Here is a 48,646-nt window from a genome sequence, read left to right as displayed (position 1 = left end):
CAAGGTGGTCATCGAGCAATGGCGCCAGCACTACAATGAGGTCCGCCCGCATTCGAGCCTGGGTAACCAGACGCCAGCGGCGTTCAAAAAAGCCCGTTTATCAACCACCCAACCGGAGGCCGTTCTCCAGGAATAAGTGGTCCGAAGAATTCAGGCAGGTCAATGGAGCGAATTCTTGGCATGTACCCCCAGGCTCTCCATCACCCCGATTACAACATTACCCAACTGGTCTACCTGAAGATCGACTGCCCCATCGACGGTGACTTGGATGAGTTGTGCCTGAGCTTCTTCAACGAGGTGGACAAGATCTTGGGCACCCACTACAGCCGTAGCCACGGGCGCAAGAAGCTGGGAACCAAACGCCTGCTGGCATCCATGTGCCAAGTGGCCAACCTGCACGCGCTCGGGGTGCTGATCATCGATGAAGTTCAGAACCTCAATGAAGCACGCTCTGGTGGTGCCGAGAAAATGCACAATTTCTTTGTGTCGCTGGTGAACACCATCGGCGTTCCGATCATTCAGGTCGGCACCCACCGGGCCAGTAAGTTCTTCCAACGCACGTTCCGGGCTGCTCGACGGGTCTCCGGCCTGGGTAGCATCCGCTGGGATAGGTTGCCTCGGGACGACCACTGGAAGCGCCTGTTGAAGCGGCTCTGGAAGTACCAGTGGCTGCGAAATGCCGCGCTGCTGGACGACGAGTTGGAATCGACCATGTACGACCTCACCCAAGGAGTCATGGACATCGTCATCAAGCTATTCGCACTGGCGCAGATCCGGGCGATAGTGACAGGCGTCGAGTGCATCAAGCCGATGCTGCTGCGCAAGGTTTTCGAGGACGAGTTCAAACCGGTCCATCCGATGCTGGCTGCCTTGCGGAGCGGTAGGCCTGAACTGATCGCCAAATATGACGACCTGCTGATGCCAGAGATCGAGGGGCGGTTGCTGACCCTGACTCGCTCTCTGGATAACGTCACCCAACCGAAACTGCCGGCTCCTCCGGCTGATGACAAGGCCAAGCGGCTGGCCGCCCTGCTTGAAGAGATGGAAATCCCGAGGGACATCGCAATTCCCATGGCAGACGAATTGTTGGCGGAGAATCTGGACATCCCGCTGGCGGCCCTGATCCATAAGGCCACGGCCTACCTCGCACAGGACGCCCCCAAGAGGCCCGGAATTTCCAGGGTTAAGCGGACGGAGTGGGGAGGGCTATCCGAGGAGGATCTGCGCCGACGTTATGCTGACGGACCTGACAGTGAGGTCTACGAGAGACTAAAGCAGGCCGCCCTGATCCTTGATCTTCGGCCACTATTGAAGGCGAGCTGATATGTATTTCCCCTTGCTCTATCCGGACGAGCTGCTCTACAGCGGCATTGCCCGGTGTAAAGCACACCTGGGGATAAGCAATCACAAGACGTTGCTGCACATGCTGTTCGGTGACAGCAAGGTCGCCGCCATTACCGACCTGCCCACACACTTGGTCGCTCTGGCGAACAATACCGGTCTGGATATGGCGAACGTGATCATGCGTCACACGCTGTTTCCGCTCTATGCCCCCTTCATTCCACAGAAGCGTCGTACCGAACTTTTCCAGGCCATGCTCGCTACCGACCGGCCGACCATTGGTCTGGCGGGGGCCTCAACGGCCTTGGTCAAATGGCCCGAGTGGCTGCGTTACTGCCCTGCCTGCTTCGACGACATGGCCGCCCGCTTCGGTGAGCCTTACTGGCGGCGTAGCTGGCAGATCCAAGGGATAGACGCCTGTCCCGAGCATGGCTATCAGCTCCTGGACTCTCCCATTCCGTTCCGTCGAGCGCAGCGGCACGAGTTTCATCCAGCCTCCCCACTGTTTCTGCCCCGTAATCTTCACACGAGTCCTGCGAGCGAAGAGGCTGCCAGCCTCGCCAAGGGCGCTACGCAACTGCTGGAGCTCGAAGAGGCACAATCGCCAGGCTACGGCCGCTGGACCAACCTTTACCGGCACCTAGCTACAGAATGCGGTGCCAGGCGCGGCCGGCAGGTCAGGGCTGAAGTCATATGGGAGAAGATCCTGGCATGCCACCGTAGGGATTGGCTTAATGTGAGCGGTCTGCTGACATCACGAGATCCTCCGCCCTGGTTGTTGGCGATGTTCAGGAAGCATCGCAAGGGATTCAGTGCGTTACAGCATCTGGTCGTCTGGACCAGCCTGCGCCCTGGCCAGCATCTTGGCGAGCTGATCGACGAGGCGATGGCTCGCCAGGTCGACGTTTCTACCAGCCAACCCAGGCAGCAACTCCCCGCAGAGGCAGGGCAAAAGCAGCGGCACCGAGTCCTTTGGCTGCAGGCACTAGACGATCATGGTGGGGCCAAGGCAGCTAGGCAAAAGGGCGGGGAGGCATGTTACGCCTGGCTCTATCGCCATGACCGACACTGGCTGATGGCTGCGAACCACGCCAGGCAGCACCGGCAGGGCAACAACAGCCACGTCGACTGGCGAGCGCGCGACAGGAAGCTAGTACGCCTGCTGATCAGGATTGGCAGAGACAGCGAAAAAGATCTGAGCCTGCCGCGCAGGAGCCGCAACTGGTTCCTGCAGCAACTACCCCATCGAGCATCAATCGAGCGCCATCTCGATCAAATGCCTCTGTGCCGCACCTTCCTGAATCGCTATGCCGAGTCCGTCGACGAGTATCAGATCCGCCGCCTGACTGCAGCGATGCTGGAGGATGTACGGGCTGGCATACCGTCCAAGCGCTGGAAGCTGGAAAAGCGTTGTGGGTTGGAAAAAAGCAGGCAGGCACCGCTGACCACTGTGTTCATTCGATTGATAGGAAGATGGATTGAATAAAATCTTATTCCGTCAGATTCAGACCGGATCTAGGTTGCTGGCTATTGGAAACTGGTTCAGAGCCCTCACTCCGGGAGCCCAGTGGCGCCTGACGGCACTCTTTGAGCGTAGCGGCCAGTCGCTGTTGCAGCGGCTCTCACCAGAAATGTCCTGTGTCCTTGCGGTGGGTCGCGAGTTTCCTGGCGAAGAAGGGGCTCCTTACCGGCCCAGTGGTTTCAAGAAGGCGGTGGTGCTTCCCGCAATAGATACCTGGCGGGAAAGGCAGTTGGGCGAATGCCCACGTCTGGCAAGAAGGTTGGCAGCAAACCCCGAGATATCTGGACAGCGATGCTTTGTGTTCGAGACCAAGGGTCTGACCGTCTGGCTGCCGAAATTCGAGTTGGCGCGCAAACTGTTTTTCCACGCATCCTTCATAGTCCGTGCAGCCTTCGAACCGAATGGCCTGGACATGGCCTTCACGATCTATAGAGAGGGCGATGCTGTTCATATCCATACGCCCGCGGAGACGGGGGCGCCAAGCCAGCTTCTAAAAATCAAGGGCTACAGAGACCATTTCAGTTGGCTGCTGCTGAATCAGGATGTGAAGCGATCCTTCGAGTCAATCTGGCAAAGCCTCAACAAGGCGCAAGAGCAGAGATCACAAGATTCGGCGTATGCCAGGTGGAGGTTTGATTTCGAGGCGCCCCCTTCCCTCGCGGGGGCCACCATGGATGTACGAGGCCCCTTTGACCCTAAAAGTAGCGAGTTACTGGTGTGGGAAATCGAAACGCTTCAGGGGCTCCGGTTTACCTATTGTGGCGATGTTTTTTTCCATCACCCTGCTCTCAAGTTACCTGTCAGGGGAGAGAACACAGGCTGTGTATCTGATCCATCGGGAGCTGAAAGGGTGGAGGTGGATGCTGACGAAGAGCCGACTGCCAACAAGGAGCCGAGGTTGATTCATCTGCCCGTTGAGGGAATCACTTTTGATGCTCAGTTGAGCACCAGGATTGCCTACAACGGGGAGCGTGCCAGCGGTCATGGCAAGAAGGTCGACGACGAGCAATGTCCGAGCAGAGAGAGTGATCTCTTAGGCGTGGCTGATCCCGTGAGCGGCGGCAGCATAGCGCCAGGAGAGTTCCAGAAATTGGGTGAGGGGGAGGAGCATGAGCGGTTTGCAGGTCGCTTCTTGCTGCTCCGTGAGATCATTGAGCAGCTCACCCAAGAATCAGGCATTGCGCTGGTATCACTGGAAGTGAGGCCGCTTCCGCCCGTTCAGCGCTGCCGCTACCACATGATTGATCACGAAAAATCACGCTGTTATTTGCTGGCAAGGTTCAAGCTGCAAAACGGCAATCAACGCTACCTACTAGAAATAGATACCTCAGACAACAGGAAGACCATGTCAACGCGGATCATGGGCTTCAAAGCAGGTGTTGAAGCAGGAAACTGCATAGACAGGATCTTGAAGGAGACGGTGAAAGGCTCGTTGCGCTGGCCAAGTACTATGGAGAAGTTCTGTGAGCCTTTGCACTCTGTTCATCACCCGAAAGAAAGCTCATCTGGTGCCAACCATGCCAGGGTGTTCGACTGGAGGCAGCGGATACTCGCTGCTCTGAACTGATCGCAGCCGAACAGCAGTTCGGCTGCAGCCCAGGTATCAACAACGTCACTGATCGGGCACGCCACTACTCACTTGATGACATAGTAGTATTCAAGGGAGGCTATCCAGGTGGCTTGGAAGAAATTCCGAGCCATGGGAGCACTCTTGACAGCCGGCATTTGACAACTGTATATGCTTCTAGGCCTGAGAAAACAGGACTGCCGCGCAACAGGTTTGCACTCCGGTGTTGGCTTCATGTAGCGAGCCGTCCATAGAACGCAAGCTATATGAAAACAATCGCAGGACACAACGAAGATGCCTCCTTTCCGCTTCATCGACCTATTTGCTGGACTTGGCGGCTTTCATCTTGCGCTAGACCGGCTTGGGGGGAAGTGCGTCTTCGCGGCAGAGTGGAAGGAGCATCTTCGCGATCTGTACGAGGAAAATTTCGGGATGAGGCCAGAAGGGGACATCACAAAAGTCCACCCGGAGGATGTCCCGAACCACGACGTTCTGACCGCGGGTTTCCCATGCCAGCCGTTCTCCAAGGCTGGTGAGCAACTTGGCTTCGAGTGCACGGAGCAGGGCAACCTCTTCTTCAACGTCGCCGCCATCCTCAAGAAGAAAAAGCCCACCTATTTCATCCTAGAAAACGTCCCCAATCTGCTGAAACATGACGAGGGACGTACCTGGCTGGAGATCCAGAAGATTCTGGGCAAGGAACTGTGCTATGACATTCGTGCTGAACGGTTCTCGCCCCACAATTTTGGTATTCCGCAAATTCGCGACCGTGTCTACATCGTGGGATCACTCTTGCCGCTCGATGGATTCAAGTGGCCCGAGACCAGTGACGTCGAAACCAACATCGGTGCCGTACTAGAAGACAACCCTGCTGATGCAAAGAAGCTATCAGCTCAAGTCAAAGAATGCCTTGAGGTCTGGGATGAGTTTCTTAAGGCATCTCCTCCTAACGTGGAATTACCCTCGTTTCCACTCTGGTCCATGGAATGGGGGGCAACGTATCCATACGAGGAGATGACCCCGCATGAACTACAGAGGCAGTTTGGTTACGATAGCTTGAAGCGCTTCAAGGGTAGCCATGGGGCGGAAATTTCCCACCTCAAGACTTTCGAAGAGCGCTGGGCAGCATTACCAAGTCACGCTCGCACCCCTCAAGAGAAGTTCCCCAAGTGGAAGCAGGACTTCATTCGCAAGAACCGGCAGTTTTACCAAGACAACAAGGCCTGGATTGCCCCCTGGCTCCCAAAGATTCTGAAGTTTCCATCGAGCCTCCAGAAGCTTGAGTGGAACATCAAGGGTGGTAAGCGCGACATATGGGATCACGTCATCCAGTTCCGCGCGTCTGGCGTGCGCCTGAAGCGCCGCACAACCGCCCCCAGTTTAATTGCTATGACAGACACTCAAGTGCCCATTATCGGCTGGCAGAAACGCTATATGACACCAACCGAATGCGCACGGTTACAAAGCTTGGATGAACTCAGGAAGCTGCCAGACAGTCCCTCAAAGGCCTTTGCAGCCCTTGGTAATGCTGTAAATTCGAACGTCGTCGAGATGGTCGCCCGTGCGCTCTTAAGCACACACACATCCGTGGAAGTGATGCGCAAACGCGAAGAACTGGAGGTCGCCTGATGCCTCCAACACGAGACCTTGGCCCCATCGAGATACGGCCTGAGGTAACGATGCTGTCAGTGCTTCGGCACTTGAATTACAAGCCCTGGTTCGCTATCGCGGAATTCATCGACAACGCGTTGCAGAGCTACTTAAGCAATCGGGATGAACTCATCGCACTGAACGGTCCCGACTACAAGCTCAAAGTGGACGTCCGCTTGGACACCGCAGGTCCGGGCCTCATCGTCGTCACCGACAACGCCGCAGGCATTTCCACGGCGGATTTCCCGCGCGCTTTCCGTGCTGCTCAGGTCCCCTCGGACCGCAGTGGCTTGTCCGAATTCGGCATGGGCATGAAGAGTGCTGCTTGTTGGTTCGCTCAGGCCTGGAGCGTACGCACAAAGGCGCTCAGGGAGACCGTTGAGCGGACCATCTCATTCGACATTCGGCACATCGTTGACAACCGCATCGAGAGCCTGGAGACAACTTTTCGCGATGTGCCGTCCCCGACGCCCTACACAGTCGTGACACTGCGTGGCTTGCACCACCTACCGCAGGGCCGAACAATCGGAAAGATTAAGGAGCACCTAGCAAGCATCTACCGGATGTTTCTGCGCGATGGCAGGCTAGCACTGACCTTCAATGGCGAGCCGTTGTCTTATACCACCGCGCCCATCCTCAAGGCTGTCCCGTACTCGGCACCAGGAGTTCCGGTCCCTGATGCAGCCCCCGTGGAGTGGATGAAGCCAATCAGCCTCGACTTCGGGGAGGGCCAACGGGTCACAGGATTTGCAGCTCTCAGAGAGGTGGGCTCGACACCGTACGCGGGCTTTGCGTTGTTCAGGCGAGACCGCCTCATCGAGGGCAGCCACGACGAGACCTACCGACCAAGTTTTATCTTCAAACAGACCACCAGCTTCCAATATCAGCGCCTGTTTGGCGAGTTGCACGTAGAGGGCTTCGAGGTCAGCCACACCAAAGACGGCTTTCGCTGGGAAGAGTACGAAGACATTTTTTTGGAGTACTTGAAGGACGCGATTGAGGCTGAGCCCTTGGATCTCATTGCGCAAGCAGGGAACTACCGCGCGCTTCCATCGCGAAAAACCATTGGTGCTCAAGCCACTGCGGCAACAGATACGGTCGCAAAACACCTCGAGGAAGACGTCGCCCCGCTGCTGGTTGATGCACGACAGAACCCCGCGACCCCTGAGACGCTGCCACCCGAATTGCCGGCGAGTGAACTGAGGGCATCCGAGCGCACGGTGACGCTAGATGATGGCAGCTACAAGTGGATCGTTACGCTCAGGACATCTATCGACCCAGTTCGTGACGATTGGGTTTCTATAGCCAAAGAAGACTCAGTGGCAGGGGATGAGGACAAGACTCGTCGTCTCGGTATTGACCTTTCCCTGGCGCATCCATTCTCTTTCGAGTTCCTAGGGGCCAACAACGAGAACGTAGAGTTATTCCTGCGTATTGCCGCAGCAGTGAGTATCTCCCTTGTGCTATCCGAAGACACCTCAGGGGAGCCTCCGGAGAGTTTCCTGTACCACTTCAACTACCTGTTGAGAGGCACCATGTCTCGTGCCTCCCTGAGAGCAAATGGCAACCACTATCCAGATACTCAATACCGTGAAGCCTCCTCTGCGATGGGTTCCTGAGCCGAAGGACTTCACCAACGACTTCCTCACAAGTAAGTCGCAGGATCCCAATGGTCCGTCGATTGAAGACCTCCGAGACGGCCCGGACTCGGTCCTTCAGGAGGCGATCCGCATCTTGGGTCGATGCCTCCCACCCACGGAGCACTCGGGGAGTGAAACCGGACTAGTGGTTGGCTACGTGCAGAGTGGCAAGACCATGTCTTTCGAGACAGTCATTGCACTGGCTCGAGACAACGAATACGGGATTGTCATTGTTCTCGCCGGTACGAAGAACAACCTTCGAGATCAGTCTGAAGACCGCCTGAAGAAGGACCTCGGCACCGACGAAGGCGACCACTGGTACCACCTGTCTAACCCAACCAAAGCACAGCGGTCCCAAATTGAGAACAAAGTCGCTGCCTTTCGCAAGAAATCGTCGAGGAAATCGCTACTCATCACCGTCTTGAAGCACGGTAGCCATATCGAGACACTGACGGCCGTGCTGAAAGCCACGAAGCTCGATGGCGTGCCCGCACTCATCATCGACGACGAAAGCGACCAAGCAAGCCTGAACACACAGGCAAGCCGTATCCGCAAGAAGCGCGCTCCCGCCAACGCGATGAGTACCACGTACGAGAAAATTCTCGGGCTGCGCAACGTGCTGCCGCATCACTCCTACCTCCAGTACACGGCGACGCCTCAGGCCAATCTTCTACTCGCACAGACAGACCTACTGAACCCTTCGTTCTCGGAACTTGTAACGCCTGGTGACGCTTACACCGGAGGACACGCCTTCTTCAAGGGACCTGTGAACCTTGTTGAAGACATCCCTCCTGAGGATGTTCCTACGCCCCAAGTGCCGCTGAAGAGCCCTCCGAAAAGTTTGCTCAGAGCGCTTCGCACATTCCTCTTGATAGCGGCACAGCACTCTCTGACGCGCAAGAAGGGTTTAACCTCTAAGGACCGTAACCGGTCGATGATGGTTCACCCAGCGGTGGCCACGACCCAACACAAGATTTACAAAGACTGGGTCGAGAAGGCTTTCACAGGCCTCAAACGCCGCGTCGAGGCCGAGCATGTCTCGGAGCCCGTCACAGTCGCTGCGCTTTTCCAGACGGAGTACGACTCCCTTGCCAAGACCTTCCCTGGGGTGAAACCCCTGCCTGAGTTAATTGAGGCAATGGCAGACGAAGTATTGGATGACCTGAACTGCGTGGAAGTCAACGGGACGCCCGACGCGGAGAAGAAGGTCAACTGGAAGGCAACCAAGTACTGGATTCTTGTAGGCGGTGCGAAGCTCGACCGTGGGTACACCGTCGAGGGCCTTTGTGTAACTTATATGCCACGCCCACTGGGCACGTCCCCAGCAGCGGATACGCTGCAGCAGCGAGCTCGTTTCTTCGGCTATAAGAAGGCCTACCTTGGCTTGTGTCGGGTGTTCGTCCAAACCCGTGTCAAGAATGCCTTCACCGAATACGTCGAGCACGAGGACTTCGTTCGTGCAGCACTTGCGGAGAACCGCGGCAAGCCGCTGCGCGAGTGGCGCCGAGATTTTATCCTCACGCAACTGCTTAAGCCTACTCGTCCGAATGTAGTCGGCCTTGGCACTCGCCGAGTACTTGTCGAGGACTGGATGGTCCCAAAGGTTCTCCAGCGTGACGAGGCCGCGGCCGAGAAAAACCGACTCCTCCTTGATGCCGTTGAAAAGCAGTGGAGCAAGGACTTTACCCGGGTCAATGCGGCGACTATCGTGCAGTTGGCCCCGGCGAAGGGCCAATCGCCTAACGACATCATCGAAGCGGTTCCGCTAACGACGGTCTTGGAAGACTTCCTCCTGAACCTTGAAGTGAAGGATCCGGGCGACGCGGAGGAGCACAGCGCAATGTTAGTGGCGCTAAGCGCCATGCTTGCAAAAGATCCCTCCCTGAAGGTTGACGTGTTCCTCATGAACCAGTTGACGCCTGGCTACCGTAGTCGCGTAAGCACTGCGGCACTGACGGCCATCAACAAGTTCGCGCCCATCAATCAGTATTTCAGTCAGAGTGCAAACTCCGTCAACGACAGGAGCTTCTATACGCCCGACCGGATTTCCTTGCAACTGCGTCGCTTCGACCTGGGCCATGAGCAGCGAGAGCAATCGAAGGCTGACATTCGCGGGGTCACCTGGTACGCACTCTACGTGCCGAAGCGGCTCAAGAAGGACCTCGTGGTCGAAGAGCGAGGCTAATGGACCTGTACGACGAATTCCAGAACCTGGCCCCTGCGCCCTCCGCCACGGAGTTCGCGGCCGTGCCAATCCGCGGGCGGCGCAACGACTACTTGGCGAAATGTGTCGATGGTGCGCCGGTGTTTCTTATTGGCGATTCGAGCGCGGCCGAGTACACGCCTGGAGCCACCCTCAAACACCTCAGCGTCCAGTTCCACGCCACTTGCCGGGTCCAGTCCTCTGCAGGGGCCGTCGACGGCCAGTTTGCTGTTATTGCCTGCGATACGTCCGTACCGGAACTCTACGAACTCTTCGTCCGATGCATGGGTGCCGCTGTTGAGCAACTGCCCGACGAAGCTAGAACAAAGGACATCGAGGATTGTGTGCGGTCGCTGCTAAGTCTGTTCCGCGCGATGAACGGACCCAGTGGCAGGGAAATTTCCGGTCTTTGGGCCGAACTCTTCGTCATCACACAGGCCTCGGACGTTGAAGCTGCCGTGACCGCTTGGCACGCAGACAAGTTCGAGCGATTTGACTTCTCCTGGCCAGACGGTGTCCTCGAGGTGAAAGCCACACAGGGGGCCTTTCGAATCCATGAGTTCGCACTCGAGCAGTTGGACGCACCCAAGGGGCAAGGATTCGTAGCCTCGTTGCTCCTACAGCCGCTGACCAACGGCGTGGGCATTATGGACCTGGCGATCCGGATAGATGCTGCGCTCCAAGGCAAGAACGACCTACGACAGCGCCTATGGGCGAACATAACCGCTGCACTTGGAAGCGAGTTCTACGAGAAGCTTGACCGACGCTTTGACCTGAGCTTTGCTGAGAGACATGTCGAGATTTTCCATATGAGCGACATCCCTGCGCCAGACCGTCCTAGTGACCCCAGAGTCACTGGCGTCCGATTCCGGTCCGATCTGACGACTGTGACCTCTTCCGCCGCTGAGCCTGCGCTTCGAATGCTGCAGCAGATTCTGGAGATGCGGGGCTCTGTTGACCAGCGTTCCAGTCACAACTGACCATGGGCACGCTGCTGACCTGAATGGCAAAGGTCTGCTCCTGATCTTGACGTAATGACTGAGTTCGCCCCATTACGGACGGTCCGGGCGGTCCCTAAGTGACCGCTCTGCAGTGCGATAGCGGACGTCGGAGATGCTGCAGGACAGGGGATCAGGATCCGGTGAATGCGCCTCGATCTTCTGGATCAGGCGCTATACGATTTCTCCCTGCTTGCTGCTGTCGAGCAGAAAGTCGACCAACTCGTTGTGCAGGACCATTCGCCGCCGAGGGAGCGCGTTTAGCGGGGCTCGCGAACAGTCCGAATCACAAAAGGATGAAACTTTATTTCAATGCTTTGGCATGTTTTTGGAGGCTGGCCCAAAATTTGGATGATACTTTAGCGCCTCTGTCCATCGCCCCAGAAAAGGACAAGCAATCCTGAACTTAGCGCTTCTCGCAAATAACTATTAGATTACAAAGGGCTTTCTTATGCTTCATGGATGGCGCAACCCTCCCCGCTGTTACTTCAGTTAGGATGAAACTTTATTTCAATCCCACAACCATCGAGATGCCGCATCCGGCGCCGTTTTGACGACTTGGGTTGTGCTGGCCCCTTGCTGACTATGATAAATTCATCGAGTCGCAAGGGGCATTTTCATGCCAGGTGGTGCGCATCGGAAGTGTGCGCTACGCGCCTGGATTTACTGACGCTGAGCAGGTGAGTGATGGCAAATACGCAACGACCCATTCCTTTTATCCTGATTTCCTCCAATCATGGAACGATGATCATCAATCGCCATGATTATCAGATGGTCGACCAGAAAAACGGTTATGGCGTTGGTTATCAATTACTCAATACGTCGAGTTGCGAGCCGCAGGAAATCGACTTTGCTCTCGCGCTGCTGAAAAAGCGGCGCGCCGCCTTTGGCGATGGCGTCATGGCGATCGACTGCGGCGCCAACGTTGGCGTGCACACCATCGAATGGGCGCGCCTCATGTACGGCTGGGGTGAGGTGATTTCCTTCGAGGCGCAGGAGAGGATTTATTACGCGCTGGCAGGTAATGTCGCCATCAATAACTGCTTGAACGTCAGCGCGAGATTTTCTGCGGTCGGCGCCATCTGTTCGCAGATCGAAATCCCTGAGCCGAATTATCTCGTTCCCTCATCGTTTGGCAGCTTCGAGCTGCGCAAGAGCGAGAAGACCGAATATATCGGGCAATACATCGATTACAAAAAAAACCAGGACGGTCCCGCTGGTATCCATTGATTCTTTGGGGCTGAAACGGCTCGACTTCATAAAGATCGATGTCGAAGGCATGGAAGAAGAGGTTCTCGACGGTGCGAAAAAATCCATCGAAAAATATCGACCCATCGTCATGATCGAGGTTATCAAGTCGGATCGGACGAACATTGAAAACTACTTCGTGAGCCGCGGTTATAAGGTTTTCCAGATGGGCATGAACGATCTGGCCATCCATCAGGATGATCCGACCCTGGCGAGCGTATCGATTGAAAACGGGGTGCTGTGGCTGCGCTGAGGCGCCCTTTCTGAGCGCTCTTCCTGCCGGGGCGGGCGCCTGACGTTCTGACTCACCCACCCGGCACGCGAGCAATGACGCGCATGCACCATGCAATGCGCGCATCCCCTCAGGCTTCTGCCTGTCGGGAACTACAGCGGAGTTTCGCCGAGGCGGACACTCCGAAGAGTCCTCCTCTGGCGATCTTCGGCAACTATCGTTACGAGAATAGTGCCCTGCCGGCGCCGTCAGCCATGTCTCCCGCCACAAACCGCGGGAGATAGCCCCTCCGCTGTCCGTGCAGCGCTCGGCGTCTCGTCGCCGGCCGCGCCGCGCTCCCCCTCTTCGGCCATCGCCCGCATTGCGCCGCTGGCGCGGAAAATTCCATTCGAATCGCGGAACTATGAAGTTGGCTTAAAGTCTCCTGCAAGGCTCACGGCATATTTTGCACGCATGTCGGTGAGTGCAAGGAAGACACTCCGCAGTTCACCGCAGGTCGCTGGTGCTTCGAGAAACGTTACGAATTGCTTGGCAGTCCGGTAGGGGCGCGCATGCAGCGCTACTGCCGACGGAGGGAACACACAGCAACTCGCGCGGGCCTTGACTGGCCGCATCCGAAGATCTGGAGGATGGATAGATGAGACTCAACATGCCGATCACCGGGATCGAGCGTCACTTGGTCCCCGGCAGACCCGTCGTCACCAAGACTGATCTCAAAGGCGTCATCACCTACTGCAACCAGTCGTTCGTCGATGTCACCGGCTTCACCCGCGAAGAACTCATCGGCGCGCCGCAAAACATGGTGCGCCATCCCGACGTCCCTTCCGAAGTCTTTGCCGATCTCTGGCGCACCATCAAAGCGGGCCATCCCTGGCGCGGTGTGGTCAAGAATCGCGCCAAAAACGGCGATCACTACTGGGTCGAAGCCTATGTGACGCCGATCACCGAGAAAGGCCGCCCCATCGGCTACATGTCGGTGCGGACGACGGCCACGCGCGCCGATATCGAGGCCGCCGACGCGCTCTACAAAGCGGTCAAGGCGAAACAGAAAGTCTTTCCGCCGACGCCGATCGGCGTCAGCGGGCGTCTGGCGAACCCGGTGGTGCTCGGCGGCGGCGCGCTGACTGCCGTCCTGTCGCTCGCCGCCGGTCTCCTCGGCGGCACTCCCGGCATCGTCTGCGGCGCGATAGGTGCCCTGCTGGCCGTGGTCATCGCCGCGCTCGTCTATCAGCGTCTGCTTGTCCCCTCACGCCTGCTCGGGCGCGTCGTCGAGCAGATCGACGAAGGCGCGCTCGATCAGCCCATCGCTTCGCCGGGCGGTGTGCTCGAAGAAGGGTTTCGCCGGCTGGAAGCCTTGCGCATCCATTTGCGCGCCATGTTCGCCGACGTTCTGGTGTCGGCAGCCGAGGTGGCCGAGCGCAGTAGCAAGCTCGACGAACTGATGCACAACCTCAGCGCTTCGTCCGAATCGCAGACCGAAAACATCATGCTCGTCTCGGCGGCGATGGAGGAGATGAGCACCGCCATCTCCGAAATCTCCTCCAATACCGAGATTGCGCTTTCCGCCGCGCGGCGTACCGAAGAAGTCGCCAACGCCGGCATGACCTCAACTGCGGCCAGCATCGAGAGCAGCCAGAAGGCTGTCGCCGTCGTTTCGGCGTCCTCCGAGCGGATCAGCGAGGTGAATGCTTCCATCGGCCGCGTCGCCAGCATTTCGCAGATCATCCGCGAGATCGCCGATCAGACCAACCTGCTGGCCCTCAATGCCGCCATCGAAGCGGCGCGGGCAGGCGAACATGGGCGCGGTTTTGCCGTGGTCGCCGACGAGGTACGCAAACTGGCGGAACGCACCGCCGCCAGCACCGTGGAAATCGCCGGCGCCGTCGAGGCCATCGTCACGCAGGCGCAGACAGCGGTGAGCACGATGGAAGAAGCGCGAAACGAAGTCGCGCAAGGTACGGCGCAGGTCGAGGAAAGCAGCAGCGGCTTGCAGATCATCTGCGACGCGAGCCGCGAGGCGGTTTCGGTTAGTGGCGACATCACCAACATGCTGCGCCAGCAAAGCACGACCTCGCAGGACGTCGCCAACAGCATGGAGCGCGTTTCGGTCGCCGCCGACGCCGCGCGCGGTGCCGTCGTCGAAGTCGGGGAGGCGACCAGCAGCTTGCGCCAGACCGCCGAGGAGCTCCGGCTCTTGCTGCGTCACATGGAAAGCGCCGTGATCAGCTGATCGCGGCACATCCTGCGCAGGACTCAGGCGGACGCTGTGCTGAAATTCGTCCGCCACTCCGCCAGCGCGACGGCGACGCGCTCGATAACCGGCGCCCAGCGCTGGGCGGGCGAATCACCGACTGACGCGGCGCCAGCCGGTGCGACGAGCATGGCTTCCGCTGCCGGCCCGCGGGCAGCCTGTCGATAGCGGCCCGCCGCCTGCCGGAAAAGCCGCATCCACCCCGGATACCACGGTGAATCCTCGCGCTCCGTCAGCCAGCGCCAGTCGGTGCGATAGTCGGGCAGGAGCAGCCAGCAGGGCTTGCCCATTGCCCCGGCCAGGTGAGCGACGGCCGTATCGACGGCGATCACGAGATCCAGCGCGTCGATCACGGCGCAGGTGTCGGCAAAATCGGCGAGGGATTCGCCGAGCGGCGTCATATCCATGCCGGTGGGCGGGCGGTGCGCTTCGTCCTCGCCCTGGCCCTTTTGCAGGCTGACAAAACGGATACCTCCAACGCGCGCCAGCGGCGCGAGCGTCGCCAGCGCGGGCAAGGAGCGTTCGGTGTCGTTCTCGAAGCCGACACTGCCCTTCCAGACAAGTCCGACCAGCGCTTCGCCACCGGCTCGCCGCACGGGCAGGCGCGGCGCCCAATACGCAACGCGCTGCGGATCGGCGCTCAGATAGGGGATCGGCGCGGGAATGGTCGCGGCCCGTGTCTGGCAGTAGTAGGGCAGGCTCAGTGCCGGTGTCCAGTAATCCCATCCATCACGCGGTATGTCTTCGTCGAAGGCGAGGATCTCGTCGGCGTCGCGCAGGCGGGCAAAGAGCGCCTTCAGCGCCGGGTGACAGACGATGGCGATGTGCCGCGCTCCGGCGGCCTTGAGCAGCGAGGCGTAGCGGGCGAACTGGATCATGTCGCCGTGCCCGGCCTCGATGCCCAGGAGAATCGATTTCCCCTGCAACGGTTCGCCTTGCCAGCGCGGGCAGAGGAAATGGCGCGTCAGCACGCCGTACCAGTCACGCGCTTCGAAGGCTTCCCAGCCTTCGGCGAAACGCCCCTGGCGCAACAGCAGATAGCTGAGGTTGAAGCGGCTGTTGGTGTGCTCGGGATCGAGGCGCAAGGCTGCTCGGTAGCAGGCTTCGGCCGCAGCGTCTTCGTGCAGGCAGGCATGCAGGGCGCCAAGATTCGACCACACGGCGGGAGCGGTGGGGGCAAGCGCTTGCGCCTGCCGCAGGAGGGCTTCCGCGTCGGCGAAACGGCGGCCGTCGAGCAGCAGCGAACTGAGATTGAGGTAGGGCTGCAGGCAGTCAGGCAGCAGGGCAATGGTCTGCCGGTAATAGTGCTCCGCTTCCGCCGGAGCGCCCGCCTGCTCACGCAGGAAGGCCAGGTTGGCGAGCGCTTCCGCAAAGTCGGGACGCAAGGCGAGTGCTGCGCGAAAGTGGGCCTCGGCGTGCGCTGCATCGCCTTCTTGCAGGCGCTGGTTGCCCGCGAAAAACAGCTGTTCGGCGTCGTCGTGGGGCTGGGTCATGGCGTGGGGCGGCGTTGGTGGGCGTAGGGAGGCGGAGACTCTGGGCGCGCTGTGCGCCGGATTGCAGAGGTGGCGGCGGGCACGGCGCGTCCGGAGTGCGCCGGGCCGATGATGCCACCGGCGGACAAAGGTGTCGCGAGCCGTCGGCGGCGATCTCGGTTACAGTGCGGGCAAACACTTGGGCCGCGCGTCGCTGCGCCAGTGACTGCGCCCCTTCGCTCCTGCCTGCTTGCTATCTCCCGGACAACCATCGTGATCTCGCTTGTGTCAGAACTCTCCGCCTCGCTCCCCGCACTGCGAGTACACTGCACCGTCGCCGCGCTCATCCTGCGCTGGCGCCGGGAGATATGGCGTTCTCTTGCCGTCGCTCTCGCCGTGGTTTTCGCGGGCGAGGCTTCATCGGTGATGGCGGCCGAGCCGGCGCCCGTACCGCCGGTCGACATCGTTGCCGCCGAATTCGGGGTCTTCGTCGACGGTGGCCATGACGAGCTTGTCCTCGTGCCGACGCGGTTGGTGCCGCATGTCGTCGGCCAGCGCTATGGCTGGGCCATCGAGTTGCGTACCGCGCGCCGCTCGGTGTCGGTGCGCGAAGAATACGTGCGCCCCACGGCGTCCCCCACGGCGGATGCGGCGGTCGCGATCGATCCCGTGCGCGACAGCTTGCAGCTTCCTGTCGCGACGAGCCGGCAGGTGAGCCAGCGCCAACTGGTGCCGGTCAACGGCCTCATCTACGGCGAATGGGCGGTCGGCCCCGGCGAGCCCGCCGGCCATCGCACGTTGCGTGTGGTGATCGAGAACGAGGCGCAGCTCGTCTTCGACTACGACATGAAATAAAAAACGCCCGCGTCCGGCAAAGGAGGCGGGCGGGGGCGGACGAAGGGCGGCCCGCTGCCCGGGCCAAACGCTCTTCAGGCCGTCACCGAGAAGGCGGAGCTTGCCGAGTTCGTGCTGGCGGAATTGTTCGTTCCCACGCTGTAGGCACGGACGAGTTCGAGAATGCGCCGCGTGATAGCTGCTTCCTGATCGGTGCTGTTCGTCGTGCTGCTGGCCGTGGACGACGTGCCCGAGGTGCTCGAACTGCCGCTGCTCGCCGCCTCGGCCTGCGCTTTCGCTGCGTACGCTTGCGATTCCTTGAACGAGACCTTGCCGTCGCCGTTGGTATCGGCGGCGTCGAAGTTGCTGGCGACGGTATTGAGCAGCGAGGCGAGGTTGGTGTCGGACGAGGCGGCGTCGGAGGCCATGCTGGTCAGCTGATCCTTCGTCAGTCCGGCGTCGTCACCATTGCCGTCTTCTGGCGGTTTCGGCGGCGGTGCGTCGTTGCTGGCAAGACCGCCGAGGCGGCTCTGGTTGAACTGGTTGTCGAGTGTTTCGGCCAGTGACTTCAGCTTGCTCGTCAATTCGTCCTTCGTCACCTTGCCGTCGCCGTCGCTATCGATCTGGGCGAAGACGTCCTTGACGCTGGTCGAGCTGCTGGTGCTGCTCGACGCGCTGCTGTCGAGCGAGGCAAAGGCGCTCTCGAAGTCGCTCAGATCCAGGTAGCCCTGCCCCTTGGTGTCGAGCTGCGAGAAAACACTGCTGGCGACGTCGCTGGCGCTGGGCCGCGTATGGCGGTGACTGCTGGCACTGGCATAACTGCTGGCCGTGGTGTTCAGACTGCTGATACTGCTCATGATCGGCTCCTCTCAGAGTGACGAAAAAAGTGGCGGCAAAGATGCCCGTCAGGCGCGAATGCGCTCTTATCCGTTGCAAGGTATCGGCCAGAAACCCTTGCCGTTCATGGGCTTTCGGGTAAAAGTCGGTTAAGGACAGTTAAGCGCGGAGAGCCACGGGGGGGGCCGTGCACCACGTCGGTGCGTGGCCGCCTCGCGCGGCAGGTTCCAGTAGAGTGCCGCTAGGGCGCTGGCGTGCTGAGGAGGTGGGGGAGGACGTGGCTGCGCCGCTGCTCCGGGAGCCTCGGGGGCCGTTGCGCGGTGCGGATTTGCCGCCCGGCAAAAGGCGGCAAGTCTTGCCGCTACTGGCCGCTACGGTGTAAATGCGCGTAAAGGCGGCGCCCGCCGAGGGGGGATCGTTGCCCGCCTCGACTAAGATGTCGGCTTCGTTGACTGCTGCCGGCGCGCCATGAATCACTCCGTTCTGCTCATCGAAGACGATGCCGAACTCTCGGCGATGTTGCGCGATTATCTGCAAGAGGATGGGTTTACCGTCGGCGTCGCCGGTGATGGCGAACGCGGCGTCGCCGCTGCGTTGTCGGGCGAGTGGGAAATCGCCGCCCTCGACGTGATGCTGCCGGGGATCGACGGCATCGAGGTCTTGCGCCGCATCCGCGCCACGAGCGAATTGCCGGTGCTGATGCTGACGGCTCGCGGCGACGACATCGATCGCATCGTCGGCCTCGAACTCGGCGCCGACGATTACGTCTCCAAACCGTGCACGCCGCGCGAACTGGCGGCTCGCCTGCGTGCCATCCTGCGTCGCAGCGGTGAGCGCGACAGCGCGCCGCCGGTGGTCTCCGCCGGGCAACTGACCCTGTATCCGCAAACCCGCCGCGCGCTCTGGGCGGATACGCCGGTGCTGCTGACGGCGGCCGAGTTCAACCTCCTGGAGCTGCTCGTGCGTCACGCCGGCCGGCCCGTCAGCAAGGATTTTTTGTCGCAGCAGGCGCTGGGACGGCCGCATGCGCCCTACGACCGCAGCATCGATGTCCATCTGAGCAATGTGCGGCGCAAGCTCGGCCCGCTGCCAGACGGCCGTTCGCGCATCCAGAACGTCTTGCGGCAGGGCTATCAGTACATTCCGGAGTAGGCATGGGGCGCCTTTTCTGGAAATTTTTTTTCATCCTGTGGCTCGCCCAGCTGGTCGGCGGCGGCAGTGTCGCGCTGATCATCTGGCTGAAGAGTCCGGGCTCTGCGCCCGGTGATCCGGACGCCAGCCCGCGTGCCGTCGACAGCGTCGCCGCTGCGGCCGCTCTTCTGCGGCATGCCGATGTGGCCGCGTTGCGCGAGTATCTGGCGGATACGCATCCCGGACCGGCGCGGCGTGTGCTCGTTGTCGATCAGTCCGGCCATGAGCTGTTCGGAAGGACACCGCCGCCGGAGGCGCTGGCTCGCGCGCGCCAACTGGCGGAGGGACCGCCAGTGTCGTCGGTGGCCCGGGTGCGGACGGCCGACGGCGAGTACGTGCTCTTCGTCGCACCGCACGAGCACCCCTTGGGTGGGGCAGCGTTGGGGATGGGGGCATCTGTGGGCGGCGCGCCGGGGGGCTTCGCCGCTGTGGCGCCGGGCGGGCCTCCCTTGCGCGGCGAGCATCCGGGCCCGCCGCCGCCGATCCTGCATTTCTTCGCCGCGGCGGTGGTCAGCCTGCTCTTTGCCGCCTTGCTCGCGGCGTACATGTCGCGGCCGATCCGCAGTTTGCGCTCGGCCTTTCAGGCGGTTGCCGAAGGCGATCTGGAGCATCGACTGGGGCCGGAGATGGGGCGGCGACGCGACGAGTTAGCCGATCTCGGCAAGGACTTCGACTTGATGGCGGCGCGCTTGCAGGCGCTGGTGCAAGGGCAGCGGCATCTGCTGCATGACGTGTCGCACGAACTGCGCTCGCCGCTGGCGCGCTTGCAGGCGGCGATTGGCCTTGCCCGCCAGCAGCCGGAGCGCGTTGCCGATTCGCTCTTTCGCGTCGAGCGCGAGGGCGTGCGCATCGAGCAGCTGGTCAGCGAATTGCTGACCCTGTCGCGCCTGGAGGTGGGCATGGCGGCCGAGCGCGGTGAACCGGTGGTGCTTGCCGAATTGCTCGCCGATGTCGTCGACGACGCCCGTCTCGAAGGCGAGGCGCGGCAGATTGAGGTGGCCTTGCACGCGCCGGGCGACGCCGTCGTCGCCGGCGACGCCGAATTGCTGCGGCGCGCGGTCGACAATGTCGTGCGCAACGCCGTCCAGCACTCGCCCGCGGGTGGGCATGTTGTGGTCGATCTTCGGACGGCGCCGGCAGGGACGGACGGCGCCGTGCAGAGCATCGTCGTCAGTGACGAAGGGCCGGGGGTTGCCGAGGACGACCTGGCGCGGATATTCGATCCTTTTTTCCGCAGCAAGCGCGTGCGTGCGGCGACGACGGCGCCGGATGGTCATGGCCTCGGGCTGGCGATTGCGCGGCGGGTGATTCTCGCGCACGGCGGGCGCATTCATGCCGCCAACGGCGCGACCGGCGGCTTTCGCCTCGTCATCGAACTGCCAGCCGTACCGCCATCGTCGCTCACATCGTCGGCCTAGGCGCCGACGACTTCACCGGGCGGCGGAGAGGTCGCTAGAATAGGCGCGGCTGGCGGACTCCTGTCCGCTCGACGGTGCTGCGGCACCGTTTTTCTTTCGCGCACTCGGTACGGAGACCTCAGCATGGCGATGGACGTTGTCGATTACGAGATTTTTGGTCATGAGATGCAGTACGTCGAAGTCGAGCTCGATCCGGGCGAGGCGGCGGTCGGCGAGGCCGGCGCCATGATGTACATGCAGGACGGCATCCAGATGGATACGGTATTTGGCGACGGCTCGGCGCCCACCGGCGGTCTTTTCGGCAAGCTGCTCGGTGCCGGCAAGCGGCTGGTGACGGGGGAAGGTCTATTCACCACCATCTTTGTGAACGACGGGGCGGGCAAGCGCCGCGTCGCTTTCGCGGCGCCGTATCCGGGCAAGATCGTGCCGGTGAATCTCGGTGAGATCGGTGGCACGCTGATTTGTCAGAAAGACGCTTTCCTCTGTGCGGCGAAGGGCGTTTCGCTCGGCATCGCCTTCCAGAAGAAACTCGGCGTCGGCTTCTTCGGCGGTGAAGGTTTCGTCATGCAGAAGCTCGACGGCGATGGCATGGCGTTCGTGCATGCGGGCGGCACGCTGATGGAACGCACGCTGGCGCCGGGCGAACGTCTGCGCGTCGATACCGGCTGTGTCGTTGCATTTCAGCCAACGGTCGATTTCGATATTCAGTACGTCGGCAAGATCAAGTCGGCGATCTTTGGCGGCGAAGGGCTCTTCTTCGCGACGCTCAGCGGGCCAGGCAAGGTCTGGCTGCAGTCCTTGCCCTTGTCGCGCTTGGCGAACCGCATCGTCATGTCGGCACCGGTTGCCGGCGGGCGTTCGGCCGAGCAGGGTTCGCTGCTCGGCGCCGGCATGCTCGGTGGTTTGCTCGGCGGCGATGACGACTGATGTCTGACGTTACCGGTTCCCTGCCATCGAGTCCCGCGTTCGGCGGGCGCTTCTTTGGCCCGTCGTTGCCGGGGGCGGGTATCGCTGGCGAAGGCGTCTGGTGCGCCGACGGTTCGCTGCGCGTGCGGGCGGGGGAACGCGAGTACCGGGCCGGCGCCGTGCGCGTCGCGGCATCCGGCTTCAACGCCGAGCGGGTGCGCCTCTCGTGGGGGGCGGAATTCCCTCGGGGGGAGGGCGATGCTGCCGACAGAGGTGGCGTGGCGGATAGCGTTTCAGGTGGTGAGGCGGTTGGCGAGTACGCCTTTTTCGTCGAAAGCGCCGTCGACCGCGCGGCGTGTGCGGCAGGGGCGCCCGCCGTGCATGCGGCGGCCTTGCGCGGGGCAATCGGCGCCGTGACGCGCGTTGACCGGCGTTTTCGTCTCGGTTGGGGCGTCATTGCCGGCGTTCTGCTGTTGCCGTTCATCGCGCTGATTTTCTTCGCCTTCCACGCCGATCCGTTGGCGCGCTGGGTCGTCGGGCACATTCCGCCGGCTGAGGAGGCAGTTCTCGGCGACATGACGCTGGAACAGACGCGCGTACAGATGCGCTTGCTCGATCACGGGCCAGCGGTCGATGCGGTGCGGCAGATCGGCGACAAGCTGGTGGCCGGTTCGCCGCATCACTACCGCTGGTTCGTCGCCGAGCGCCCGGAACTCAATGCGTTTGCGGCGCCGGGTGGCGTCGTGGTGGTATTCAGCGGGCTGATTCGGGCGGCGAAAACGCCCGAAGAACTGGCTGGCGTTCTGGCGCACGAGGTGTCGCATGCTGAACTGCGGCATAGTTTGCTGGCGATGACCAAAAGCCTCGGTTTGCGCGCGCTGCTCTCGCTGGCGGTCGGCGATCTCGCCGGTGCGCGTGTCACCGATGCGCTCTCGCAACTGGGCGATCTGAAATACTCGCGTGATGCCGAGCGCGAGGCGGATGCCGAGGGGCTGCGTCGCCTGCTGGCTGCCGGCATCGATCCGCGCGGCATGGTCGGCATTTTCGAGACCCTTGCCCGTGACGAAGCCGGCGAGAGCGCTGCTCGCGGGAGTGCGCGCGGTGAGGGAACGGCGGCCGACGCCGCCCAGGAAAAAACTTCGGCGCGTCCATCGGCTGACTCGGCGGACCCGGCGGACAGGGTGGGCGCGGCTGACTCAGCCAAGCCAGCGACTGCCGGCAACGCGCCGACGACAAGCGCCCGCGTGCGTCCGCCGGCTTTTTTGTCGACGCACCCGCCGACGGAGGAACGTCTCGCCACCCTGCGCGAGGCGGTGGCAGCAAGCCAGAGCGCCGGGCGACGTTATGCGCCGCTGGCCATCGATTGGGCGGCGGTGCAGCGCGCGGTGGCGAAAGACTGAGCGTTCTTGCTCGGTGTGTCGTGCCCCCGGCGGCACGGCTGCGTCGCGGAGTGGCGCGGAGCGGGTCTAGGGTGCAGGCGGGAAGCATGGGGCTGCGGATGCGGGCCGGCGCCGTGCCGGCAGCGTTCAGAGGCGGCTCGCCACGCGCAGTCGACGGCGGTAGGTGGTCGGCGCTTCTCCCGTCCAGCCAACAAAGGCGCGGTAGAACGCCGAGGCGTCGGCAAACCCCAGGTCGGCGGCGATCTGCGCCAGCGGTGCGCGCGTTTTCGTCAGGCGGCTGATCGACATATCGCGGCGCAGCGCGTCCTTGATCGCCTGAAAGCCGGAGCCTTCGTCCCGCAGCCGCCGGTGCAGCGTGCGCGGCGACAGATGCAGGCGGCTGGCGACGGCGGCGAGCGTCGGTGATTTGGGGAGCGCAGCACGCAGACAGTCGCGCACGCGAACGACCATTTCCCGGTCGCAGCGGTACAGCGTCGTCAGCCGTCCCGGTGCGCCGACGAGGAAGGCGTTGAGGGCTGCGTCGTCGCGGCGGATCGGCAGTTCCAGCAGGTTGGCGGCAAAGCAGGCGACCAAGGTGTTCTCGGGGTGGGGGGGCGTGGCCGCGGCAAAGCAGGAGCGAGCCGTGTAAATGAGCGCGTAATCGGCCGCGTGCTCGGGCGCAGGGTACGGGAAGCGCACTGTGTCGAGCGTGACGCTGCGGTTTACGAGCCAGCAGGCGAGTCCGTGCAGCAGGCGCAGCAGCCACTCAAAAGCAAAGACGCGACCGTCACCGAGCGGACGGCGGGCGCGCAGAATCAGCTGCGCCATGCCCTCGCTGACGCCGATGCTGACCTCGATATCCGGCAGCAGCACGCGCAGGAAGCGGGCAGCGCGTTCCAGCGCCACGGCCAGTGTCGGCGAGGCGACGACGGCACGGCACAGCAGCTCGAAGCTGCCGCGCCGCAAGGGCACGGAAAACAGCCCGAAGCCCTCGTCGTCGAGTCCCTCGTTGATCCGGTTATAGAGCGCGGCATAGCGTTCGACGCTCACCCGCTGCGGCGCGCTCGTCGCCTGCGTGCCGTCTGGGCTGGCGGCGGCGGACGCGACCCCGGCGGAAAGGCTCGCGGTCTCTGACAGCAGCACACTCGCCGGGATGCCGACGCTATCGAGCAAGGCGCGGGCGCGTTGCTGAGGCGGTGCGCCGATGCGTCGCGTCGCCTCTGCGTCGCGAGCCAGGACGCCGGTCAGCATGCCGCGCACCAGGGCGGTGTGCACGCTGGCGCGAGCCGGCGGCGCGGCGGCGGTGTCGTCGTTTGCCATGCGGTGGAAAAGAGGCTTGTTTTATTGGGCGAAGGAAGTTGGCAGAAATTACAGTGTTTACGGCGCGTCACGCAATGGTCATGGCCGTGGCCGCTCCTTACCATCGATTCACCGCCGGGCGCCGTCGCGCGTCGGCCTGACGATTTCGGGAGTGCCGCCATGACTGATCTTTCCCTCGCCACGACGCTGACGCCCTATACGCCGCGCCACAAGGTGCGCTTCGTGACCGCTGCGGCGCTGTTCGACGGCCATGACGCGTCGATCAACATCATGCGCCGCATCTTGCAGAGCACCGGCTGCGAGGTGATCCACCTCGGCCACAACCGCTCGGTGCAGGAGATCGTCAACGCGGCCTTGCAGGAAGACGTGCAGGGCATCGCCATCACCTCGTATCAGGGCGGGCACGTCGAGTTCTTCACCTACATGATCGATCTGTTGCGTGCTAACGGCGGCGAGAACATCAAGGTGTTCGGTGGTGGCGGCGGCGTCATCGTCCCGGCCGAAATCGCCCAGTTGCAGGCCTACGGCGTGACGCGCCTGTATTCGCCCGAGGACGGGCAGCGCATGGGTCTGCAGGGCATGATCAACGATCTCGTCGCGCAGGCCGATTACGAGCTTGGCGGGGCCTCGCCGGCGACGGTCGATGGTGTTCTGGAGGCGCTCGCCGCTGGCGACCGGCGAGCCTTGGCTCGCCTGATCACGAGTCTGGAGAACGGCGCCTGTCCGCCGGAACTGCGTCAGGCGCTGTGCGCGGCGGCGCAGGAGCGGCGCGTGCCGACGCTCGGTATTACCGGCACTGGCGGCGCAGGTAAGTCTTCGCTCACCGACGAGCTGGTGCGGCGCTTCCGGCTCGATCAGGGCGACCGCCTGCGCATCGCCATCGTCTCCATCGATCCGTCGCGCAAGCGTACCGGCGGCGCGCTGCTCGGCGACCGCATCCGCATGAACGCCATCGAGCACCCGAACATCTACATGCGTTCGCTGGCGACGCGCGAAACCGGCTCCGAACTCTCGGCGGCCTTGCCAGAGGTGATTGCGGCCTGCCAGCTCGCCGGCCTCGATCTGGTGATTGTCGAGACTTCCGGCATCGGTCAGGGCAACGCTGCCATCGCGCCGCTCGTCGATGCTTCGCTCTATGTGATGACGCCCGAGTTCGGTGCGGCGAGCCAGCTCGAGAAGATCGACATGCTCGACTTCGCCGACTTCGTCGCCATCAACAAATTCGACCGCAAGGGCGCCGACGATGCGTTGCGCGACGTGCGCAAGCAGGTGCAGCGCAACCGCGAGCTGTGGTCGACGCCGCCGGAGACGCTGCCGGTATTCGGCACCATGGCAGCGCGCTTCAACGACGATGGCGTGACGGCGCTCTATCAGGCGGTGAGCGCCCGCCTTGCCGAACTGGGGCTTGTGCTGGCGCCGGGCCGGCTACCGCGCGTCGAGACGCGGCGGCCGTCGGCGCAGCGCGCCATCGTGCCGGCGCAGCGCACGCGTTACCTCGCCGAAATTGCCGAGTCCGTGCGTGGCTATCACGCGCAGGTGAAGAAGCAGGTGCAACTGGCGCGTGAGCGGCAGTCGCTGCGCATCGCCCGTGGCCTCTTCGAAGGCGAGGGCGGTGCCGACGCTACGCGCCTTTTCGACTTCGATACCCTGATCGCACGCAAGGATGAGGCGCTCGATCCGCAGGCGAAGAAACTGCTCGCGCAATGGCCGGCGACACGAGCGCTCTACGCCGAGGAAGAGCACGTCGTACGCATCCGCGACAAGGAAATCCGCACCCGGCTCACCGGGCTGTCGCTCTCCGGCACGCGCATCCGCAAGGTGGTGCTGCCCGCTTACGACGACGAGGGCGAGATTCTGCGTTACCTGATGAAAGAGAACGTACCCGGTGCCTTCCCCTATACCGCCGGCGTCTTTCCTTTCAAGCGCGAAGGCGAAGATCCGACGCGCATGTTCGCCGGCGAGGGCGACGCCTTCCGCACCAACCGCCGCTTCAAGAAGGTGTCCGAAGGCATGCCGGCGCATCGCCTGTCGACGGCCTTCGATTCGGTGACGCTGTACGGCTGCGATCCGGCGGAACGGCCGGATATCTACGGCAAGATCGGCAATTCGGGCGTGTCGATCGCCACGCTCGACGACCTCAAGGTGCTCTACGACGGCTTCGATCTCTGTGCGCCGACGACCTCGGTGTCGATGACCATCAACGGCCCGGCGCCGGTCATTCTGGCGATGTTCTTCAACACCGCGATTGACCAGCAGCTCAGTCACTTTGCCGAGGCAGAGGGGCGAGCGCCGAGTGACGACGAGGCGCAGGCGATTCGTGTGCGGGTGCTTTCCAGCGTGCGCGGTACGGTACAGGCCGACATTCTCAAAGAGGATCAGGGGCAGAACACCTGCATCTTCTCGACCGAGTTTGCGCTGAAGATGATGGGCGACATTCAGGAGTATTTCGTTCGCCACGACGTGCGCAATTTCTACTCGGTGTCGATCTCCGGCTACCACATCGCCGAGGCCGGGGCGAACCCGATCAGCCAGCTCGCATTCACTCTCGCCAACGGCTTCACCTACGTCGAGGCTTATCTCGCGCGCGGCATGCACATCGACGACTTCGCGCCCAACCTGTCGTTCTTCTTCAGTAACGGCATGGATCCGGAATACGCGGTGATCGGCCGCGTCGCCCGTCGCATCTGGGCGACGGCGATGAAAGACAAGTACGGTGGCAACGAGCGCAGCCAGAAGCTGAAGTACCACGTGCAGACCAGCGGCCGCAGCCTGCACGCGCAGGAGATGGCGTTCAACGACATCCGCACGACCTTGCAGGCGTTGATCGCCATCTACGACAACTGCAACAGTCTGCACACCAACGCCTACGACGAGGCGATCACGACGCCGACCGAGGAGTCGGTGCGCCGCGCCATGGCCATCCAGCTCATCATCAACCGTGAGTGGGGGCTGGCGATGAACGAGAACCCGAATCAGGGCGCCTTCGTCATCGACGAACTGACCGATCTCGTCGAAGAGGCCGTGCTGCGCGAATTCGACGCCATCGCCGAACGCGGCGGCGTCCTTGGCGCCATGGAGACGGGCTACCAGCGCGGCAAGATTCAGGAGGAGTCGCTCTACTACGAGGGGCGCAAACACGACGGCTCGTATCCGATCATCGGCGTCAATACCTTCCGCAATCCGCACGGCGACGCTACGCACGATATCGAACTGGCACGCTCGACCGAGGCGGAAAAACGCTCACAGATCGGCCGGCTGCAAGACTTCCTGCAGCGTCACGCGAGCGCCGCCGGGCCGATGCTCGAACGGCTGCGGCAGACGGTGATCGATAACGGCAATGTCTTCGCCGTGCTCATGGAGGCGGTGCGCGTCTGTTCGCTCGGGCAGATCACCCAGACGCTCTACGAGGTGGGTGGGCAGTACCGGCGCAGCATGTAGACGGTCTCCCGGCCATTTGCGCCGCCTCACGCCGCTCGCGTGATCGGGTGAGCACGCCGCCAGCAGCGGAGCGCTTACCCCGTTGCCTTAGAAGCGGCTGGTCCACATCAGGCCGAGCGACGTGGCGTTGTTGCCGGCGATGTTGGCGGCGTCCTTCTGGTACATCGCTTGCAGCGCCACGGTGTGGGTCTTGTCGACCGGCATCCGGTAGTTCAGCGTCAGATCGATCTCGCGACCGTCAGGGACGAGGCTGCTCCAGCTTTTGTCGTAAACCGCGTAGCCCTGCGCGTCGACGTTGGCGGTGATGATCGCCGCGCTCCCCGCCGAGACCCGCAAGGGTTGCTTGACCGAGGCGAGCAGCTGGTCGTCCTTGTTCCATATGCTCTCGCGCAGATAGGTGACGCCGAAGGCTCGCGATTGCAGCGCCGAGGTCGCCGCGAAGAGACTGTTGCCGCTGCCTTCACTGGCGCGGGTGTAGCCGACTTCGCCGTTCACCAGCAGGCTGCTCTGGCGGTCGAGTTTGAAGGCCAGCGAGATGCCGACCACCTGCGTTGTGTTTTTGCCGAGGGCGAGGATGCCGCTGCTGTCGTAGGCGGCGCCGAGCAGCGAGCTTTGCTCGTTGAGCGTGCTGTAAGTGAGGCCGCCACTGACGCGCGGTGCGAAGAGGTAGGAAGCGCCGATCTTCACCTGTGCGTTTTGCGGCGCCCCCGGTTGCAGGAGCGTGTTGGCCGGTGTTGCCGAATACGAGGCGGCAACGCGCAGATCGGTCGACAGACGCGTGCCGTAGCTGAACTGGTAGCCGCGTTGTGCGAGGTTGGAGGCGCTGACGGCGTCGAAATCGCTCATCTGCCGGGCGATCAGGTCGTCGTTGAAGAGCGCCTTGGCGAAGGGATAGGACGACGAGGCGCCGTAGCCGAATCCGGTGACGCTGCCGGCCTTGTCGGTAAAGAGCGAAAAACCGACCGTTTGCGCCCTGTCGACGTCGGCGATGTAGCCGAATTCGCCGAGGTGCGAGATGGCGTCGCCGGTCGATTGCAGCGAGACTGCGAGTTCGCCGCCGGCGTATTTCATGACTTTCGGCGCGCTGTAGGCATTCGTTGGCAGCGGGTTGAGGCTGGCCGAGGAGCTCGGTGCCTTGATCAGTCCGGCGAGGTTGACCGAGAAATTACGCGCGTAGCCGTCGAAGGCGGTGTAGCTCGCCAGCTTGGACTGGATCGCGCTCAGGCTGCCGAAGGCACCGCTGGAAATCAGCGCGCCGGTGATCGAGCTGACGGCGATGGTTTGCCCATTCGCCTTGGTAACGGAGAGCGGGCCATAGGGGTTGAAGGCCGTTGTCAGATTCACCAGACCGTTGCCGTAGGTGGCGTCGACGCCCTTGCTGCCGAGATCGGTTGCCGTTGCCAGCAGGAGATTGGCCGCAGTGCCGTTGGTTTTCAGGATCGGCCAGGCATTTTGCAGCAGCATCAGCGAACCGCTGACGATCGGCGCCGCCATCGACGTGCCCGACCAGAGACCGTAGGCCGCATTGCCGGCGGTCGTCGACGGCGCCAGAATCGCTTCGCCGGGCGCCATCACCCAGCGCGCCGCGTAGGTCGTGCTGCCGCCGTTGCTGCTCTGCAAGCCGCCACTGCCCGGTTTGTTGGTGAAGCTCGAGGCGGCGTTGGCGCTATTGACCGAGCCGGCGAACACCAGATGCTGGATCGCGGTGGCCGTCAGGCCGGAGGTCGAGGCGTTGTTGAGCAGGTTCTGTGCGCTGTTGCCGCCGGCCCAGACGATGAAGGCGCCCTTGGCTGCCGCGTAGTTGATCGCGGCGACGGTGGCGGCGTCGTTGCCGTAGGTGATCGAGACGTTGATGACGCCGGCGCCGGCATCGGCCGCCTTGCGCACGCCGTTGGCGACGTCGGTCGAATAGCCCGAGCCGGCGGCGTTCAGCACTTTTTCGGAAAGAATGTTGGCCGCCGGTGCCACGCCGATGAAGTTGCCGGCGACCGTCGTGTAGCCGCCCGCCGTAATGGTGCTGAATTGCGAGACGCGGTTGCCGGCAGCGATGCTGGCGACCGCCGTACCGTGGCTGTTGTCGTCAGCAAAGCCGTTGCTGCAGCGGAAGGAGACGGCGGCACATGAACTCAACGCCTGCGACACCTGGCCGGGGGCGAATTGCGGGTGTGTGGCGTTGATGCCGGTATCGACGACGCCGAGTAGTTGGCCTTTGCCCCACGCCGCCGCCGATTCCACGGTGTTGGTGATGCCGATCTGGCGCAGCCAGGGGGCGTAGGTTTGCGCCTGCGCAGGACTGGCGACGGTCCACGAACCGAGCGCCAGCAGTCCGGCGAAAGCGGTGCGTTGGCGGGCAGAGAAGGCGTGCCGCGATGTGTGGCGGGAGGCGTGACGCGAGGGGCAGGGTAGGGCGGCGGGAAGCATTGTCTGTCTCCAGAGTAAGGCGCGGCGACTCTGGAGACGCACGTTCGACGATCTATCGAACGGCAACCCCGCTAGCGTTGACGATGTGTTTTCGTCGGTAGCCCGGTGGCTTTGCGTCCCCGGCTTTCGCGCGGGTTTGCCAGAACTCACACAGACCGGCATGCCCGCCAAAAAGTTCAGTGCGGTGTGGCGCGTGTGCGATCGGCGCAGAACGCGCGGCCGAGCGACGGGGTGCGTGCCGACGCCGCTTGCGGTGCCTAACTTCCGTAACTGCGTAGCCGCGGCAGATCGAGCACCGTGATGCCACCGTAGTCCACGCGCAGCAGTTTCGCGTCGGCCAAGGCATGCAGCGCGCGATTGACGCGCTGGCGCGAGACGCCAGCGAGGAAGCCGAGTTCCTCCTGCGAGATTTGCAGTCGCGGGCCAATCCCCGGATAGAGCACCGGATTAAACATCGACGCCAGACCGCGCGCCAGACGGGCCTCCACGTCGAGCAGTCGCTCGTGCTCCATGAGGCCGATGAACTGCCCGAGGCGCTCGTTGAGCTGGACGATCAGGAAGCGATTGAAGGCGATGCTGCTGTCGAGCAAGGACTGGAAGATCGAGCGGTTCATGAAGGCAATGCGCGAATCGCGCAGCGCCACGACATCGTAGCGACGGGGTTCGTCCTTGAGCAGCGAGCCCTCGCCGAACCAGCCGCCCGTCGCGACGCCAGTGAAGGTCGTCGTCTTGCCGCTGATATCGTTGCTCGTCATCTTCACCAGACCGTCGATGACGCCCATCCAGTGCTCGACGCGCTCGCCCTTCATGCAGACGGCGTCGCCTGCCGTGATCGCGCGGACGCTGATTCCCGCCTTGATGCGCGCAATATCCGAGGGGGTCAGATCGCGCGCCCAGACCGAGGCGCCCAGCATGTCGTCGAGTGTGCGCAACATCTCTGAAATATCCGTCAATTGTCAGGTGCGTGACAATTGTAGCCGCAGCTCGACCTTAGACTGATGTCGCCATCTGTCATCGACCGACATCCCTCCCCGGCGGGTGTTGGCGATGGATGGCCGACGCTCGGCGCGATTGACCGGGCGGGCAAAGCAGATAGAATAAAAGCATAAAAATCGGCGAAAAAATGTTGCACGGCACACCTTGCTGACCGCTGCAAACAATAACGACCGGAGGAGACACCATGCCGGAAACGGCTGCCCCGCCGTCGCTGGATACGTTCCCGCGACTGCTCGGCCATCACGCGCTCGTGCGTGGTGGCAAAACCGCGATGCGCGAGAAGTATCTCGGCATCTGGCAAACGTGGTCCTGGCGCGAGGTGGCCGAGCGCGTCGGCGACCTCGCCTGCGGGCTTGCTGAACTGGGCTTTCGCCGCGGCGACAATCTCGCCATCGTCGGCGACAACCGGCCCCGCCTCTACATGGCGATGGCCGCCGCGCAAAGCCTGGGCGGCGTTCCGGTGCCGCTCTATCAGGACGCCGTTGCCGACGAGATGAAGTTCGTCCTGCAGGATGCCGGCATCCGCTTTGCGCTGGTCGAGGATCAGGAGCAGGTCGACAAGCTGCTCGAGATCAAGGGCGAATTGCCGGCGCTCGAGCACATCGTCTACGACGATTCGCGCGGCATGCGCCACTACACGCAGCCTTTCCTGCACGACATCGAGGAGTTGCTCGGCGTTGGCCGGGTGCGCCAGAAAGACCACCCGGATTTTCTCGCCAGCGAGATCGCAGTGGGGCGGCACGATGACGTTTCCGTCATGTTGTACACCTCGGGGACGACCGGGCGGCCGAAGGGCGTTTGTCTGACGCACGATGCCTTCATCAGCGCCGCGCGCGGTGGTGTCGCTTTCGACCGTCTGAGTGCCGACGAAGAAATCCTCTCCTATCTGCCGATGGCCTGGGTGGGCGACCATCTGTTTTCCTTCGCGCAGGCGCTGGTTGCCGGCTTTGCCATCAACTGTCCGGAGTCGGGCGAGACGGTGATGACCGATCTGCGCGAGATCGGGCCGACCTACTATTTCGCACCGCCGCGCGTTTTCGAGAACCTGCTGACGCAGGTGACGATTCGCATGGAGGATGCCGGCCGCCTCAAGCAGCGCCTCTATCAGTACTTCATGGGCGTGGCGCGTCGCTGTGGTGCCGACATTCTCGACGGCAAACCGGTGTCGGGTAGTGACCGCTTTCTCTACGCGCTCGGTTCGCTGCTGGTGATCGGGCCCTTGAAGAACGTGCTCGGCATGAGCCGCATCCGCATCGCCTACACCGCCGGCGCGGCGATCGGCCCGGATCTCTTCCGTTTTTACCGTTCGATCGGAATCAATCTCAAGCAGCTCTACGGGCAGACCGAGACCTGTGCTTACGTCTGCCTGCAGCCCGATGGCGAGATCAAGCTCGACTCGGTCGGCAAACCGGCGCCCGGCGTCGAGGTGAAAATTGCCGAGAACGGCGAGATTCTCGTCAAGGGGCCGATGCTGCTGAAGGAGTACTACCAGCGTCCGGACGCGACCGCCGAGGCGATCAACGCCGAGGGCTACTTCCTGACCGGCGATGCGGGTTTCTTTGACGACGACGGGCACCTGAAGATCATCGACCGTGCCAAGGACGTCGGCCGCCTCGCCAACGGCGCGATGTTTGCGCCCAACTACATCGAGAACAAGCTCAAGTTCTTCCCCTACATCAAGGAGGCGGTGGCTTTCGGCCACCAGCGCGAGATGGTCTGCGCCTTCATCAACATCGACATCGGTGCCGTCGGTAACTGGGCGGAACGGCGCGGCATTGCTTATTCGGGCTTTGCCGATCTTGCGGCGAAGGTCGAGGTTTACCAGCTGATTCAGGGCTGTGTCGAAGAGGTCAATGCGCAACTGGTTGCCGAAGGCATGCTCGCCGACTCGCAGATTCACCGCTTCCTCGTTCTGCACAAGGAACTCGATCCGGATGACGACGAGCTGACGCGCACGCGCAAGGTGCGGCGTGGATTCATCGCGCAGAAGTACGCGGTGCTGATCGATGCGCTCTACGCCGGCCGCAGTACGCAGTACATCGAGACGCAGGTGCGCTTCGAGGATGGCCGCACCGGCAAGGTGGCCGCCGAGGTGCAGATCCGCGACGCCAAGACGTTTCCAGCCCTTCGCCAGACCGCCTGAGTGCGCGGCGAGGCCAACGAGTCACAGGGACGATCCATGAGTGGAAGAACAAGCGGCGACGTCATCCTCGACCTGCAGAACATCTCGCTGCGCTTCGGCGGGGTGAAGGCGCTCACCGACATTTCGTTCAACGTTCGCGAGCACGAAATCCGCGCCATCATCGGCCCGAACGGTGCCGGCAAGAGTTCGATGCTGAACGTCATCAACGGCGTCTATCACCCGCAGGAAGGGCGCATCGTCTTTCACGGCGAGGAGCGGCGCAAGATGGAACCGCACAAGGCCGCGGCGCAGGGCATTGCGCGCACCTTCCAGAACATCGCGCTGTTCAAGGGCATGAGCGTGCTCGACAACATCATGACCGGGCGCATTACCAAGATGCACGCCAGCTTCCTCGAGCAGGCGATCCACTTCGGGCGCGCCCGGCGCGAAGAGCTGGAACACCGGCAGAAGGTCGAGGAAGTGATCGACTTTCTCGAAATCCAGCACATCCGCAAGACGCCGGTCGGTCGCCTGCCCTACGGTCTGCAGAAGCGCGTCGAACTGGCGCGCGCGCTCGCCGCCGAGCCGACGATGCTGCTGCTCGACGAGCCGATGGCCGGCATGAACGTCGAGGAAAAACAGGACATGTGCCGCTTCATCCTCGACGTGAACGACCAGTTCGGCACCACCATCGTCCTCATCGAACACGACATGGGCGTGGTGATGGACATCTCGGATCGCGTCGTCGTCCTCGATTACGGCAAGAAGATCGGCGACGGCACGCCCGACGAAGTGCGCTCCAACCCCGAAGTGATTTCCGCCTATCTCGGCGTTTCCCATTAACGAGGCTGAGACGACATGCAATTCTTCATCGAAGTCCTGCTCGGCGGTCTGCTCTCGGGAGTGATGTACTCCTTCGTCGCGCTCGGGTTTGTGCTGATCTACAAGGCCTCGGGCGTGTTCAACTTTGCGCAGGGGGCGATGGTCTTCGCCGCTGCGCTCTCCTTCGTCGGTTTTCAGAATCTCGGCCTGTCGTTCCCGCTCGCCTTGCTCGCTGCCTTCACGACCATGGTGGCGCTCGGCATCCTCACCGAGCGCGTCGTTTTGCGTCCGCTCGTCAACCAGCCGCCGATCACCCTGTTCATGGCGACCATTGGCCTGTCCTACGTCATCGAAGGACTGGCGCAGGGCTTCTGGGGCGCCAACGTGCGTGGCCTCGAACTCGGCGTCGATGACGTGCCGGTGCAGTGGCTGATGGATTCCACCGGGATCGGCGTATCGAGCTTCGACCTCTTCGGCGCCGGCGTGGCGGCGGTGCTGGTCGCCTTGCTGGCGCTCTTCTTCCAGTACACGCGTATCGGCCGCGCTTTGCGCGCGGTGGCCGACGACCACCAGGCGGCGCTGTCGATCGGCATTCCGCTACAGACCATCTGGCGCATCGTTTGGGCCGTCGCCGGTTTCGTCGCGCTCGTTGCCGGGCTGATCTGGGGGGCGCGTAACGGCGTTTCCTTCTCGCTCACCTTTACGGCGCTGAAAGCCTTGCCGGTGCTGATTCTCGGCGGCTTCACCTCGATTCCCGGCGCGATTGTCGGCGGGTTGATCATCGGTTCGACCGAAAAGCTCGCCGAGGTCTATCTCGGTGAGTACGTCGGTGGCGGCATTGATTCGTGGTTCCCCTACATGATGGCGCTGACCTTCTTGCTGATCCGTCCGGAAGGCTTGTTCGGCGAGAAGCACATCGACCGCGTCTGAGTCGCCTCAGCGATTTGTTGCTCCCTCCACGTTTGCGCGCAAGGAAAAACGATGTTCTACCGTGAAGCCGGGCAGTTCAAAACCACCTACGCGGCCGACCAGCAGATCTTTCCGATCCGCCAGGACCGGCTCGGCATGCTCCTTCTGCTGGCCGTCGCCTTCTTCTTCGTTCCCGCCTTGCTCTCCGAGTACTGGCTGAAAGCGATCCTGATTCCCTTCCTGATCTTCTCTCTGGCGGCGCTCGGCCTGAACATCCTCACCGGCTACGCCGGCCAGCTCTCGCTCGGTTCGGCGGCGTTCATGGCGGTCGGCGCCTTCGCCAGTTACAACTTCATGCTGCGCATCGACGGCATGCCGATCCTGCTCGCCTTCATCGGCGGTGGCGTGGCGGCGGCGCTGGTGGGGATTGCCTTCGGTTTGCCGAGTCTGCGCATCAAGGGTTTCTATCTGGCGGTGGCGACGCTGGCAGCGCAGTTCTTCATCGTCTGGCTGCTGACCAAGGTCGGCTGGTTCTCCGACTACTCGTCGTCGGGCGTCATCACCGCGCAGGACATGGAGATTCTCGGCTACCGTTTTGTCTCGCCGGAGGCCAAGTATCTGCTGGTGCTGTCGATTGTCGTCGTGCTCGCGCTGCTGGCCAAGAACATGGTTCGGAGTTCCGTCGGGCGGGCGTGGATGGCGGTGCGCGACATGGACGTCGCCGCCGAAGTGATCGGCATCCGCATCATGCACACCAAGCTGCTCGCCTTTGCCGTCAGCTCGTTCTATTGCGGCGTCGCCGGCGCGCTCTACGCGTTTGCGTATCTCGGCACGGTCGAGCCGGAGGGCTTCAGCCTCGATCTGTCGTTCAAGATCCTGTTCATGGTAATCATCGGCGGCGTTGGCTCGATTGCCGGCGCCTTTCTGGGCGCGGCTTTCATCGTCTTGCTGCCGATTGCCCTCGATGTCGTCGTCCAGCAGTGGCTGAGCGGCCTGCTGGCGCCCAGTGTGAGTTCCAACCTGCAGTTGATCGTCTTTGGTGGTCTGATCATTTTCTTCCTGATCGTGGAACCGCACGGTCTGGCGAGACTGTGGCAGATCGGTAAAGAGAAGTTGCGTCTGTGGCCCTTCCCTCACTGACATAAAAACCTCACCGAGGAGACAAAGATGAAGAACGTGATCCCCCTGAAGAAGACTCTGGCTGCTGCCGTGTTTTCCGTCGCGGCGCTGTCGGCGGCGGTTGGCGATGCCTTCGCGCAGGCGAAGGAGCAGTTCATCGGTCTGCCGAGCTACCGCGTCGGCGCCTATGCCGCGGGCGGCTCCGGGCTGTATGGCGGCTGGATCGATTACATGGCGATGATCAACGAGCGCGATGGCGGCGTCGGCGGCGTCAAGCTGACCTGGGAAGAGTGTGAGACGGAGTACAACAACGCGCGGGGCGTCGAGTGCTACGAGCGCCTGAAGAAAAAAGGCTCGACCGGCAATTCGGTATTCCAGCCGGTATCGACCGGGATCACCTACTCGCTGCTCGATAAGGTCGTCGCCGACAAGATTCCCATGGTCACCATCGGCTACGGCCGCACCGACGCGGCTGACGGGCGCGTCTTCCCGTGGGTCTTTCCGATGATCACGACTTACTGGAGCCAGGCGACGACGATGGTCAAATACATCGGCGCCAAGGAAGGCGGCATCGACAAGCTGAAGGGCAAGAAGATCGTCTACCTGTATCACGACTCCGCCTTCGGCAAGGAGGGGCTGACCGTTCTCGAAAAGCAGGCGCAGAAGTACGGTTTCTCGCTCGTCCTGCTGCCCGTGGCGCATCCGGGCAACGAGCAGCAATCGCAGTGGCTGCGTATCCGTCAGGAGAAGCCGGACTGGGTCATTCTCTGGGGCTGGGGCGTGATGAACCCGACGGCGCTGAAGGCCGCCGCCAAGACCGGCTACCCGCGCGAGAAGATGGTCGGCGTCTGGTGGGCAGGCGCCGAAGAAGACACCGTGCCGGCCGGCGATGCCGCCAAGGGCTTCACGGCCGCCGGCTTTAGCGTCGCCGGGCCGAATTACCCGGTGATCAAGGCGATCCAGGACAACGTCTACAAGAAGAACAAGGGCAACATGGAAGACAAGACGCGGGTCGGTTCGGTCAATTACAACCGCGGCGTCGTGCACGGCATCATCACCGTCGAAGCCATCCGCACGGCGCAAGCCAAGTTTGGCAAGAAGCCGCTCTCGGGCGACGAAATGCGCTGGGGCTTCGAGCACCTCGATATCGACGCCAAGCGCCTGAAGGACCTCGGCGCCGAAGGCTTCATGCCCAACCTGAAGATCACCTGCGCCGACCACGAAGGTTCCGGCCTCGTCAAATACCAGCAGTGGGACGGCAAGCAGTGGAAGATCGTCTCCGACTGGATCGAGCCCGATCGCGAGATGGTGCGCGGCATGATCGAGGAGTCCGCCGCCAAATACGCCAAGGAAAAGGGCATCACGCCGCGCGACTGCGCGAAAGAAGGCTAGGCCACGGCAGGGGGCGCCGCGTACGTGAAGATTTCTCGCACGTGCGCGGACGCCGACCTTCATGCCTCGGACGGTGCTCCCTTTCCTCTCCATTGATCTTCACTGCGTAGGCTCCCGGTTCCGCCATGAATACACCGACGCTTGCAACTGCGCCCAGCGCAGCGGATTCCTCTTCGCCTGCACCGGGCTATCTTTCGATCAACAACATCGAGGTGATCTACGATCACGTCATCCTCGTGTTGAAGGGCGTCTCGCTGGCTGTGCCGAAGGGGCGCATCGTCGCCCTGCTCGGTGCCAACGGCGCCGGCAAATCGACGACGTTGAAGGCGATCTCCAACCTGCTGCACGCCGAGCGCGGCGACGTCACCAAAGGGGCCATCGAGTTCAAGGGCGCTCGCATCGATCAGCTGACGCCGTCGGAACTCGTCCGCCGCGGCGTCATCCAGGTGATGGAAGGGCGGCATTGTTTCGCGCACCTGACGCTCGAGGAGAACCTGCTCACCGGCGCCTACACGCGCGGCAGTGCGCGCGGCGAAATCCGTGACAGCCTGGAGCGTGTTTATCACTACTTCCCGCGTTTGAAGCAGCGGCGCATGACGCAGGCCGGCTACACCTCGGGCGGCGAGCAGCAGATGTGCGCCATCGGTCGCGCGTTGATGGCCAAGCCCGAGATGATCCTGCTCGACGAGCCGTCGATGGGACTGGCGCCGCAGATCGTCGAGGAGATCTTCGAGATCGTCCGCGACCTCAACCGTAGCGAACAGGTGAGTTTCCTCCTGGCCGAGCAGAACACCATGGTCGCGCTGCGCTACGCTGATTTCGGCTACATCCTCGAAAACGGTCGCGTCGTCATGGAGGGCGAAGCCGCTGATCTGTCCTCCAACGAGGACGTCAAGGAGTTCTACCTCGGCCTCTCCGCTGCCGGGCGCAAGAACTTCCGCGACGTCAAACACTATCGCCGGCGCAAGCGCTGGCTCTCCTGAGCGCATACCGGAGCGCCGCCATGACTCCCTACGACACCCTCGAAGTCCGTCCGCCGGCCGAGCGCGAAGCCGCCTTGCTGGGCGCGCTGCCGCAGCAGGTGGCGCATGCGCAGGCGCACTCGCCTTACTTTGCCGAACTCTTTGCCGGCGTCGAGGCCGCCGCCATCACCTCGCGTGCCGCGCTGGCCGCGCTGCCGGTGACGCGCAAGAGCGACCTCATCGAGCGGCAGCAGACGCAGGCGCCGTTCGGCGGGCTGACGGCGACGCCCTTGGCCGATCTGGCGCATGTCTTCGCTTCGCCCGGCCCGATCTACGATCCCGAGGGGTGCGCTGCCGACTGGTGGCGCTTTGCCCGGGCGCTGCACGCGGCGGGGTTTGTTGCCGGCGATCTGGTGCACAACACCTTCTCGTACCACTTCACGCCGGCCGGTTTCATGCTCGAAGGCGGCGCCCGGCGCCTGGGCTGCCCGGTCTTTCCGGCCGGTATCGGGCAGACCGAGCAGCAGGTGCAGGCCGTCGCCGATCTGCGACCCGCCGCCTACGTCGGCACGCCGTCCTTCCTGCGCATCATCGTCGACAAGGCGGATGAGCTGCGCGCCGATGTCTCGTCGCTGAAGAAGGCGCTGGTTTCCGGCGAGGCGCTACCGGCGTCGCTACGTCAGTCGCTCAAGGCACGCGGTATTTGCGTGCGGCAGGCCTATGCGACGGCCGATCTTGGTCTCGTCGCGTACGAAACCGATGCCGAGGAAGGCCTGATACTCGATGAGGGTGTGCTCCTCGAAATCGTCCGGCCGGGCACCGGCGATCCCGTGCCGGAGGGCGAAGTGGGCGAGGTGGTTGTTACCAGCTTCAACCGCGACTACCCGCTCATCCGCTTTGCCACGGGCGATCTGTCGGCGGTGCTGCCGGGGGCAAGTCCGTGTGGCCGCACCAACGTGCGCATCCGTGGCTGGCTGGGGCGCGCCGATCAGACGACCAAGATCAAGGGCATGTTCGTTCATCCTGCGCAGATCGCGCAGACGCTGCGCCGACACCCGCAGGTGCTGCGTGCCCGTTTGGTGGTCGATAACGACACCGGCGCCGATCGCATGACTCTCCACTGCGAAGCGGTCGCCACCGACGAGAAACTGGCAGCGGCACTCGTCGCCAGTTTGCGCGAACTGACCAAGTTGCGCGGTGAGATCGCCTTCTGCGCCCCCGGAACGCTCGCCAACGATGGTCGCGTGATCGAGGATCGACGGCGCTACGACTGAGCGTGTGCCGGTCGTAGAATCCCCGGCAGGTGGCGGTCGCGCGGGTCTCCCGATTCGACTGTCTTTGGACGTGAGCAATTGAGCGGTGGATCGTTGGTAATGGCTAGGCGTTGGTGGACGTGGGATTCAGGCAGGGCGGCGAGCGGGCATGGCATGGCGCTCCTGCTACTTCTGCTGTGGGCAGCGGCGTCGGCGGTGGCGCAAACGGCGCTGTCGGCTCAGGAGTTCGCCCCAGAAGCACCGCGCGCGGCAGCGGTGACTCCGTTGGGGCCGCAACCCGGTCAATGTGCGTTGTTTCGCGAGGGCGGGCAGGGCTATGTGCTGAAAGCCCCGACGTACTGGTTGCGCGGAACGTTGACCGAGGTGCGGCGCGAGCGTCGTCACGCCGGCCTGTGCCCGGCCCAGGAAAAGCCGCCCAGTCGGCTGAGCCCCGAGGACTGGGCGCGCTACGCGGCGGCTTTACCCTGTGTGCGGCGAGCGAACGACGAGCGTGAGGTCGATGTCTGGCGCGTGACCCTGCGCGTCGAAGCCTGGGAGACGCCGTGGACGCGGGCGCATGGTGCTTCAGGCTGGTTGTATCGCGGTCAGTTTCTCGATCAGCCCTTGCGCGAGGGCGCCCTGCTCGACCTCGACGCTGCCTGGCTGGAGGCTTGCGAGCCGCGTTAGACGGCGCGGTGGCGCTGGGCGCGGTTCGCTAACGTGAGTCGGCGAGGAATTCCCCGAAGCGGCGGTCGGCGTGCAAGATGTGCTGCGTCAGCCAGTTGAAGAGGAAGTGCGCGAGGTCGAGGCTCGCCGAGAGGCCTTCGAGGTCGATGCGCATCTCCATGTCGCGCACCTGATACAGCAATTCGCGGTGCAGCGCCTGATGGCCGACGAGATCGGGATAGCCGGTGGCGGCCATCATCACCTCTTCGCCGGCAAAGTGGGTGCGGGTGTAGTCGAGCAGCTCGGCCACGGCCAGCCGTGCTTCCGCGAGCGCCGCGTCTGCGGGGAGGCTCAGCGCCGCTTGCACGCGCCGCGCGATGGAGAACAGGTGGCGATGCTCAGCGTCGATGCGGGCATCGCCGATCTCGTAACGTGGCGCAAATTCGAAAGTTTCGTCGTCCTGCATGCGGCATCCCCTTCCCTGAGTATTTCTGCCGATTTTGCCACGCAGGCAAGGGTTCGTGCGCGGCGAACGCAGGCTTCGCCAATGGCCATACGCGAGCGGCGCGCTCGCCCGTACAATCGCCGACCATGCTGACGACCGCCCTCCTGCTCGTTCCGGATTTTTCCCTGATTTTGCTCGGCGCCCTCATCCGGCGTCGCATGTCTCTGGGCGACGACTTCTGGGTCGGGCTGGAAAAGCTCGTCTATTTCATCCTGTTCCCGGCCTTGCTGGTGAACGCCATCATGCGCACGCCGCTCGATCTGGCGGCGGCCTTGCCGCTGCTGACGGTGGCCTTCCTCACGCTTGGCGCGGGCATGCTGCTGGCGCTGCTGCCGCGTTACGTCGGCGCGCTGCAGGGCCTGGCCTTCGCCTCCGTCTTCCAGTGCGGATTCCGCTTCAACTCCTACATCGCGCTCGCCGTCGCCGGCATGTTGTACGGCCAGGCGGGGATTGCGGCGATGGGCTTGGTCGTCGGCGCAGCGGTGCCTTTGGCCAACTTCGCTGCCGTGGCGATGCTGGCGCGCCACGGCGAGGCCGGCCTGTGGCGGGAGGTGGCGCGCAATCCGCTGATCTGGGCGACGGCGGGCGGCTTCGTGTTGAATCTGGCCGGCTTTGTCCCGCCGGCGCCCCTGCAGGTGTTTCTCGGGCGGCTGGCGGACGCGTCGATTGCGCTCGGCCTGCTGACGGTCGGCGCCGCCTTGCGCTGGCGCGGGCAGTCGGGCGTATTGGGGACGTCGGTCTATCTCCTCGCCATCAAACTGCTCGTCTTGCCGCTGGCGGCGCTGGGTTTGGCGCACGCGTGCGGACTGAGCGGGCTGTACCTGGAGATCGTCGTGCTCTTCGCCGCCCTGCCGACGGCCTCATCCGCTTACATCCTCGCCATGCGCATGGGCGGCGACGGCGCCAGCGTGGCCTGGCTGATTTCGGCCTCGACGCTGCTGTCGATGTTCACCCTGCCGCTCTGGGCAAGCTGGCTCGCCGGTTAGAGAGGCCTAGCCCTGCGATGTGTCGGGCGCTTTGCCGTCTTTGCTGCTGGCTCCAGTTGCCGGTGTGTCGGCCGAAGGCGTCAGCGCGCTCTGCATCTGTTGCATTTGCTGGAGCAGTTGCCAGGGCCACATGGCCGCTTGCGATAAAGGGGAGAGCGGTGACTGTGCTGAAAAGGGTGAATGCGGATCCGCGCCCGCCGCAGCGTCGGCGGGGGCGTTGCTGGCGGCTGCCGACGCTGTTCCCGGTGCTGGCGGGGATGTGTTCGCTGCGGCGCCGCCCATGGCACGCAGGGCGTTGATCGTCGCCCATTGCAACTCCATGCCTTGAATGCTGGCTTGCAGCATGGAGAGGTTCATTTTCAGCCAGCCTTCGACCGCCTTCAGGTCGGCAATGCGCTTTTGCAGATCGTTCAGGTCCATACTGGGCGGCAATCCCCCCGGAATGCTGCCCGGAATTCCGGGGGGGATGCCAAGCCCCATGTTTTCCCAGAGTTTTTTCAGCAGGTCTCCGGGCTCGCCGGTGGTATCTGTGGCCATAATTGTCTCCTCGGTAAGCGGCGCGTTGCAGGGTCTAGGCGGTGGTCGACTCGGCGGCGTATGCTGGAGATGCTACAGTGCGCACGCTTGTAATTGTCAATTCGATAACTATGCTCAAGTTGCTCGTCGTAGAGGATCACACGCTGGTTCGCGAAGGTCTCGTACGCACCTTGTGTCAGCTTGAATCCGAGGTGCTGGTGCTGGAGGCGGCTGATTGCGATTGTGCCGCCGCGCTGCTCGAACAAGAGGGTGATTTCGATCTCATTCTGCTCGATCTCGGCTTGCCGGGGATCGATGGGTTGACCTGTCTGTCGCTTATCCGCAGCCGTTATCCGACCATTCCGGTGGTAATCGTTTCTGCTTACGATGACGCGCTTACCGTTGCGCGGGCGCTGAAGGCTGGCGCCTCAGGGTTTGTGCCCAAGGCCTACTCCGGCGAACGTCTGCTGGCGGCACTGCGCGAGGTGCTGAACGGCGGGATTTTTGCGCCCGACCGCCTGATGCCGATGAAGCTCGGCCCCGAATTGCCGCCCTTGCCGATTGGCGGCGGCGCCGATCCTGCTGAGTTTGGCCTGACCGAACGTCAGGTCGACGTCCTGTCGCTGATGGTGCGCGGCAAAAGCAATCGCGATATCGGCATCCGCCTTGGTTTGACCGAGGGTACGGTAAAAATTCACACGACGGCGATTTTCAAGGCGCTCGGCGTCTCCAGCCGGACGCAGGCGCTGGTCGCCGTTAACCGTTTCGGGATCCGTTTGCCTCGCTAGCGAGCTGCGCGAGCAAGGCGCGCAGCTTCGCCGGGCGCAGCGGTACGCTCAGCCGATGCGCGCCGGGCGGTGGCGCGCCTTCCCCCCCGAGCAGGATCAGCGGTAGCGAAGCCGGGATGTCGTCGCGCGGCGTGAAGGTGCTCGCCAGCGCCAGCAAGGCGGTCGGACCGCTCATCGCCTGCGCTTTGCCGAAGGCGTCGGCGGTGATCCAGTCGCAAACATAGCCCCAGTCACTCGCCAGTGCCGCCGCGGTACGCAACTCGCCGCCGGCGGGCGGCAGTAACAATACGCGGAGCGGCGCGTCGGTCTCGTCCGTCGGGGCGGGCAGGAGGGGGAGTCCAGGCGGCTGGTTGTCGTCCGGCGTGTGCGCGGGGGCCTCGTCCGCCCCGTTTGCCTTGGCGGTGAGCGTCGGCTGGGCGGGCAGGGTTACGCGGAAGACGGAGCCGGTGCCAAGCTGTGAGCAGAGGCTGATCTGTGCGTCGAGCAGGCGCGCCAGACGGGCAACGATGGCCAACCCCAGGCCCAAGCCCTCGCCACGCACGCGGGCGCTGTTGTCGACCTGGAAAAACTCTTCGAACACGCCGCGCTGATGCTCGAGGGCGATGCCGACGCCGCTGTCGCGAACTTCGATGCAGACGCCATCGCCGCGTTTGCGGGCGGCGATGAGGACGCTGCCGCGCTCGGTGTAGCGAATGGCGTTGGCCACCAGATTGGAGAGCAGTCGCTCGAGCAGCACGGCGTCGGAGACGGCGTGCAGTGAGGTCGGTCGGCAGCGCAGGCGCAGCCCCGCCGCTGCCGCGCTGCGCCCGAAGGCGGCGTCGAGGCGAGTCAATACCTCGCCGATGTCGGTGTCGGCGTAATGCACGTTCACGCCGCCGATGTCGAGGCGGGAGATGTCGAGCAGGGCGTCGAGCAACTCTCCCATGGCGCCTGCCGATTCGGCAATCCGGTTGGCCAGCCGTTGTTGTTCAGGCGTTTCGGCGGCACGTTGCAGGTCGGCGGCGAACAGCGACAGGGCGTGCAGCGGTTGCCGCAGGTCATGGCTGGCGGCGGCGAGGAAGCGCGATTTGGCAACGCTCGCCAGTTCGGCTTCTTCCTTCTTGCTCTGTAGCTCGCGCGTCGCTTCGTGGATTCGTGCTTCGAGCCGGGCGCGACCGTCGCTGATCGCTTCGGCCATGGCGTTCATGCCTTCTTCGAGCCGTTGCAGGTCGCCGCCGCTATTGGCGGGCACGCGGGCGTTCAGTTCGCCGCTCTGGATGCGCGCCACGGCCCGCTCCAGACGCAGGATAGGCCGCGTCACCTGACGGCCAAGGACAAGGGCGAGGCCGCCGCCGAAGGCCAGCACCAGCAGCGACGAGAGCAGGGTGAAGAAGAGAGCGTCGCTCTTGCGCCGTTCGGCTGCGTCGCGGGAAATGGTCAGCGTGATCCAGCCAATCGTGCCGCTGCTTGGCGTAGGCGGCCGGGCGCCGGCGGTTTCGGCGATCAGCGGATCGTCGGCTTCGTAAGGGGGGGCGGCGATCGGTGCGGCAAAAACGATGCGCCGTTCGTCGTTCGACAGCACCAGGGGGCGGTCGTCGAGCGGAATCGGTGTCAGCGCGCCGGTGCTCGTGCTGCTGCTGGCGATGAGCGTGCCTTCGGCGTCGAAGATCGCCGCCGAGATGACGTTCGGCTCGCCGAGCGCGGCATGCGCGATGTTGCGCAGGGCTTCATGATCGCCCGAGTAGGTGCTGAAGCCGGCAACGGCGGCGAGCTGGCGCGACAGGCCGATGCCGAAGTCGCGCAGGTCGCGCTCGAACTCGTTGCTGGTGCGATAGATGACGTAGCTCGCCATCGACGCGGCGATGGCGACGGCGGGCAGCAGTGCCAGCAGCACGACGCGGGTTCGGATGCCCCAGTTAAACATGGCGACGCGGCTCCGTTAGCGCTGATAGCAGTAGAGGCGGGTCTGACGCCGGTCACCCACTTCGACGACCGTCGTCGCGGGTACGTCGGGAACGGCGAAGCTGTTGCTGATGAAAAGGCTGCCAGCGGGCATTTCCGCGCAGACTTTCTTCCATAGATCAGGCATCGGCAGCGGCGACAGAAACGCATAGACGACGTCGCTCTGGCGCAGGTCGGCCTGCCGCAAGTCGCCCCATTGCCAGCGGCAACGCGGCTTTCCCCAGGTGCGCAGGCGGCCGATGGCCCACACCAGCGGGGCGTTTTCGACGCCGGTGAGTCGCGCATCAGGGCGCACGCGGGCAAGCGGGAGGATGACGCTGCCAAGGCCGGCGCCGAGGTCGACGAAACGCATGTTGGGCCGGTCGGCGGTGATCTCCGCGAGCGCCAGCGCCGTTGCCTCATTGCTGAGAAAGAGCGGTGCCTGGCCGGTGAGCGTGCCGCGATAGATGAGCAGCAGCAAAAGGAAAATGCAAAAGAACCAGCCTGGCGCCAAGGGGACTTGTGAGCCCAGCCAGGCAAGCGGCACAAAGGCGAGATGGATGAGTTTCCACCACCAGGGCTGGCGCGTGAGGGTGGCGAGCAACAGCGCTGCGCCCCCAATGGCGAAGGCGGTTTCTGGCCAGGGCAGCGTTTCGCCGCGCATGCCGAACCACGGCCAGGCCAGGGAGACGACGAGCAGCGTTGCGGCTCCTTGCAGGGCGAGCTGGCGCAGCGGTCGTGCTGCGAGTGCCGGTGGCTCGGACGGGGTGTCCGGCGCTGGGGCGGGGGGCGCCTCCGCGAGTTCGTGGCGCTCGTTGTACTCGCCTGCGGGCGTCGCGTCGTGCGGGGTGTTTGGCGGTTCGGCGTTAGGCACGACGGGCTCGGGATGACGTAGGGGCATGGCGGCGAATTGTAGCGCGGGCAGGGTGGGTGCGCGTGCCGTGCGCCGCCATGCTGTTGGCGTCATCTTCGCCGTTGTTTTGCAGGGCGGCAGCGCACGCCGGCCAGCGGCGCGCGTTGCGCCGACGGGGGGGGCGCTCAGTCGCCGACGTTCAAGGGTGGCAGTATCTTGCCCGGGTTGAGCAGATTGTCCGGATCGAGCGCGGCTTTCAGTGTGCGCATGACAGCGACGGCCTCCGCGCCGTGTTCGCGGACGAGGAACTTCGCCTTGCCGATGCCGATGCCGTGCTCGCCGGTGCAGGTGCCGTCCATGGCGAGTGCGCGCCCGACGACGCGTTCGTTGAGCCACTCGGCTTCGGCGAGGTCGCGCGGATTGTCGGGGGCGACGAGTACGACGAGGTGGAAATTGCCGTCGCCAACGTGCCCGAACAAGGCCACGGGAATGCTGACCTGGGCGATATCCTCGTTCGTCTCGGCGATGGCTTCCGCCAACCGCGAGATCGGCACGCAGACATCGGTCGGGAAGGCGCGCGCGCCGGGTTTCAGTTGCAAGCAGGCGAAGTAGGCGTCGTGACGCGCCCGCCACAGGCGATTGCGGTCCTCGGTGCGGGTTGCCCAGGCGAAGTCGCGCCCACCGAGTTCGGTGGCAATGTCCTGCACCAGCGCGGCCTGCTCGGCGACGGCAGCTTCACTGCCGTGAAACTCGAAAAAGAGTGTTGGCGTTTCGTTGAGCGTCGTTTGGCTATGACGATTGACGGCGGCGATGCTCAAGGTGTCGAGGAGTTCGATGCGCGCCACCGGCACGCCTAGCTGGATCGTCTGGATGACGGTGCGTACCGCCGCATCGACATCGGGGAAGGCACAGACGGCGGCCGACATTGCTTCGGGAACCGGATGCAGGCGGATGGAGAGTTCGGTAATGATGCCGAGCGTGCCTTCCGAGCCAATGAACAGCCGCGTCAGGTCGTAACCGGCGGAGGACTTGCGCGCGCGGGTGCCGGTGCGGACGACGCTGCCGTCGGCGAGCACTACCGTCAGCCCGAGCACGTTCTCGCGCATCGTTCCGTAGCGGACCGCGTTGGTACCGGAGGCGCGCGTCGCCGCCATGCCGCCGAGACTTGCGTCAGCGCCCGGATCGATCGGGAAGAAAAGCCCGGTGTCGCGCAGCGCTGTATTGAGCTGGATGCGCGTCACGCCGGCTTCGACCACGACATCGAGATCGTCATTGTGCACGGCGAGGATGCGGTTCATGCCGCTGAGATCGACGCTGATGCCGCCGTGGATGGGGAGGATATGTCCCTCCACCGAGCTGCCGGCGCCGAAGGGGATGAGCGGCACACCGTGGACTCGCGCCAGTTGCACGAGCGCGACAACCTCTTCGGTTGACTCGGCAAAGACGACGGCGTCGGGGAGGATGGGCGTGTGGATGGACTCGTCCCGTCCGTGCTGGACGCGGATCGATTCGCCGCGCGAAAAGCGGCTGCCGAAGCGCGTCTGCAGCGCTTTAATCAGTGTGTCGGGTAATGGAGGGCGTGGCGTAATGGGGAGAGTCATAAGATTGAGCAGGCTTCGTCGAATGTCAGGCGCGGGCTACGTGGGTGGAGTTTTGAGCGGTCGCCATAGCCCAGATTGCACAGAAAATTGGCTCGCCAGCGTCCATCGGCGAAGAACTCGCGATCCAGGGCGGCGGTGTCAAAGCCCGACATCGGGCCGCAATCGAGGCCGAGCAGACGCGCGGCGAGGATGAAGTAGCCGGCCTGCAGAGACGCGTTGCGGAAGGCGGTTTCGTGGGCGAGGGCCGCCTTCTCGCTGCCGGCGTACCACGCACGCGCATCGGTGTGAGGGTAGAGCGTCGGCAGCTGGTCGTAGAAATGGCTGTCCCAGGCGAGGATTGCCGTTACCGGTGCGCCGGCCGTTTTCTCGACATTGGGCGGGGCCAGCGTCGGCAGCAGTCGGGCCTTCGCCGCAGCCGAGCGAACGAAGACGATGCGCAGCGGCTGGCAATTGGCGGCTGTCGGCGCCATGCGTGCGAATTCGTAGGCGTGGCGTAGCAGTGCGTCGTCGACAGGCCGCGATGTCCAGTGCGAAAAGGTACGCGCGTCAGTAAACAGCGCTCTGAGCGTCTGTGCATCGACGCCAGAGAGGGCGAGGTCATCCGTGTGCGGGGCCATGTGTATCTCCGGTGGGGGATTGGACGGGCGGTGCAGCTCCCGTTGGGGCGCGGATCGGTTGGCTTGCGGTTTGCGCCTTTCCGTAACATGGCCGCCAATCGCCGATCCCGGCTGTCCGTAAGACGGTGCAGAGAGCCGAGAGTGCAGTCGTCCGGAAGCAACGGTTCATTCTACGCCACGCGCCGAAACGAAGATTGATGCTGACGAAGCAAAGTCTTTCTGGTAGAGTGCCGGCCTGCCTGAAAAAAAATGTTTGACATCCCTTCTGTGGGGCGTCAGAATTTCGCGTTCAGGACTGGAGGGATTCCCGAGCGGTCAAAGGGATCAGACTGTAAATCTGACGGCTCTGCCTTCGAAGGTTCGAATCCTTCTCCCTCCACCAAAAACATACCGCCGCCTCTGGTGGCAATCGATTGTGCTGTGGGTGATGGTGTCGCGGGTGTAGCTCAATGGTAGAGCTGAAGCCTTCCAAGCTTAAGACGAGGGTTCGATTCCCTTCACCCGCTCCAGCTGCAGTCGGATCATTGCTTAACGGTTTGGAAAGCAGAAGCGCCCATGTAGCTCAGTGGTAGAGCACTCCCTTGGTAAGGGAGAGGCCGGCAGTTCAATCCTGCCCATGGGCACCACGGCTTCAGCGCCAGAAATTTATTCACTCTAACGTTTTGGGGTAGCGGAATGGCTAAGGGAAAGTTCGAACGTACGAAGCCGCACGTGAATGTGGGGACGATTGGTCACGTTGACCATGGCAAGA

38 protein-coding genes, 3 tRNA genes and 1 riboswitch are annotated in these 48,646 nt (G+C 63.2%); of the genes, 30 read left to right on the top strand and 11 right to left on the bottom strand.

Going from position 1 to position 48,646, the window contains the following annotated elements; translation table 11 throughout:
* The first annotated feature begins 4 nt into the window (after window positions 1-4).
* From GHK24_RS13025 to GHK24_RS12980, 11 genes are all read left to right on the top strand, one after another.
* Window positions 5-136, top strand: coding sequence for an integrase core domain-containing protein (locus GHK24_RS13025; protein ID WP_422917829.1), 132 nt, complete (start codon window positions 5-7; stop codon window positions 134-136).
* On the top strand, window positions 100-1,323 hold the full coding sequence (locus tag GHK24_RS13020; protein ID WP_422917828.1) for an AAA family ATPase: 1,224 nt from the start codon (window positions 100-102) through the stop codon (window positions 1,321-1,323). Before GHK24_RS13025 ends, GHK24_RS13020 begins: the two co-directional genes overlap by 37 nt.
* Window position 1,324: 1 nt before the next feature.
* On the top strand, window positions 1,325-2,827 hold the full coding sequence (locus tag GHK24_RS13015) for a TnsD family Tn7-like transposition protein (protein ID WP_153473315.1): 1,503 nt from the start codon (window positions 1,325-1,327) through the stop codon (window positions 2,825-2,827).
* Window positions 2,820-4,430: a Tn7-like element transposition protein TnsE gene (locus GHK24_RS13010; protein WP_153473314.1), complete on the top strand. Its 1,611-nt coding sequence runs from the start codon at window positions 2,820-2,822 to the stop codon at window positions 4,428-4,430. The genes GHK24_RS13015 and GHK24_RS13010 overlap by 8 nt, the downstream gene beginning before the upstream one ends.
* A 294-nt stretch (window positions 4,431-4,724) precedes the next feature.
* Window positions 4,725-6,059: a DNA cytosine methyltransferase gene (locus tag GHK24_RS13005; protein ID WP_153473313.1), complete on the top strand. Its 1,335-nt coding sequence runs from the start codon at window positions 4,725-4,727 to the stop codon at window positions 6,057-6,059.
* A 50-nt stretch (window positions 6,060-6,109) separates the two neighbouring features.
* Window positions 6,110-7,699 (top strand): ATP-binding protein, encoded by a 1,590-nt coding sequence (locus tag GHK24_RS13000; protein WP_153473312.1) that lies wholly within the window; start codon window positions 6,110-6,112, stop codon window positions 7,697-7,699.
* The gene (locus tag GHK24_RS12995) at window positions 7,641-9,905 is read left to right on the top strand and encodes a Z1 domain-containing protein (RefSeq protein ID WP_153473311.1); all 2,265 of its coding nucleotides are present in this window, start codon (window positions 7,641-7,643) and stop codon (window positions 9,903-9,905) included. The genes GHK24_RS13000 and GHK24_RS12995 overlap by 59 nt, the downstream gene beginning before the upstream one ends.
* Window positions 9,905-10,903 (top strand): PD-(D/E)XK motif protein, encoded by a 999-nt coding sequence (locus GHK24_RS12990; protein ID WP_153473310.1) that lies wholly within the window; start codon window positions 9,905-9,907, stop codon window positions 10,901-10,903. Before GHK24_RS12995 ends, GHK24_RS12990 begins: the two co-directional genes overlap by 1 nt.
* A 705-nt stretch (window positions 10,904-11,608) precedes the next feature.
* Window positions 11,609-12,151, top strand: coding sequence for an FkbM family methyltransferase (locus GHK24_RS13855; RefSeq protein WP_277986427.1), 543 nt, complete (start codon window positions 11,609-11,611; stop codon window positions 12,149-12,151).
* Complete coding sequence (locus tag GHK24_RS12985; protein ID WP_277986426.1) at window positions 12,054-12,422, top strand: FkbM family methyltransferase; 369 nt, start codon at window positions 12,054-12,056, stop codon at window positions 12,420-12,422. Before GHK24_RS13855 ends, GHK24_RS12985 begins: the two co-directional genes overlap by 98 nt.
* A gap of 616 nt (window positions 12,423-13,038) precedes the next feature.
* The gene (locus GHK24_RS12980; protein ID WP_153473309.1) at window positions 13,039-14,631 is read left to right on the top strand and encodes a methyl-accepting chemotaxis protein; all 1,593 of its coding nucleotides are present in this window, start codon (window positions 13,039-13,041) and stop codon (window positions 14,629-14,631) included.
* A 23-nt stretch (window positions 14,632-14,654) separates the two neighbouring features.
* Here GHK24_RS12980 and GHK24_RS12975 read toward each other — a convergent pair whose 3' ends face one another.
* Window positions 14,655-16,145, bottom strand: a complete 1,491-nt coding sequence (locus tag GHK24_RS12975) for a tetratricopeptide repeat protein (protein WP_153473308.1) — start codon at window positions 16,143-16,145, stop codon at window positions 14,655-14,657.
* Between the two features lie 252 nt (window positions 16,146-16,397).
* Between GHK24_RS12975 and GHK24_RS12970 the strand changes: the two genes are divergently transcribed.
* Window positions 16,398-16,979: a hypothetical protein gene (locus GHK24_RS12970; protein WP_153473307.1), complete on the top strand. Its 582-nt coding sequence runs from the start codon at window positions 16,398-16,400 to the stop codon at window positions 16,977-16,979.
* Between the two features lie 74 nt (window positions 16,980-17,053).
* Here GHK24_RS12970 and GHK24_RS12965 read toward each other — a convergent pair whose 3' ends face one another.
* Window positions 17,054-17,815: an EF-hand domain-containing protein gene (locus GHK24_RS12965; protein WP_153473306.1), complete on the bottom strand. Its 762-nt coding sequence runs from the start codon at window positions 17,813-17,815 to the stop codon at window positions 17,054-17,056.
* A gap of 448 nt (window positions 17,816-18,263) precedes the next feature.
* Between GHK24_RS12965 and GHK24_RS12960 the strand changes: the two genes are divergently transcribed.
* From GHK24_RS12960 to GHK24_RS12945, 4 genes are all read left to right on the top strand, one after another.
* A complete protein-coding gene (locus GHK24_RS12960) occupies window positions 18,264-18,947 on the top strand; it encodes a response regulator transcription factor (protein ID WP_153473305.1) in 684 nt (227 codons plus the stop codon).
* Window positions 18,948-18,949: 2 nt separating this feature from the next.
* Entirely contained in the window at window positions 18,950-20,404 is a 1,455-nt protein-coding gene (locus GHK24_RS12955) for a HAMP domain-containing sensor histidine kinase (protein ID WP_153473304.1), read from the top strand.
* A gap of 123 nt (window positions 20,405-20,527) precedes the next feature.
* Window positions 20,528-21,331 carry a TIGR00266 family protein gene (locus GHK24_RS12950; RefSeq protein ID WP_153473303.1) on the top strand — a complete coding sequence of 268 codons (804 nt, stop codon included), beginning with the start codon at window positions 20,528-20,530 and terminating at the stop codon, window positions 21,329-21,331.
* Window positions 21,331-22,710: a M48 family metallopeptidase gene (locus GHK24_RS12945; protein WP_153473302.1), complete on the top strand. Its 1,380-nt coding sequence runs from the start codon at window positions 21,331-21,333 to the stop codon at window positions 22,708-22,710. Before GHK24_RS12950 ends, GHK24_RS12945 begins: the two co-directional genes overlap by 1 nt.
* A 126-nt stretch (window positions 22,711-22,836) precedes the next feature.
* On the opposite strand, the gene GHK24_RS12940 is transcribed toward GHK24_RS12945, so the two are convergent.
* Entirely contained in the window at window positions 22,837-24,009 is a 1,173-nt protein-coding gene (locus GHK24_RS12940; protein ID WP_228384702.1) for an AraC family transcriptional regulator, read from the bottom strand.
* Between the two features lie 159 nt (window positions 24,010-24,168).
* Here GHK24_RS12940 and icmF point away from each other — a divergent pair, with 159 nt between their 5' ends.
* Complete coding sequence (gene icmF / locus GHK24_RS12935; protein ID WP_153473301.1) at window positions 24,169-27,447, top strand: fused isobutyryl-CoA mutase/GTPase IcmF; 3,279 nt, start codon at window positions 24,169-24,171, stop codon at window positions 27,445-27,447.
* Window positions 27,448-27,534: 87 nt separating this feature from the next.
* Here the strand turns inward: icmF and GHK24_RS12930 are convergent, their stop codons facing one another.
* Window positions 27,535-29,868, bottom strand: a complete 2,334-nt coding sequence (locus GHK24_RS12930) for a S8 family peptidase (protein ID WP_153473300.1) — start codon at window positions 29,866-29,868, stop codon at window positions 27,535-27,537.
* 58 nt (window positions 29,869-29,926) lie between these two features.
* A riboswitch (cyclic di-GMP riboswitch) is annotated at window positions 29,927-30,019 on the bottom strand.
* 106 nt (window positions 30,020-30,125) lie between these two features.
* A complete protein-coding gene (locus GHK24_RS12925) occupies window positions 30,126-30,803 on the bottom strand; it encodes a Crp/Fnr family transcriptional regulator (RefSeq protein ID WP_228384701.1) in 678 nt (225 codons plus the stop codon).
* 245 nt (window positions 30,804-31,048) lie between these two features.
* Here GHK24_RS12925 and GHK24_RS12920 point away from each other — a divergent pair, with 245 nt between their 5' ends.
* From GHK24_RS12920 to GHK24_RS12885, 8 genes are all read left to right on the top strand, one after another.
* Window positions 31,049-33,007, top strand: a complete 1,959-nt coding sequence (locus GHK24_RS12920) for an AMP-dependent synthetase/ligase (RefSeq protein ID WP_153473299.1) — start codon at window positions 31,049-31,051, stop codon at window positions 33,005-33,007.
* Between the two features lie 36 nt (window positions 33,008-33,043).
* On the top strand, window positions 33,044-33,829 hold the full coding sequence (locus tag GHK24_RS12915) for an ABC transporter ATP-binding protein (protein WP_153473298.1): 786 nt from the start codon (window positions 33,044-33,046) through the stop codon (window positions 33,827-33,829).
* A gap of 15 nt (window positions 33,830-33,844) precedes the next feature.
* The gene (locus GHK24_RS12910) at window positions 33,845-34,738 is read left to right on the top strand and encodes a branched-chain amino acid ABC transporter permease (RefSeq protein ID WP_153473297.1); all 894 of its coding nucleotides are present in this window, start codon (window positions 33,845-33,847) and stop codon (window positions 34,736-34,738) included.
* A 51-nt stretch (window positions 34,739-34,789) separates the two neighbouring features.
* Complete coding sequence (locus tag GHK24_RS12905) at window positions 34,790-35,857, top strand: branched-chain amino acid ABC transporter permease (protein WP_153473296.1); 1,068 nt, start codon at window positions 34,790-34,792, stop codon at window positions 35,855-35,857.
* Window positions 35,858-35,884: 27 nt separating this feature from the next.
* A complete protein-coding gene (locus GHK24_RS12900) occupies window positions 35,885-37,228 on the top strand; it encodes an ABC transporter substrate-binding protein (protein WP_153473295.1) in 1,344 nt (447 codons plus the stop codon).
* A 125-nt stretch (window positions 37,229-37,353) separates the two neighbouring features.
* Complete coding sequence (locus GHK24_RS12895) at window positions 37,354-38,211, top strand: ABC transporter ATP-binding protein (protein ID WP_153473294.1); 858 nt, start codon at window positions 37,354-37,356, stop codon at window positions 38,209-38,211.
* Window positions 38,212-38,231: 20 nt separating this feature from the next.
* Window positions 38,232-39,464: a phenylacetate--CoA ligase family protein gene (locus GHK24_RS12890; RefSeq protein WP_153473293.1), complete on the top strand. Its 1,233-nt coding sequence runs from the start codon at window positions 38,232-38,234 to the stop codon at window positions 39,462-39,464.
* A gap of 153 nt (window positions 39,465-39,617) precedes the next feature.
* Window positions 39,618-40,130: a hypothetical protein gene (locus GHK24_RS12885; protein WP_153473292.1), complete on the top strand. Its 513-nt coding sequence runs from the start codon at window positions 39,618-39,620 to the stop codon at window positions 40,128-40,130.
* A 28-nt stretch (window positions 40,131-40,158) separates the two neighbouring features.
* Here GHK24_RS12885 and GHK24_RS12880 read toward each other — a convergent pair whose 3' ends face one another.
* Entirely contained in the window at window positions 40,159-40,575 is a 417-nt protein-coding gene (locus GHK24_RS12880) for a bacteriohemerythrin (protein ID WP_153473291.1), read from the bottom strand.
* Window positions 40,576-40,700: 125 nt separating this feature from the next.
* Between GHK24_RS12880 and GHK24_RS12875 the strand changes: the two genes are divergently transcribed.
* Complete coding sequence (locus tag GHK24_RS12875) at window positions 40,701-41,600, top strand: AEC family transporter (protein ID WP_228384700.1); 900 nt, start codon at window positions 40,701-40,703, stop codon at window positions 41,598-41,600.
* 6 nt (window positions 41,601-41,606) lie between these two features.
* On the opposite strand, the gene GHK24_RS12870 is transcribed toward GHK24_RS12875, so the two are convergent.
* Window positions 41,607-42,137, bottom strand: a complete 531-nt coding sequence (locus GHK24_RS12870; RefSeq protein WP_153473290.1) for a PhaM family polyhydroxyalkanoate granule multifunctional regulatory protein — start codon at window positions 42,135-42,137, stop codon at window positions 41,607-41,609.
* 110 nt (window positions 42,138-42,247) lie between these two features.
* Here GHK24_RS12870 and GHK24_RS12865 point away from each other — a divergent pair, with 110 nt between their 5' ends.
* On the top strand, window positions 42,248-42,904 hold the full coding sequence (locus GHK24_RS12865) for a response regulator (RefSeq protein ID WP_153473289.1): 657 nt from the start codon (window positions 42,248-42,250) through the stop codon (window positions 42,902-42,904).
* Here GHK24_RS12865 and GHK24_RS12860 read toward each other — a convergent pair.
* The 4 genes from GHK24_RS12860 to GHK24_RS12845 form a co-directional block, all read right to left on the bottom strand.
* Window positions 42,873-44,807, bottom strand: a complete 1,935-nt coding sequence (locus GHK24_RS12860; RefSeq protein ID WP_153473288.1) for an ATP-binding response regulator — start codon at window positions 44,805-44,807, stop codon at window positions 42,873-42,875. The two genes, GHK24_RS12865 and GHK24_RS12860, sit on opposite strands and share 32 nt — an antisense overlap.
* 15 nt (window positions 44,808-44,822) lie before the next feature.
* A complete protein-coding gene (locus tag GHK24_RS12855) occupies window positions 44,823-45,698 on the bottom strand; it encodes a class I SAM-dependent methyltransferase (protein ID WP_340666192.1) in 876 nt (291 codons plus the stop codon).
* A gap of 164 nt (window positions 45,699-45,862) precedes the next feature.
* Window positions 45,863-47,278, bottom strand: coding sequence for an FAD-binding oxidoreductase (locus GHK24_RS12850; protein ID WP_153473287.1), 1,416 nt, complete (start codon window positions 47,276-47,278; stop codon window positions 45,863-45,865).
* Window positions 47,275-47,895, bottom strand: coding sequence for a malonic semialdehyde reductase (locus GHK24_RS12845; protein WP_153473286.1), 621 nt, complete (start codon window positions 47,893-47,895; stop codon window positions 47,275-47,277). The genes GHK24_RS12850 and GHK24_RS12845 overlap by 4 nt, the downstream gene beginning before the upstream one ends.
* A gap of 297 nt (window positions 47,896-48,192) precedes the next feature.
* On the opposite strand from GHK24_RS12845, the gene GHK24_RS12840 reads away from it, so the two are divergent.
* From GHK24_RS12840 to GHK24_RS12830, 3 genes are all read left to right on the top strand, one after another.
* A tRNA-Tyr gene (locus GHK24_RS12840) sits at window positions 48,193-48,277 on the top strand.
* Window positions 48,278-48,330: 53 nt separating this feature from the next.
* Window positions 48,331-48,404 (top strand) — tRNA-Gly (locus GHK24_RS12835).
* Between the two features lie 42 nt (window positions 48,405-48,446).
* Window positions 48,447-48,521: transfer RNA gene (locus tag GHK24_RS12830), tRNA-Thr, on the top strand.
* Window positions 48,522-48,646: the final 125 nt, after the last annotated feature.

The organism is Rhodocyclus gracilis (assembly GCF_009617575.1).
GTDB classification, from domain to species: Bacteria; Pseudomonadota; Gammaproteobacteria; order Burkholderiales; family Rhodocyclaceae; genus Rhodocyclus; species Rhodocyclus gracilis.
The sequence above is the reverse complement of the archived record's forward strand: the minus strand, read 5'-3'. Positions and strand labels throughout refer to the sequence as shown.

Coding starts and splice junctions, on each gene's coding strand:
- GHK24_RS12870 (WP_153473290.1), bottom strand. CDS start 42,137: ATGGCCACAGATACCACCGGCGAGCCCGGAGACCTGCTGAAAAAACTC.
- GHK24_RS12955 (WP_153473304.1), top strand. CDS start 18,950: ATGGGGCGCCTTTTCTGGAAATTTTTTTTCATCCTGTGGCTCGCCCAG.
- GHK24_RS12990 (WP_153473310.1), top strand. CDS start 9,905: ATGGACCTGTACGACGAATTCCAGAACCTGGCCCCTGCGCCCTCCGCC.
- GHK24_RS12940 (WP_228384702.1), bottom strand. CDS start 24,009: ATGGCAAACGACGACACCGCCGCCGCGCCGCCGGCTCGCGCCAGCGTG.
- GHK24_RS12910 (WP_153473297.1), top strand. CDS start 33,845: ATGCAATTCTTCATCGAAGTCCTGCTCGGCGGTCTGCTCTCGGGAGTG.
- GHK24_RS12950 (WP_153473303.1), top strand. CDS start 20,528: ATGGCGATGGACGTTGTCGATTACGAGATTTTTGGTCATGAGATGCAG.
- GHK24_RS12865 (WP_153473289.1), top strand. CDS start 42,248: ATGCTCAAGTTGCTCGTCGTAGAGGATCACACGCTGGTTCGCGAAGGT.
- GHK24_RS12960 (WP_153473305.1), top strand. CDS start 18,264: ATGAATCACTCCGTTCTGCTCATCGAAGACGATGCCGAACTCTCGGCG.
- GHK24_RS12925 (WP_228384701.1), bottom strand. CDS start 30,803: ATGTTGCGCACACTCGACGACATGCTGGGCGCCTCGGTCTGGGCGCGC.
- GHK24_RS12900 (WP_153473295.1), top strand. CDS start 35,885: ATGAAGAACGTGATCCCCCTGAAGAAGACTCTGGCTGCTGCCGTGTTT.
- GHK24_RS13015 (WP_153473315.1), top strand. CDS start 1,325: ATGTATTTCCCCTTGCTCTATCCGGACGAGCTGCTCTACAGCGGCATT.
- GHK24_RS12890 (WP_153473293.1), top strand. CDS start 38,232: ATGACTCCCTACGACACCCTCGAAGTCCGTCCGCCGGCCGAGCGCGAA.
- GHK24_RS12880 (WP_153473291.1), bottom strand. CDS start 40,575: ATGCAGGACGACGAAACTTTCGAATTTGCGCCACGTTACGAGATCGGC.
- GHK24_RS12980 (WP_153473309.1), top strand. CDS start 13,039: ATGAGACTCAACATGCCGATCACCGGGATCGAGCGTCACTTGGTCCCC.
- GHK24_RS12965 (WP_153473306.1), bottom strand. CDS start 17,815: ATGAGCAGTATCAGCAGTCTGAACACCACGGCCAGCAGTTATGCCAGT.
- GHK24_RS13855 (WP_277986427.1), top strand. CDS start 11,609: ATGGCAAATACGCAACGACCCATTCCTTTTATCCTGATTTCCTCCAAT.
- icmF (WP_153473301.1), top strand. CDS start 24,169: ATGACTGATCTTTCCCTCGCCACGACGCTGACGCCCTATACGCCGCGC.
- GHK24_RS12945 (WP_153473302.1), top strand. CDS start 21,331: ATGTCTGACGTTACCGGTTCCCTGCCATCGAGTCCCGCGTTCGGCGGG.
- GHK24_RS12860 (WP_153473288.1), bottom strand. CDS start 44,807: ATGTTTAACTGGGGCATCCGAACCCGCGTCGTGCTGCTGGCACTGCTG.
- GHK24_RS12885 (WP_153473292.1), top strand. CDS start 39,618: ATGGCGCTCCTGCTACTTCTGCTGTGGGCAGCGGCGTCGGCGGTGGCG.
- GHK24_RS12915 (WP_153473298.1), top strand. CDS start 33,044: ATGAGTGGAAGAACAAGCGGCGACGTCATCCTCGACCTGCAGAACATC.
- GHK24_RS12975 (WP_153473308.1), bottom strand. CDS start 16,145: ATGACCCAGCCCCACGACGACGCCGAACAGCTGTTTTTCGCGGGCAAC.
- GHK24_RS13000 (WP_153473312.1), top strand. CDS start 6,110: ATGCTGTCAGTGCTTCGGCACTTGAATTACAAGCCCTGGTTCGCTATC.
- GHK24_RS12995 (WP_153473311.1), top strand. CDS start 7,641: ATGGCAACCACTATCCAGATACTCAATACCGTGAAGCCTCCTCTGCGA.
- GHK24_RS12930 (WP_153473300.1), bottom strand. CDS start 29,868: ATGCTTCCCGCCGCCCTACCCTGCCCCTCGCGTCACGCCTCCCGCCAC.
- GHK24_RS13005 (WP_153473313.1), top strand. CDS start 4,725: ATGCCTCCTTTCCGCTTCATCGACCTATTTGCTGGACTTGGCGGCTTT.
- GHK24_RS12875 (WP_228384700.1), top strand. CDS start 40,701: ATGCTGACGACCGCCCTCCTGCTCGTTCCGGATTTTTCCCTGATTTTG.
- GHK24_RS12920 (WP_153473299.1), top strand. CDS start 31,049: ATGCCGGAAACGGCTGCCCCGCCGTCGCTGGATACGTTCCCGCGACTG.
- GHK24_RS12850 (WP_153473287.1), bottom strand. CDS start 47,278: ATGACTCTCCCCATTACGCCACGCCCTCCATTACCCGACACACTGATT.
- GHK24_RS12905 (WP_153473296.1), top strand. CDS start 34,790: ATGTTCTACCGTGAAGCCGGGCAGTTCAAAACCACCTACGCGGCCGAC.
- GHK24_RS12845 (WP_153473286.1), bottom strand. CDS start 47,895: ATGGCCCCGCACACGGATGACCTCGCCCTCTCTGGCGTCGATGCACAG.
- GHK24_RS12895 (WP_153473294.1), top strand. CDS start 37,354: ATGAATACACCGACGCTTGCAACTGCGCCCAGCGCAGCGGATTCCTCT.